This window comes from Staphylococcus sp. SB1-57 (assembly GCF_017086425.1).
In the GTDB taxonomy this organism is placed as follows: Bacteria; Bacillota; Bacilli; order Staphylococcales; family Staphylococcaceae; genus Staphylococcus; species Staphylococcus warneri_A.
In genome coordinates this window covers 2,249,187-2,306,857 of the sequence record NZ_CP070964.1, presented here as the reverse complement: position 1 = coordinate 2,306,857, position 57,671 = coordinate 2,249,187, and the positions used below count along the sequence as shown (strand labels likewise).

Sequence of the window (57,671 nt, the reverse complement as noted above, 5' to 3'; positions counted from 1 at the left end):
TCTAAAATGTTCTTCGATTTCGTTTATTTTATTTCTTGAGATAGGAATTAAAGAATCTTTCGAATAATTTAGTCTTATAGAATATGAATTTTTGGACCAAGAAATAATTTCTTTAACTTTTTGAAGATTGATGATATAAGAACGATGACATCTGTAGAATCCGTATGGAAGTATTAAGGCTTCCATGGATTGTAAAGTAGCATCATGTTCGTAAGTTTCATTATTTACATGAATCTGAACTTTTCCATCTCTACTTTCGATATAATCAATATCGCTAGGATCTAGAAACATTGTTTTGTCATTTAATTTAAGAGTTAACCTAGGGATTTGCTTTACTTCGAGATTTTTTGTACTATCTTCTTTTGATTCTGTTGAAATTTCAACAGGTTTAAGGACATCTTTTGAAATTCTGAAAGAGTTATTAGTCATGAGTAGGGCTTCTTCTGTATGGTTAGTAAGACAGATAATATTTTTTGTGTGCTTTTGATTGTTTAATAACGTAATGATGATATCTTTTGTTTCTAGATCGGTACTTTGAATAGGTTCTTTGAGTAAAATGTTTTTGGAAGGGTGTAGTAGAGCTCCAGTTATTTTAAGGAGTTTGCTTTCTGAAATAGTTAAGTTTTATACAAATTTATTGTCAAATTTAGATAAATAAAAAGTATAAAGAATATCATCAATAGTTGTATCAATACTGTACCACTTGATCCAAAATTTTATTATTTCTTTTACTTTCATTCTTTCTGGAAAAACATTATCTAATAAGAAGCAATAAATTAAGTCATTAGAATGATTTGCCTCAACTATCTCTTTTTGAATTTCTTCTTCTGCGATAATTGAAATTAAAGAAGTTTTTATATCTTGCTTCTTTCGAGCATTTTTATTTAAGTAAATCATCATTAATACCCCTTACCAGTCTTATTTATCTATAGTATAACTAAAAAACGCTATTTTTATAACTTTAAACTTTTACCTTATTAATAAAAAAATATGTTTTGAAGATTAAGATACAATAGTCGCTATAAATCCAATTAATTTAATTTCCAGTCGAAAAGGGTATACAATATTTAAAGATTATAAACGAAAATATTATTTTTTCGAGAGTAGGAGTGGAAATAGTGTCAGATTATGTATATGAATTAATGAAAAAACATCACTCGGTGCGCCGTTTTAAATCAACACCTTTAAGTGAAGATACAGTTGAAAAATTAGTGGAAGCAGGTCAAAGTGCTTCTACATCTAGTTATTTACAAACTTATTCAATCATTGGTATTGATGACCCTGAAATTAAAGAGGATTTAAAGGAAGTATCAGGTCAACCATATGTTGTTGAGAATGGTTACTTATTTGTTTTTGTTCTAGATTATTATCGTCATAATTTAATTAATGAGAATGTGGAATCAAATATGGAAGTTTCTTTTGAATCGGCTGAAGGTCTGTTAGTGGGATCGATTGATGTAGCTCTTGTTGCTGAAAATATGGCTGTTGCAGCTGAGGATATGGGTTACGGAATTGTTTACTTAGGATCATTACGTAATGATGTTGGTCGTGTACGCGAGATTTTAGACTTACCTGAGTATACTTTCCCATTATTTGGTATGGCTATTGGTGAACCAGCAGAAAATGAAAATGGTTCTGCAAAACCTCGTTTGCCATTAGAACATGTTTTCCATAGAAACCAATATAATTCAGATAAAGAAAAACAAATCAATGAATTAAAAACGTATGATCAAACGGTAAGTGATTATTATAAAGCGCGTACCAATGGAGAAAGAACTGAAACTTGGTCAGAACAAATTGAATCATTCCTAGGAAATAAAACAAGATTAGACATGCTAAATCAACTTAATGATGCAGGATTAATCAAACGGTAATAGCATTATATAATCAAAAGTGATGTTATGAGTTTAGGGATAATTGTAGATAACAGATTAGTGTAGCGCTAATTGTAGGTTTAATAAATTAATATGAGAAAGGGAGGGGACAATTTATAAGTTGTCTCCTCCCTTTTATTTTAAAATATTTAATCTGTTGTCAGTTCACCATATTCATTAGATTCGAATGCTTTTTTGTCCCAATTTTTAGTGAGTTTGGCAGTTCCTGTGCCTGCTAACATAGAATCATTAACATTAAGAGCAGTACGACCCATGTCAATAAGAGGTTCAATAGAAATTAAGACGCCGGCTAATGCAACCGGTAAATTTAGTGTTGATAAGACTAATATAGATGCGAATGTAGCACCGCCACCTACACCAGCAACACCAAAGGAACTGATAATAACCACGGCTACTAATGTCACGATAAATTGTAAATCGATATTTACATGTGCAACCGGTGCAACCATGATCGCAAGCATCGCAGGATAGATACCTGCACAACCATTTTGTCCAATAGATAAACCGAATGTTGCGGAAAAGTTAGCGATACCTTCAGGTACACCAAGACGTGTTGTTTGTGTTTGAATATTTAACGGTAAAGAACCAGCACTTGAACGTGATGTAAAGGCAAAGGCCAATACTTCAAATGTTTTCTTCATATATTTGACTGGGTTGATACCAAGGATAGTTAAAATTACGAGGTGAATGATATACATCGTAATTAATGCTGCATAAGACGCTATCATAAATTTACCTAAAGTCCAGATAGCGGCGAAGTCACTGGTAGCAATCGTTGAAGCCATTATAGCTAAGATACCATAAGGTGTTAATCGTAATACGAAGGTTACAATAGCCATGACAAGAGAATAAATCGCTTCAATACCTCGTTTAAGTGTGTCGCCATGTTCAGGTTCTTTACGTGCAACACGTAAGTATGCAAAGCCCACAAATGAAGCGAAGATAACGACCGCAATCGTAGATGTTGTTCTTTCACCTGTAAAGTCTAAGAACGGATTGCTAGGTAATAGTTCTAAGATTTGTTGTGGTAATGTATGTGCGGTTAAGTTTTTAGCCTCTTTAGTGATTTCACTACCGCGTGAATGTTCAGCGCTACCTAAATCAATGGAAGATGCATCTAAACCGAAGAGTAATGCATATCCAATACCAACCAAGGCAGCTATAGCTACAGTCCCAATTAAAAACATGAAGATATAACTACCGATTTTAGCAAATTTGTCCCCAATTTGTATTTTACTGAATGCAGAAACGATAGAAATAAAAATTAACGGCATGACAATCATTTGTAATAGTGCGACATATCCATCGCCTACAATACTAAACCAATCACTTGTCGTTTTGATTACTTTTGAGTCGACTCCATAGATTAAATGCATTGCGATGCCTAAAATGATCCCTATAGCTAAGGCAGTAAATACACGTTTAGGAAATGAAATGTGTTTTTTGGCCATGACATTTAGCATAATAATGAAGGCAATAAGCACGATAACATTAATCACAGTTAAAAATGAGTCCAATGAATAACACTCCTTTTTAATTATTATGTTCTAAATTTATGTATTAAGAATATTACTCATATTTTTATAATTCAAGGTTATAAACTTAAAAGGTATATTTTTTATAATTAAAAATGTGTAAAGTATTAAATTGTTTGATCAAATAATACTTATTTGTGGAATGTCAGAAAGAAAATATAAAAAATAGGTGTTACACTCCAGATAAAAGAATTGGAATGTAACACCTATATAAAATGGATTAATAGGATGGTCAGTAACGATTTAAGTTAATCTAATAAACTATAAAACTCATCCATGACTGCTTTATTATAAGATTCGACATCAAATGTACTATAGCTAGGTTGTGTTCCTTTAATGAATGTTTCAATACCATTGGCTATATATTGAACCTCATTTTTAACTAGCATGCCGTATTTTCCATCTTCTAAAACGTATCGATTTGCAATAATGTCAGACGCTAATACTGGTGTCCCAGCAGATAAAGCTTCCAATATAACCATTGATTGTCCTTCATAATGTGAAGTTAAAGCAAATAAATTAGCACGTTTTAATAAATAAAACGGATTGCGTTGATGGCCTAATAAAAACACATTATGTTCTAGATTTAAATGATTAATCATGTTTACCAATGTTTCTTTTAAAGGTCCATCACCTAGAATATAAAGTCTGATGTGAGGATGTTTTGTCTTTAATTCATGAATTGCTTGAATGAGTAAATCAATACCTTTTTCCGGTGACAATCGACCTATAAAGACAATATTAAAATGACTATGATCAAATGGCGTATTAAATAAGTTACCATCTGAATAAGACACGATAACTTGTTTACCATCTTTATTATAGATTTCACTATCATCATTCATTAGACGTTTGATTTTTGAGTAATTGATTGTATTTCTACAAACATTAAATTTATTTTTGGGGACCGTAGATGAAAATTTTTGTTGATTCACTTTCATTGTTGCTTCAGATACGCTAATTAGTTTGTCAAAACGTTTATAAATACTGGACAATGTTTTTAAATTTTGATAGTGAGGTCGTTTTCCATTAACCGTTCTCTTTTGATCATCTTGCATGTCACTATGCATATAAATATATTTTTTCTTCGCATTGGTAGCTAATACTAAATTTCCCCAGAAAAATGCATATCCACTATAGTCGATAGCGTAATCAAATTGAATATCTCCGAATACTTTTCTCATTTCACGACGATAGAGGTGCTTTGGATGAATAGCTTCTTCAAAGTGATGATATACACCGCGTTGTCTAATAAATTCTACGCGATATAATTCTTTAAAAGAAGTAAGGAAAGGACTACTTCTAAATAGCACTCTAACATTAGCATTTATTTGATTGAGATTATTTTTGAATTCAATACTTTTGTTATTAGTCACCATTAATGTGACGTCGTATTTTTCATAATCAATATTTTCAAGTAAGTTCAACATTGAAGTAGTAATACCGTTGTTCTTTAAACCACCAGGATAAAATAGTAATTTCGTCTTTTGCTTTTCACTATCTGCATGTGGATGGATTGGTTTGAATGAAGTATTAAAGATTGCTTTAATTAATCTTTGACAAGCATTACCGTCATCATATGAACAGAATTGAGATTTAAATTGTTGATAATTTTTATCGTATTGCTTATAGGTTTCGTTTTGAATGCCTTGAACGACATCATTAATGTTTGTATAAACTGGACCAGGAAGTCGCTCATTATCAATATACAATCCACGAGTACGAGTGGATTCATCATGATTAGTTGTGTAAAAAATAATAGGTTTATCAGTGACTAAAAAGTCGAAGAAAATACTTGAGTAATCTGTAATCATTAAATCTACGACTGTTAATAATTGATTAGTATCAAAGGTATTAGGTACAAGATACGGTTTTAAATTGTCTGATTGAGCTATTTTCTTATATACAAAAGGATGTACTTTTAATAACACTTGATAACCTGTTATAGATTCTAATGATTTAACTTCATTATAGATATTGTCTTCTTCTATGATAGGTTTATTTACATCCGTGCCTTGCCAAGTAGGGCAATATAATATTATTTTTTTCTGATTTAAATGTACAAATGTGCTTAATCTTTTTCTAATATCTACTTCTGTTGAATTGATTGTTAAATCAAGACGTGGATAACCTATTTCTAAAAATTTACCTTGATAAATAGGTGATAACTTGAAAGCACGGTTTAAAATAGTTGTTGTGTGCTTGTTTGGCGATATGATGTAATCAGAAATTAAAAAATTACGCATTGTATTTTGCGTTTTGATAAGGGAATGAGGAATATCTAATCCCATATGTTTTAAAGGTGTGCCGTGCCACGTGTTGATATAGACTTGGTTTTCTTTTTTCGTAAAATACGCTGGAAATGTAGCATTATTTATAAGGTATTTACAAGTGGTCAATGCTTTTAGATACGATTTTGATTCTTTAATGACAAATGATACATGGGATAAATGTTGAAATTGTTTACGATAATGTTGAGCCGTACTTTCAGAATCTACAACCCATGTATGATGTAGGTGTTGATATGCCTTATGACGCGTTAAATATAAAAAAATGGCGTAAGGACTATCGGTCATGCTTTTGCCATCGGTTACTTGGTAAAGTATATGTGAAGGATTAACTTTATTTTTTTCATAATAATGTGCATATGTCATCACTTTTTTGAAGTAAGGAGATTTATTAAACGTTTTAATTGGTTTAGTTAAAAAGGAGGTTTTTCTTTTAAACTGATTTTTGATTAATGATTGTGTCGCTTTTCTCATAGTGTGTCAGTCCTTTGTTGTGATATAGCGTAAAACATTTATATATATTTGGTATTATATATTATAACATCATTATAAGAATTGAAGTAAGATATTGATATAAAAAAAGGCGAAGCACCAGTTGAGACTTAAAGTGATACACTTTTGTCTTAACCGATACCTCACCTTATATTTACTATAAGTTAAATAATCTTGCGAAAAAGCCTTTTTTCTCTTCCTTAGGTTCTGGATGGCCTAGAGGAGATGATTGTGACTCAGTATGATTATTTGTATTTGTAACTTGAGACTCTGAAGTAGTGTGTGATTTTGTTTCTGATAGTGATGTTGATTGTTCAGATGTACTTAGTGAGGTGCTCTCACTTTTAGTCGCTTCGTCAACATTACTCAAACTATTTGAATGATGAGATGTTGAAGTAGAAGTAGATGCTACTGAATTACTTTCACTTGATGAAGGTGAAGTAGATTGTTTAGGTTGGTGACTTTGGCTTGACTGATGACTTGCACTTGATTCAGAAGCGATAGCTTGTTGTTCATCTAACTTTTTAGTATGAGACTGCTGTGTTGACTGGATTGCATCTTGAGTTGTTTGAATCGCTTTTAATGATTCAGTATTCGCATCAATCTTAGATGTGATTTGATTTTGTAACTCTTTAAGTTCCTGTTGTTGATGGTGCACTTGACTAATCATTTGGCCTAACATTTGACGTTCTTCACGCATTTTTTGAATTTCACTACGTAAGTCTTCAACAAGTTGTGAAATATTCTGATCAGTAGGTAATTGACTATTATCTTCTTTTACTAATACTTGCAGGAAGTCTTTTTCCTTTTCAAGTTCTTCAAATGCTAAATCATAGCTATTCGTTTGTTTTACTTTATCTGCGATATCTTTAAATAATTCGATATCTTCTTCTTTAAAATCAGTAGCTTCACGTCCACGGTACTCTGTCTTACTAAGTTGATAGCCACGTTCTTCTAAATGTTGGACGATTTTACGGACTTGTTTTTCACTTAGCTCGACGCGTTGTGCGAATTCTTTAGTTAACATTAATAAAGTCCTTTCATATATGGTTTATGTATACTGACGTTTGTCTTCGGTTAGTGAAACGTCAGTCTTACCTCATATGATAGTTTACCGTTAATCATGGTTGATTTCAAGTCATGTTACAGTGGACTTCTTAAATTCATTTGTTCTAGTAGAGGGTATATAATCTCTCTTGAAATGCCATTAGCAAAGACATATTTCAAAATATAATTAGACTTCACACTTGTACCATAAATATCTTTAGATAAGACAATGTTGGCTTTGATAAATAAGTCGATGTCTTTAGGGTTATCGTCGGTTGTATAATTGGGATGGATATAATCAATTTCACTTTGTTTTTCAAATTGATGTTCATAGAGAAACTGTCGACGACGCTCAAGCACTTTGTTTGTTTCTTCATCAGTTGTTAAGGGTTCTTTAGGCACTTCCATCATTATAAAGTTAATGTTTCTATCATGAATTTCATTAGCGTAGACATTGAGTTGTTCCTCGATTTTATCTAGGGTCATAGACATGACTTCGTCATGATTATCTTTATTTTTGGTGATAAGATATATAAGGAAAGCGGAATTAGTAGTCGCTTCATAATGTGCTGTTGCCATGCTAATCACTTCATTGTTCTCAATACCAACGATAAAGGCATAATCCTTTTCGGTTTTATTGTTTTCTAATGATTGTTTGAAAATATGGCTGTCTTCGGTAAGACTAATATCTAACTTTGAGTCATAAATTTGTAATGCTTCTTTGAAAAATGGATCTTTAACAGACGTTATTGCTTTAAATTCCATCACGGCACCCCCAAAAATATATTTTTTAAATTATAGCATAAGTTTATTTCTATAAATGGATAAATTAATATAGTGACGTTTATGATAGTAAAGTAAAACACCACAACTTAAACGGCTTAGCGTACAAGTTATGGTGTTCTTTTTATATCCATTTCATTTTTACGAGATTGTTTTAAGCTTTTGGGCCTTTAGATTCAGCAGCATAATGTGTAATATCAAGTTCTTCATAGGCTGCATTATTTTCTTCTACTTCATTATGAAAACTACGGTCGCGTCTTGCAACAACTAAAATTTTGTTGTCTAGAATATCTTGCTTATGATTTTCAATTTCTTCATCAGTTAAATCGTATCTAGTAAGAACAGCTTGTTCGCCATCTTCACCGATAAGTAATCTAGACATACGGTCACTAAATGATCCGCTAGTAGCGATTAAACTAACTTGAGAGTCATGTAAATCATCTAAATGTAATTTTGAACGACTGATAACCGCAAGTTCACTTTCTAAATAGCCTTCAGATTTCTTTTGGTTAATTACGTTGTATAATTCAGATTTGTCTTTTACTACTGTAATTTCTGCCATGATTATCGCCCCTTATATTTTCTCTACTTTCAAAATCTATACCCTTACCATTTAATTATAAAACTTTTGTTTATATAAATATATAATTTTACTGCTTTATCTACCTAATTTAATTTTAAATTATATGTCAAACGCTTTCAGTATAAAATACTGTTAATTCAACGATGATCGTATTTAATAGTTATTGAAAAAGTAGCTAAAATTTGCTATCATCATAAAATAATTTATATGACTCATATAATCTGAAGAATATGGCTTTAGAAGTTTCTACCATGTCGCCTTGAACGACATGACTATGGGTAACAATTCAATACTTAGGAGCAGTTTAAATCGTTCAAACAACACGAAGGACTAGTGTAATGTGTCATCGATATAAGTTTCTTTAAATGACTTACAAAGGAACCACTGTATCTAAATGTATACATTTTTAATTATCGATTAATTTGGCGTATCTACTTCTTTATTTGCAATTATACGCAATGTATTGCACGTTCCCTCATAGATCCTGAAACTTATTAAAAGTTTGGGGATTTTTTTGTATCAACAAGTCTATGGATTACATAATATTGAGGAGGTTTTCTGGGTGGAGTCGTTAGGACGTAAAGTAAAAGAAGATGGTGTAGTCATCGATGAAAAGATATTAAAGGTAGATGGATTTTTAAATCATCAAATTGATGCAAAGTTAATGAATGAAGTAGGGCAAACATTCTTTGATCAATTCAAGAATGAAGGTATTACAAAGATATTAACTATTGAAGCATCTGGTATTGCTCCAGCAATAATGGCAGCATTCCATTTTGATGTACCTTGCTTATTTGCTAAAAAGGCTAAGCCAAGTACTTTAAAGGATGGATTCTACCAAACAGATATTCATTCCTTTACTAAAAATAAAACAAGCACAGTCATTGTTTCTGAAGAATTTCTTGGGGAAGACGATACTGTCTTAATTATTGATGATTTCTTAGCAAATGGCGATGCTTCTCTTGGTTTGAACGATATTGTTCAACAAGCTAACGCTAAAACAGCAGGTGTTGGTATCGTTGTTGAGAAAAGCTTCCAAAATGGTAGACAAAGACTCGAAGCAGAAGGTCTAAACGTATCATCTTTATGTAAAGTAGCATCATTAAAAGGTAATAAAGTGACGTTATTGGGTGAAAATTAATGAAAAATTTCATTCTTAGTATTCAACATTTATTAGCGATGTATGCCGGAGCGATTTTAGTTCCTATTATCGTAGGAACAAGTTTGAAATTCACACCAGAAGAGATTGCATATTTAGTAACAGTTGATATTTTTATGTGTGGTATAGCGACATTCTTACAAGTGAACAAAGTTACAGGTACCGGATTACCAATTGTATTGGGGTGTACATTTACAGCGGTAGCACCCATGATTTTAATTGGACAGACAAAAGGACTTGGCGTATTATATGGTTCATTATTTTTATCAGGTATTTTAGTAATTATCATCGCACCATTCTTCTCTCATTTAGTTAAGTTCTTTCCACCAGTCGTGACAGGAAGTGTTGTGACGATTATTGGTATCAATTTAATGCCAGTGGCAATGAATTATTTAGCTGGTGGAGAAGGTGCTAAAAACTATGGTGATCCAAAGAATTTAGTATTAGGTGGGGTGACACTCATTGTGATACTGATTTTACAACGGTTTACGACAGGATTTTTAAAATCAATCGCAATTTTAATTGGATTAATTATTGGGACAGTGTTAGCAGCAATATTTGGTCTTGTAGATATTAAGCAAGTAGGTGAAGCGCACTGGGTAGGCATTCCTGTGCCGTTCCGTTTTTCAGGCTTTGGTTTTGATGTAGGCGCAACTTTAGTGTTCTTTATTGTCGCTATAGTGAGTTTGATCGAATCTACTGGTGTCTATCACGCATTAAGTGAGATTACTGGGAAGAGATTAGAGCGAAAAGATTTTCGAAAAGGTTACACTGCGGAAGGTCTTGCGATTGTGATTGGGTCATTATTTAATGCTTTCCCTTATACAGCATATTCACAGAATGTTGGTTTAGTATCTTTATCAGGTGCTAAGAAAAATAAAGTGATTTATGGCATGGTGATTTTATTACTGATATGCGGCTGTATTCCTAAACTAGGTGCCTTAGCTAATATCATTCCATTACCAGTTTTAGGTGGTGCGATGATAGCGATGTTTGGTATGGTAATGGCATACGGTGTTAGTATTTTAGGTAATATTAACTTTGCTAACCAAAATAACTTATTAATTATAGCAGTGTCTGTAGGTTTAGGTACTGGTATTAGTGCCGTACCTCAAGCGTTTAAAGGTTTAGGGGAACAATTTGCATGGTTAACTCAAAATGGTATCGTGTTAGGCGCTATCTCTGCAATTATCTTAAATTTCTTTTTTAATGGTATAAACTATAAACAAAGTGAAGAAAATGTGAAATAATAGAACAAACTATATAATATTGGAGGCTGTTTTTAAATGTGGGAAAATAAGTTTGCTAAAGAGTCATTAACATTCGATGATGTATTATTAATTCCAGCTCAATCAGACGTGTTACCAAGTGATGTTGATTTGAGTGTTCGCTTGTCAGATAAAATTAAATTAAACATCCCGGTTATTTCTGCGGGTATGGATACAGTTACAGAATCTAAAATGGCTATTGCGATGGCAAGACAAGGTGGACTAGGCGTTATCCATAAAAACATGGGTATCGAAGAACAAGCTGACGAAGTACAAAAGGTAAAACGCTCAGAGAATGGTGTTATTAGTAATCCGTTTTATTTAACACCTGATGAAAGCGTATATGAAGCAGAAGCTTTAATGGGTAAATATCGTATTTCAGGTGTGCCAATCGTAAATAATTTAGATGACAGAGAGTTAGTAGGTATTTTAACTAATCGTGACTTACGTTTTATTGAAGATTTTTCAATTAAAATCTCAGATGTTATGACAAAAGAAGATTTAATCACAGCTCCAGTAGGTACGACTTTAGACGAAGCAGAAGCAATTTTACAAGAACATAAAATTGAAAAGCTACCTCTAGTAAAAAATGGTCGTTTAGAAGGATTAATTACTATTAAAGATATTGAAAAAGTGCTTGAATTCCCATATGCGGCTAAAGATGCTAATGGTCGATTACTAGCAGCGGCAGCAATCGGTATTTCTAAAGATACTGACATTAGAGCAGAAAAATTAGTTGAAGCAGGTGTGGATGCACTTGTTATCGATACAGCACATGGTCACTCAAAAGGTGTTATTGAACAAGTTAAACATATTAAAAATAAATTCCCTGAAATTACATTAGTAGCAGGTAATGTTGCGACTGCAGAAGCGACAAAAGATTTATTTGAAGCGGGTGCAGATGTTGTTAAAGTTGGTATCGGTCCAGGTTCAATTTGTACAACACGTGTTGTTGCAGGTGTAGGTGTACCACAAATCACAGCTGTTTACGATTGTGCAACTGAGGCACGTAAACATGGTAAAGCAATTATTGCTGATGGCGGTATTAAGTTCTCAGGTGATATTATTAAAGCGTTAGCAGCTGGTGGACATGCTGTTATGTTAGGTAGTCTATTAGCAGGTACTGAAGAAAGCCCAGGCGCAACTGAAGTATTCCAAGGTAGACAATACAAAGTATACCGTGGCATGGGTTCATTAGGTGCAATGGAAAGAGGTTCAAACGACCGTTACTTCCAAGAAGACAAAACACCTAAGAAATTTGTACCCGAAGGTATTGAAGGACGTACAGCTTACAAAGGGCCTTTACAAGATACAATTTATCAACTTATGGGCGGTGTAAGATCAGGTATGGGTTACACTGGTTCTAAAGATTTAGAAACGTTACGAGAAGAAGCACAATTTACACGTATGGGACCTGCTGGTTTAGCAGAAAGTCACCCACATAATGTTCAAATTACTAAAGAATCACCAAACTATTCATTCTAACTATAGATTTAAAGGAGAACGACAATTATGGAAATGGCGAAAGAGCAAGAGTTGATTCTTGTCCTAGACTTTGGTAGCCAATACAATCAATTAATCACAAGACGTATACGTGAAATGGGTGTATATAGCGAATTGCACGACCATGAAATTTCTATAGAAGAAATTAAACGTATGAATCCTAAAGGTATTATATTATCTGGGGGTCCTAATTCAGTTTATGAAGAAGGTTCATTCACTATTGATCCAGAAATTTATAATTTAGGTATCCCTGTATTAGGTATTTGTTATGGAATGCAACTAACGACTAAATTATTAGGCGGAAAAGTGGAACGTGCTAATGAGCGTGAGTATGGTAAAGCAATTATTAATGCAAAATCTGACGAGTTATTCTTCGGTTTACCATCAGAACAAACTGTATGGATGAGCCACTCAGATAAAGTCATTGAAATTCCAGAAGGCTTTGAAGTGATTGCAGATAGTCCAAGTACAAACTATGCTGCTATTGAAGATAAATCACGTCGTATCTACGGCGTACAATTCCATCCAGAAGTACGTCATACGGAATACGGTAATGATCTTTTAAGAAACTTTGTTCGCCGTGTTTGTAATTGTACAGGCGAATGGACAATGGAAAACTTTATCGAAATTGAAATCGAAAAAATTCGTGAACGTGTAGGAGACCGTAAAGTATTATGTGCGATGAGTGGTGGCGTTGACTCATCTGTAGTAGCGGTACTATTACACAAAGCAATAGGTGATCAATTGACTTGTATCTTTGTTGACCATGGATTACTTCGTAAAGGTGAAGGCGACATGGTTATGGAACAATTCGGTGAAGGGTTCAACATGAATATTATTCGTGTAAATGCACAAGATCGTTTCATGAAAAAATTAGCTGGTGTATCAGATCCAGAACAGAAACGTAAAATTATTGGTAATGAATTCGTTTATGTATTTGATGACGAAGCATCTAAGTTAAAGGGTGTGGACTTCTTAGCCCAAGGTACGCTTTATACAGATGTGATTGAATCAGGTACAAAAACAGCTCAAACAATTAAATCTCACCACAATGTAGGTGGTTTACCAGAAGATATGGAATTTGAACTTATCGAACCGATTAATACGTTATTTAAAGATGAAGTACGTGCATTAGGTATCGAATTAGGTATTCCTGAGCATTTAGTATGGAGACAACCATTCCCAGGCCCTGGTTTAGGTATCCGAGTGCTTGGTGAAATTACGGAAGATAAATTAGAAATCGTAAGAGAATCAGATGCAATTTTAAGAGAAGTAGTGCGAGAAGAAGGTCTTGAAAGAGACATCTGGCAATATTTCACTGTATTACCAGGCATTCAATCTGTAGGTGTTATGGGAGACTACCGTACATATGATCACACTGTCGGTATCCGTGCTGTAACATCAATTGATGGTATGACAAGTGACTTTGCGCGTATCGATTGGGAAGTCTTACAGAAGATTTCAAGCCGAATCGTTAATGAAGTGGATCATGTTAACCGCGTTGTCTATGATATTACCTCTAAGCCACCTAGTACAATAGAATGGGAATAAGATACTATGATATAGTCCTCAACCGTATAGGTTAGAGGACTTTTTTATACTACAATGCTTAAAAATTTACCTACATATAATTACCAGTTACAATTGTAAGCGAATATAAAAGATAAAGAGGTTAATTCATATGAATTCAAAAGTAGCATTAGCATTAAGTGGTGGCGGTCATTATGGTATCGCATTTCACATTGGATATTTAAAAGGTTTATTTGACAAAGGACTCGATTTAAGAACTGTGGATTATATCATTGGTACATCTGCAGGGTCTCAAGTAAGTACAACGATATCGTCGATGATTGATTGGGATACAATTTGGCAGGAACAAATTATTGAAAAGGTTAATGAAACAACACCTATTTCTGATAAAGAAATGGGAGAATTATTCCATGCTTTTGATCAATTAGCGAAAGAAAGTAAATCAACTAAGGCTTGGGTTGATGGTATGGGTGAAATCTCTAAAAATACTCAGCCACATGTATCATTAGAAGCACGTCGTGATATGATTAGACATCGTTTAGGTAGTGTGCCATTAGAATGGAATGACAAACTAAATATTGTCGCAACAGAATTAGAGACATCTGAACGTAAAGTATTTAATGCACAATCTGGTGTAGCATTAATAGATGCACTAGCAGCGAGTTCTGCGTTACAAGGCGTATGGCAACCGATTCCAATTAGTGGATACCACTATTATGATGGTGGGTCTTATTCAATGGAAAATCCGGATGTCGTTGATGATGTAGATAAAGTGATTGTGTTAACTACTAACTTACCAATTGAAACACCATATGCGCTTGATCAACTCGTAGAACAAATGAAAGCTGATGGGAAAGATATTTATGTTGTAAAACCTAGTGACGAAGTGGTGTCAATTTTACAAGCTTATCAATATAATACTGTGAATGCTGATATGAGAGAAGAAATAGCACAAGCAGCCATTAAACAAGGTGCTGCAGATTATGAACAATTAAAGTCTTTTTTAAACACATAGATGAATTGATATAATATATTATTCTTTGTATTGAAAGGCATAGTCTTAAACATCCTAGATGCTTAAGACTATGCCTTTTATATTTGTAAAAATAATATGATGAATAGTCCTATTAAGATAAAAATCGTTATTGATAAATCGTAATTAATCCGATAAAATGTAAAACGTAATAATTACTATTTGCAAATAAGAGAGGGCGTATATTATGGCTAAAATTCCAGTAACTGTATTAAGTGGATATTTAGGTTCTGGTAAGACGACATTATTAAATCATATTTTACAAAACAGAGAAGGACGACGTATCGCAGTTATTGTAAATGATATGAGTGAAGTTAATATTGATAAAGACTTAGTGGCAGAAGGCGGGGGCTTGTCACGTACGGATGAAAAATTAGTAGAGCTATCTAATGGATGCATTTGTTGTACATTAAGAGATGACTTACTCAAAGAAGTTGAACGTATTGTGAAAAAAGATGGCATCGATCAAATTGTTATAGAATCTACAGGTATTTCTGAACCTGTACCAGTGGCTCAGACATTTTCATATATAGATGAAGAATTAGGTATTGATTTAACAGCGATTTGTAGGTTAGATACGATGGTTACAGTTGTCGACGCAAATCGATTTATCAATGATATTAATTCAGAAGATTTATTAATGGATCGTGATCAAAGTGTAAGTGATGAAGATGAAAGAACGATTGCTGATTTACTGATTGACCAAGTAGAATTTTGTGATGTAATGATTATTAATAAAACAGATTTAGTTTCCGAAAAAGAATTGGGACGTTTAGAACAAATCTTAACTACATTACAACCGGATGCTAAGATCATTAAAACAGTTAATTCAGAAGTCGATTTAAAAGAAGTATTGAATACACAGCGTTTTGATTTTGAAAAGGCGAGTGAGTCTGCAGGGTGGATTAAAGAATTAACAGAAGGTGGACATGCTGAACATACACCAGAAACAGAAGAGTATGGGATTTCTTCATTTGTGTATCGCCGTCGACTTCCATTTCATGCTGAAAGATTTAATGCATGGTTAGAACAAATGCCAGATAATATTGTAAGGGCCAAAGGTATTGTTTGGTTAGCGCAATATAATCATGTCGCTTGCCTGTTATCACAAGCAGGATCATCATGTTCGATTCATCCAGTGACGTATTGGGTAGCAAGTATGTCAAAGGCTCAACAGGAGAGTATTCTGGAAGAACGTCCTGATGTTGCTGAAGAATGGGATATAGAATATGGAGATAGACATACACAATTTGTGATTATTGGGACAGATTTAGAGAAAGAAGAGATTATTAAATCACTAGATCAGTGTTTATTAGATAGTCGTGAAATCGATGCGGATTGGTCACAATTTTCAGACCCATATCATTGGACTATCACACAACAATAATTACAATGGATGAATCAAAAAGTTTCACGTGAAAAAAACATATAAAAATAAAGGTACGCAATGATACTACTTTAAATGATAATTGTAGTGATTTGCGTACCTTTTGATATTATTTAATATTATCTTTTACAAATTGACCTGCTTTACCTTTAAAAGATTCACCGCCAGCCATCTCTTGTTTGGCATATTTGTCAGTAGAATTGTTCCATAAATTATAACCATAAGTACGTAGACCATAAATTTTTGAATATTTACTATCTAACATTGGAGAACCTGAGGCACCTGCTCTAAAGATATCTTTAGTCATTATTTCAGTACCATTGGCTGAAAATTGTGTGAATCTTAATTGACTGTAATAGGCTTTCGTATTATCACCATTTTGCCAAGGGTAGCCTAGTGAATAAAGTGGTGTATTAAATTTTAGACTATTGATTTCTTTATCTGATGCGATACGAATAGGCTTAGCATATTTAGACATTTTTTCTTTAGTATGTACAATAGCAATATCATAATGCGGTAGTTTTTTAACATTAGATGCATGGAATTTGTATGGGATATGCTTGCCGTCACGATTCATTGCGAAAGTAATATATTTAGCGGAAGCAGCTTTTCCATTTTTATCATCGATGACATGTGCATTGGTAATTAAAGTATGATCACCAATTACAGTGCCTGTTCCCATCGAATCCTTACCTTTCCCTTTATGACCGTTCATGTTAGATACACGACCAATGGCTTTTAAATTATTTTGATTCGCTTTCGTATAATGTTGAATGCTAATCGAACTTTTACTAATTTTTTTAGCTTTTTGATATGCTTGTTGATCTGAAGGATAATTTAATCCATCACGATAGTAATAATCTGTATCTGCATGTGCCTGGTTTGACAGTGTGGCTGTTGTAGACATTGCAAGTGAAGCGATTAATATACTACAAATCATTGTTTTAATTGGTTTGAAATATGGCAAAATATAAATCCCCTTTGTGATTGGTTAGTATGAAATCATTTAAAATATGTGTTTATCCATTTTTAAACTTTGTTATCCCCAATTATATGCGAAATAAGTTGTATTACAATAGAAAAAGCAAATCTTTTTATAATTATTTAATGATATTAATAAAATGATTATTTGTTAATTTTAGGATAAAGGTTCAAATATTAATCCTTTCAACTATAGTGCCCATCTACATGTTTATATATCAAAAATATGGTGTTACCAAATAATTTCACGAAATATCTATATCTTTTCTTATATAGATATGATAATTTTTATTATAAAGAAAAATCATTTTATCCAATGAGAGGTTAGAATAAAGCTCCTCAAGGTTTCATTAGACCTTAACGATGTGTTAAACGTTACATTTAAACTAGATGCTTCTAAAAATTTGACGTATTGTGAGCTAATCGGGGGAAATCCTGATATCGAGATGTCACATTTTTCTTATAAAGTGGGGCGTTTCTTTTTGTTCTAATCTCTTTTTTTATATCATCTATCATAGATTTTAAAAAAATAAACAGAGATGATGTACAATAGCTATGTATAGATGGAGTGTGATATGGATGCTTTCAATTATATTTACAGCGATAGTTTTATACACGGCAACTGCCATAGATTTGTTAGTCATTTTATTAATTTATTTCGCTAGAGCACATACTAAAAAGGAATATCGAGATATTTATATAGGCCAATTTTTAGGATCGATGACGTTAATTATTATTAGTTTATTTTTTGCTTTTGTATTACACTATGTTCCTGAAAAATGGATGCTTGGATTATTAGGTTTAATACCCGTTTATTTGGGCATTAAAGTTGCTATTTTTGATGATTGTGAAGGAGAAAAAAGAGCAAAAGATGCTTTAAATGATAAGGGTTTGTCAAAATTAGTGGGGATTGTTGCTCTGGTGACGATAGCAAGTTGTGGTGCAGATAATATTGGTTTGTTTGTACCTTACTTTGTGTCTTTAAATTTCAGTCAGCTTATTGTGACGCTCATTGTATTCGTGATTCTTATTTTTGTACTTATTTATACAGCACAACGGTTAGCCGATATTAAGGATATTGGAGAAATCGTTGAAAAATTTAATCGTTGGATTATGGCAGTTGTTTATATAGCTCTCGGAATCTTTATTATAGTTGAAAATGATACGCTAACTACACTATTTCATTTTATATTTTAACTATGCAATAGATGCTCTCGGCCAAAAATAAAAGAGGTGGGAATAAGTCCCACCTCTTTTATGTATCATGATTTATTATTTGAAGAAACCAAGGATTGTTTTGATGATTGAAATGATGCTTGTTACGATTTCCATGATTTAGTCCTCCATTTCTATCAATTGTAGTTTATTTTGGGTTTGTACAAGTTTTGAAGTAATCTTATTATTTGTTGCCTTTAACAAGGTCGATGATTGTTTTAACTAAAGAAATAATACCTGAAATGATTCCCATGATAATTACCTCCCTCGATTGATTTGTTAATTACATTGTAACGAGGATATTCAGTAGATATGGTGAAATTTCCTAACTCGTATGTTAGAGGTCATAAGTGGTTCGTTTAAATGAAAACAGTACAGTCTTTCATGCCTAAGTGTGTACTGTGTTGGAATCGTTTACATTCACTTTACAAAGTTGTTTTAAAGTTGTAATATAATGACTTTTTTAGAGAAAAGTCTCTTGATTTGTATGAAGTTTGACATAATAAATAGAATCAACTATATTTATATTGTTATGCTCAAAAGTAAAATTAAGCCTTAGCTAGCGATGTATGCTAATTATTTTTTAAGTGTATGTCGAAAGACAAGGAGTAATTAACGTTTGAACGGATATATTGATAAGCAGGTAGCTTTTTAAATGGAAATAGAATCAATCAAGTAAATGAAGGATTTTAACATAGATAGTACATTAAGATACATACTTTTTAGATAGAGAATGTATGCTTTAGTATTGAATGTTGAAATCTTAATGATAATATTTCAAGTTAAAATGAAGCCTACAGTAGCAAGTTTCTCATTTGTAAAAATTGGGGAAGTGACTATTGTAGGCTTTTTATTATACATAAATTTAAATGATCGAATCTTTATCAAGGAGGTATCTAGAGTCAGTATGAGTGTACTCTTAATTTTGTTTCTTATTACACTGTTGCTAGCAATGATTAGCGGATTAATATTTTTATCTGCTTCGATTCCTACGCAATATATCAAGATACATATGTATATTATTGTTTTACCAATCATAGTAGGCCTAATTGGATTATTTACAGTAAATAATCCAATAATCATCGGACCTTTTACGTTAGATAAATTAGCGTGGTTAATGGGAAGTTTTATTTTAATATTAGGGTTTATTATACAAAAGTTTTGTGTACGTTATTTGCTTGGTGATAAAAACTATCGACAATACTTTCCGCTGTTTACACTCATTACTGTATTTGCGTCTGTCGCTTGGTTAAGTGGGGATCTAAGACTAATGGTTTTAAGTTGGGGTGCAACGTTGTTGTGTCTGACTTTATTAATCAGGGTCAATCGATTCTGGAAAGTGCCGCATGAAGCGGCGAAAATTTCAGCTAAACTGTTTATCGTTGGATGGTTATCACTAGTGATTGCCGTGCTATTGTTATTTGTTTCAACTGGTCATTGGTATATCGACGCAGTAGCTGTTGATTATAGTCACCTGTCTTTTGGTATGAAATTGATTATTGATTTATTTATTGTGCTTGCTGTGATTATCCCAGCGGCTCAATTTCCCTTCCAAAGTTGGTTGATAGAATCTGTTGCGGCGCCTACACCTGTATCAGCAATTATGCATGCAGGTATTGTAAACGCTGGGGGTATTATATTAACACGCTTCTCTCCAGTATTTGACAACCCAATCGCGATTACAGTGTTGTTATTCATCGCGAGTGTGTCTGTATTGTTAGGTTCAGGGATAAGCCTTGTTCATGTTGACTACAAACGTCAACTTGTTGGGTCGACGATGAGTCAAATGGGCTTTATGTTAGTGCAATGTGCATTAGGTGCATATTCAGCAGCTATTATACATCTAGTATTGCACGGTGTATTTAAAGCTACATTATTTTTACAATCTGGTTCTGTTGTGGGTAGATTTAATATTCCTACACCACTCACAGCTAAGCAATCATATAGTTGGATTGTACTTGGCAGATTGTTAGCGATAATGATTGCATTTGCTTTCTGGTTCAATAGTGATCATAGCGCATATGAATTAATTAGTGCACTTATTTTAGCATGGTCATTAATGGTGTCATGGAATCAACTCGTTGCATTTAGTAAATCTGCAATGGGCAAAGTAATTGGTATCGGCATGATTGTTATTGTTGCCTTAGTGTATATCGTGACACATCATTTCTTTAATTATTTATTAAACACAGTGCATATTAGTGTGACACATCCCCCATTACTAAGCAGTATATTAAGTATTGGCATCATTGTATTTGGAAGTATTCTAAGTATTTGGGTAGCACGTCATCGAAATTCACACACCTTTGCTGTGTTGTATTTATGGCTAGTTAAATTGGGTGAAGCTAAATCTGCATCCATTGAAAGCCATCCGAATTATTTGAAAAAGTATTTATAAAAGGGTGAAAAATATGGTTAATTCACAACAACAGAATGATATAGCAATGATTGTTTCAAATGCGAAACGTGTTATTACACCGTTGTCTCCGATTTCGATTTTTGCGGCAAGAAATCCTTGGGAAGGTTTAGAAAACCAAACTTTTAACGAAGTAGCAACTTGGTTGAAAGATATCAGAGATGTTGATATTTATCCTAATCACAATGCTATAGAAGATGCTAAAGAACATGGAGAAATCGATGTAGATATTTTTGAATCTTTATTAAATGATGCACTTCAAACGGCGGAAATTAATATTGAAACTGACCTTGAAAAACGCTATATCAATAATATTCAACATATTAAGCGTGTGCCAGATCACCTTTTAGGTAATCAAATACGTCGTGATATTTTGAGATCATTGCCGGATCAAATTAAAAAGAATAAGCAAACAGATTTACACAGACCTAAGAGTGCGGACCGTGTTAATCATAAAAATGAAAAGTTAATTGATGAGGTAGATGTACATATCATTAAGTGGTCTAAATTATACTTAGATCAATTTCAATCGAGTTGGACGATGCCTAAACGAGAAGAAGGCTTTTATACAGCGTGGTTACACTTAGCACAACATGACCCTGCTTTAACTAAAGAAGCTAGACAATTGATCCGCCACATGCCATCAAAGTCACATGAATTAATTAATCATGTATTAACCAAGTTAGATATTACTAATGATAATAGGCAATCTTATATAGAAGGTCAGTTACTGGCTTTGCCTGGATGGGCAGGGATGATGTATTACAGAGCGGAAGAAAATGAATCAGAGCGGGAGCTATTAACAGATTATGTAGCAATCAGATTAGCTATCGAATATGTATTATTAACCACTACTAAAGATCAATTTCAATTATCAGAGTTACATCATCATAAAGAAATTGAATTCGTTTGTGCGTTTATATTTTATGCGGAATTATCGTTAGAAGAATGGCTTAACCTATCAGATGAACTAAAGTTAAGATATCTTAATTTTGCGCGTCAATTTCAACGTCAATATTTTCAAAATTTATGGCTTAACGCTTGGGAAGAAACGCATGAACGCGACTTAGTCAATACGATTTATGAATCGCAATCTGGAAATAAGTCTCAAAAGATACAAGCGCAGTTAGCATTTTGTATCGATGTCCGTTCTGAACCATTTCGTCGCCATCTTGAAGGTGAAGGACCGTTTGAAACGATTGGTATTGCTGGGTTCTTTGGTTTACCTATAAAAAAAGAAGTGATTGATGCTCAATTTGAGCATGAATCTTTACCGGTGATGGTGCCACCAGCATATAAAATTCAAGAATATGCAGAACGACATAAACTAGAACGTTATCAACAACAACAACATACGATTACATCAATGTTTTATACATTTAAATTAATGAAACATAACGTGTTACCTAGTTTATTATTACCAGAATTAAGCGGACCATTCTTAAGTATAAATACGATTGCTAATACACTCATACCTACCCAAGCTAGACAGTTTGTTCATCGTTTTACAAAGAAATGGCTTCAAAAACCTGAGACAAAATTATCAATTGATCGTGAACATCACGTGTATTCGGAATTGCCAATCGGATTAACAGAGGAAGAACAAATTCAATTTAGTAAGCAAGCATTACAATTAATGGACTTAACCAAAGACTTTGCACCACTCATCGTTTTAGGCGGTCACGGTAGTGAATCGCATAATAACCCATACCATTCTTCTTTAGAATGTGGTGCATGTGGCGGTGCGTCTAGTGGTTTCAATGCTAAGTTATTAGCTATATTATGTAACCAGTCATCAGTCAGAACAGCACTTAAAGAAGATGGCATTATCATTCCAGATGAAACTGTATTTGTGGCAGCCGAACATAAAACGTCTGTAGATGAATTAGAATGGATTTATGTACCAGAATTAACTGAAAGTGCAAAACAAGCCTTTGATTTATTAGAATCAGTTATGCCTCAAGTGAGTTACAAGTCTAATTTAGAGCGTTTAGCACATTTACCAAACTTAGATAAAGTACATAAAGATCCAGTTGCTGAAGCATATCAATATGCAAGTGACTGGAGTGAAATTAGACCTGAATGGGGCTTGGCTAAAAATGCAGAATTTATTATTGGGAAACGTTCGATTACTGAAAATAGTAATTTAGAAGCACGTGCATTCTTGCATAATTATGATTGGTCACAAGATGAAGATGGTCATATTCTGAATACAATTATTTCAGGCCCAGCGCTTGTTGCACAATGGATTAACTTACAATATTACGCATCTACTGTGGCACCTCATTTTTATGGCAGCGGTAATAAAAGAACGCAATCTGTAACATCTGGACTTGGTGTTATGCAAGGGAACTCCAGTGATTTGATGTATGGTTTACCATGGCAATCAGTGATGGCACAAGATAATGAAATTTATCATTCACCCATACGTTTATTAGTTGTTATTCAAGCACCAGACACACATATTCAAAGATTACTTAATGAAAATCAGAAATTTGCACAAAAAGTGGACCATGGATGGGTGAGACTAGCTAGCATAGATGAAAAAAAAAGTTGGAAAGATTGGTAAAATATAGGCGGTATATTAAAAAGTAATTGTAGATTATAGCGATGATCCTATTATTTCCGAATAGTAGATAAGATGTTAAACTATAGTTAATTAATGTTTAGGAGTCGTCTATATGAAAAAATCTAAAGGTGTATATGAAGCTGAAATCAGTAAAGCCATCACGCAATGGGAAAAAGATTTTTTAGGTAGAGGTTCATTATCGGTTAAGACAGACATATTAAGAGATATGATCATTATCAATTTACAAGGTATATTAACACCTGCAGAATATCGTGTATGTGAGACCAGTGAAGGATTGTTAAATATCAAACGCACAAGATCTGAATTAGTAGAGTCAGGACAAGATGATCTCAATGACCTTATATATGAAATTACTGGTGTCAAAGTAAGTAGTTTTCATAGTGATTTGAGTACAGTTACTGGAGAGAGAGTAATTGTATTTAAATTAGAAGATAATTTTGAGAAAATGATTAACCAAGGTTAAATTTTATAAAGCAGTATGATCTTACGAGAATGAAAAGGTCATACTGTTTTTTATTTCAAATATATTAAATACATAATGTAGACATATAGTCGATAAATAATACCTAATAAATTTGGAATTATAACCATAGTGGCGATTAATTTGTCACCTTTGAAACCAATGACACATAAAATGATAGGTATCATATAAAGGACAAATAACCAAAATAATAATGTTTCGAATGATGGATGGATAGGTAAGAAAAAGCGAAATAATGTAATTAATAATGCGAGATAAATCATAATTATTTTGCTCATAATGAATGCCTTCCCTACTATCAAGCACAATGGATTAGTGTATGTGGTACAAGGTTTAATGTGTGATAGTCATATATTTGAAATTTATAATTATTTCAATTATACAATATTTTATATGCAAAAGGTATTAGAAATAAAGAATGCTATAGTATTTCATTTTATAATCGAATATTATAAGGTACGTAATATAAAAGAATCAGTTATAATACATATTAAGATTTCAAAAATGAAGGGATGGTTGTTTATGAAAAGGAATATACATCATCAACCAATAGGTGAGTCCGTAACAGATTTTGAACCGCTGAATTTCCCGGATATTAAACAATTAGACGGACGGTATAGTTCATTAGTTAAATTAAGTGAAACACACATTAATGATTTGTTTGACGTATTATGTAATGAAGATAATGATGCGAATTGGACTTATTTGTTTAGCGAACCAATCCATGATTACGGTATTTTTTCAGAGTATATTAAAGGTTTAATGTCTAATGTAAACTCGTATTATTTTGCTATTATTGATCATAAGCGTGAAAAAGCGTTAGGTTACTTATCATTAATGAATATTGATTCGATTAATGGCAAGATAGAGGTTGGAAATGTCCATTATTCAAATGGATTAAAAAAGACGAAAGTCGCCACTGAAGTTCAATATTTGCTAGCGAAATATGTGTTTGAACAATTAGGGTATCGTAGATATGAATGGAAGTGTGACAGTTTAAACGAACCTTCTAGAAAGGCAGCATTGAGATTAGGGTTTACTTACGAAGGTATGTTTAGACAGGCAGTAATATATAAGGGACGTAATCGGGATACAACATGGTACTCAATGATTGACAAGGAATGGCCGATATTAAATGAACGTTTCGAACAATGGTTAAGTCCGAATAATTTTGATGAAGCCGGTCAACAACGTATTCGATTACAAGATATAAATAGGGCACGAGACTGAGCGAATTTCCTTTTGTTTTTTATAAAATAGAGATAAGGAATGATTGAATAAGATAAAGAGATAAAGGAGAAAGTATGAAAAATAGACGGGCAACAACAGGTATGTTTACGATTCCTTTATTTATCATAAGTATGATGATATTTATTTTAATGGCTGTCGGCGTTATACAAGATATACCATTTTTAAAATTTGTCGATAGCCATTCACTAGACTGGTTTACTACTACATTCGGTACGCCACAACGTCAATTTGAAGGAGACATGTTGAACTATTATATGACATTTTGTGCCACGATTGGTGATGTTAGTGGTGTCATTGTGATGTCAGTGATCATTACAATAATATTATTATTTAAATATCCGCGTTTAGCTATATGGTTTATTTGCACAATATTAAGTGGAACATTAATTAATATTTTGATTAAAATGACAATCGAACGAATGAGACCGTATAATCATTTAGCCATTGACTCAGGGTTTTCTTTTCCTAGTGGGCACTCTAATGCGAGTACATTGTTTTTTATCACTTTATTGATTGTGGTGATGCCTTTAATTAAAAGAGCGGTCTTTAAATCTATTTTGAGCGGTCTTGCATTAATATTATGGATAAGCGTTTTGATTTGTCGATTATATTTCCATGCGCATTATCTGACAGATGTGGTTGGTGGAGTGACTTTAGGTTTAACCTGGATCGCTTTATGGTTAATGGTTTATCCACTGTTTGAACGAATCAAGTTTAAAAAGAATAAACATGTTATACATTGATAATTGTAAAATGAGAATGGATATATAGGCATGTTTCCGTTGTATATACGATAATTAAAACTAGGGGAGTTATTTTATGATGAATATTAAATCACCAAGTCCACTTTATTTAAAAGGGACAAGTCAACAAGCTATATTGTTATTACATTCATTCACAGGTACTGTTAAAGACGTAAAGCATCTTGCTACAACGTTGAATGAACAAGGATTCACGTGTTATGTACCTAACTATCCTGGTCATGGATTACCGGTTACACAGTTTATTAAGTATGATGTTAACGATTGGTGGGCATGTGTGCAAGAAGCGTACCAGTTTTTAAAGGAAGAAGGGTACGAAGTCATTAATGCAGCCGGTGTATCGTTAGGTGGATTATTTACATTACGATTAGCTGAAAATGTTGAATTAAATCGTATCGTAGTGATGTCTGCACCTAGCGAGAAAACAGAAGCTGGTATTGCTTGGCGCTTAGAAAAATATGGCAAACGCATGAATCAGATAATGAGGCTGTCTGAGGATGAGAGTGTTGAATCATTAGCCCAAATTGACCAATATCAAGATGAAATTAAAGTATTTCAAGGTGTTATTAATGATATTATGTCAAATTTACATGATATTAAATCGACTGCTAGAATTTTATATGGTGGACAAGATGAAGCGGCTTATGAAGAAAGTGCACACTATATTTTTAATCAAATTAGTAGCGATAATAAATCAATTCAAGATTTTCCACTCAATCAACATTTAATGACCCACGGTGAAGGAAGAGATGAATTAGAACAAGATATCGTTGAGTTTTTCACTCAAAAATAAAAACTAGCAATAAGGTGGTGTTCAACTGTGACGAGAACATTTTTATTAACCTATATTACGATTTCAGGCCACAGATATACAGAATTTAAGACTTTTGATAAGGGCATCGATAAGGACAAATGTGTTAGAAGAATTATAGATGAGTTTGATGAATTACCTTATCTTTATCTAGAAAAAGGTGATTCAATACATTATATTAATGTCGATCATATTGAAAGTTTAGAAATTGAAGAAGTAAATGATGGCCAAACGATTACTTATAGTAGCGAAGATTAAAATATAAAGAATAGTCATAACTGATGCTAATCAATGTATTAAATGAAAGGCAACGTTATGGGCTGTTCTTTTTTTATTATTCTGACAATTTGTATGAATATTGCACTTATAACTAACTAATGGTAAAGTGTTACTTAAGTACGTAAACGCTTTAACGCATTAAAGGAAGTGAGTGAATATGAGTAAGCAATCAGAATGGAAAACTTCTACTGGGTTTATATTAGCAAGTGCCGGTTCCGCAATTGGATTAGGAGCAATGTGGAAGTTTCCTTATATGGCTGGTATATATGGTGGTGGCGCCTTTTTATTAATGTTTTTAATTTTTACCATTTTTGTAGGACTGCCATTATTAATTATGGAATTTACAGTAGGGAAAATGGGAAGAACGTATACAACTCAAATCTATAGTAAACTCACAGGTAAAAAGTGGCTCAATGTGATTGGGTGGAACGGGAATTTAGCAGTTTTTATATTGTTTGGTTTCTATAGTGTCATTGGCGGATGGATTATTATTTATATGGGGAATGTTATTTGGCAAATATTAAGTTTAAATACAACTCACCTGACACAACTCAATTTTGAAGCAATGATTAGTAATCCATGGCTTACTGTTTTAGGACAGGGTATTTTTATCTTCTTAACGATGATCATTGTTATGTTAGGTGTAGAAAAAGGGTTGGAAAAAGCATCCAAAATCATGATGCCACTATTATTTATCTTTTTAATTATTGTAGTGGTAAAATCATTATCTTTAGACGGATCGCTAGAGGGTGTGCGTTACTTGTTACAACCTAGAGTGGAAGATATTTCAATTGAAGGTATTTTATTTGCGTTAGGTCAATCATTCTTTACCTTATCATTAGGAACAACTGGAATGATTACATACGCAAGTTATGCACCGAAGACAATGACTATTAAATCATCAGCGGTTTCCATTGTATTGATGAATATTTTAGTTTCGGTCTTAGCGGGCTTAGCTATTTTTCCTGCTTTGAAAACATTTGGTTATCAACCACAAGAAGGTCCAGGATTATTATTCAAAGTACTACCGCTTGTATTTGATAAAATGCACTTTGGTATTGCCTTTTATCTGATGTTTTTAATTTTATTCTTATTTGCAGCGTTAACATCATCCATTTCACTGTTAGAATTAAACGTTTCTAATTTTACGAAAAATGATAATACGAAACGTCAACCTGTCGCATTGATCGCAAGTATACTGGTCTTTTTAATTAGTATTCCAGCGACATTATCATTTGGAAGTTTGAGTGGCGTTAAATTTGGCGCAGGTACAATATTCGATAATATGGATTTTGTCGTTTCGAATATATTAATGCCTTTAGGGGCACTTGGCACAACATTAGTAGTAGGACAATTGTTGGATAAACAGCTGCTACAAGAAAGCTTTGGAAGAGACAAATTTAAATTGTTTTTACCATGGTATTATTTAATTAAATTTGTAATGCCAGTAGTCATTATTTTAGTATTTATTGTTCAATTATTTTAATTTATACGATGAGAACAACATCATTATAAATGCCATAGGGCTTATCGAAATTTAAATTTCGATAAGCCCTATTTGTATTAATTGGCTAAAATATGCCAGATATTTTTGATGATTATACAACTTACGATGAGTACGATAACACTTGAAACTTTATTTAGAATAATAATATATTTTCCTGTTTTATCGACCGAACCTATCATTTTACCGAGTATCGCTAATAGGATAAACCAAATCCAAGATACTAACATAGTAGCGCCAGCAAATAATATCTTTTCGGTGCCATGATACATAGACGCACTTGTTCCAATTACACCAATCGTATCCATTATCGCGTGAGGATTAAGTAATGAAACGGATAATGCGAAGCCGATTTGTTTTTTTGCGCTCATGGGTTCCATATGTTCTAAATGACTAGGCTTTTCATTCCATAATGACCATGCCATATATAATAGAAAGGCGAGACCAATGATATAAATGACTAACTGTAAAATAGGAAGAGACATTAAGATTAAGGATACGCCTAAAATAGCTAACACAATTAAAGTAGTATCACATAAGCCAGCTGTGACGATCACTGGTAATGCTTTAGTTAATTTCTTTTGATTTGCACCTTGATTAAATACAAATACATTTTGAGCACCTAAAGGTAGAATCAGACCTAGTGCTAATAAGAAACCGTGAATGATCGGTTGCATAAAAAATACCTCTCTCACTTTTGACTTGAAATTAAGTAAAATGATAAATTCAGAAACAAATATCAGAATATTTAAAAATATTATACAAAAGCAATATATAATTTTCAACATTGAATTATTTAGCCATTTTAAAAAGCCCTAGATACATCATTACGAATGTATCTAGGGCATGAAAATATATCGATTAAATATGATTTTACTTATGATTGTTGGACGGCTTCTACTAATGCATCCGCTGCAAGAAGTCCAAGTTTATTAGAAGCCAGTGGGCTATCGCCAGTTAATAATTTACGATCTTGATGAGTTTGGCCACTCATTTCTTTATTTACAACTTGAAGTCCTTGTTTAGTCAATAAATCAGCGACTAACCATTTAAGTTTACCAGGTAAATAACCGATATCGATATTTGCGCCTTCATCTAATGCATCTGGGAAGACACATACAGAATATCCTTCAAATGGAGATTTTTCTCTATTTAATCCAGCAGATAATAATGCTGCCGGGCCGTGACATAATGTGATAACAAATTTATCATAATCTAATGCCCAATCTAAAGCTTGTTGAACATCTTCACTTTCAGAAATACCAACAACAGCGGCATGTCCACCAGGGATAAAGAGTGAAATATAATCTGAATCAGGGCCAAGTTCATTTTTGATGACTTCAGATAATACTTTAGGTTGTTTTAATTTTTCTTTTAGCTTATTATATGTTTCTTGTACTGCTTCATCTTCCGTAGGCATTGCCCAGTGCTCTAGTTTGACAGGGTAACCAGTTAATGTAGCGACATCTACATCGAAGCCTGCTTCCATTAAATGGTGTAACGGTAATAGCATTTCAACTGGATGATTTCCTGTTGAAAACATTTTACCGTTTTCTAATAATACATAACGCTCTTCAGCGGCAATCATTAATACTTTCCATTTGCCACCAGTATAAGCATTTTTATGATTAACACCATTAAAATCTGTTTTAGGCGCTGTATATTGACTTAATGAATATGGTGAAGGGAAAAATGCATTATCCTCCGCTTTGTCAGGGGTTGGTGCTTTACTTAATTGACTAGAATCTTGAGTCATTTATATTCCTTCTTTCCTAAGTTTGTATGCTTATATCCATGAAAATAGTCTCTTAAACATTCAATAACGCATTCATCATACTGAATCATCAATAAAAAAGTGTACTTAGACATCATGGTTGAGTCAAAGTACACAGGTTTAATGATCTATTGAATATTTTCGAAAACAACATTTTGTTTTTTTAATTCTTCTTCAATGTTTTTAGGAAGACTACAATTTTTAAATGTGACATGATCAAAGATACAATGTTTTAATTTGATATTTTCAAATGTTGAATTGCTAATTTCTGTCTTTTTAAAAACAACATTTTTAAATACAGTATCTGTGATTTTAACGTCGCTAAAAGTATTTCCGTCGAATACAACATCTTGGAATGTTGTATTATTGATCGTTGTTTCATCAAATGTTGTATTTTCAAAAGAGATTTTTTTGAAGAGGTTTTTATAAAAATTCACTTGTTCAAAAATACAATCATTCATACTACTATTAACCACTTTACTGTTAGAAATAGCATTAATATTTTTGAAAATACCTTCATCAAAATTACAATTTTTAAAGCGACCTTTATTAACTTCTAATTCATCGTACATTGAATTTCTAAAATTAGTCGCTGTATGGCTCAAGTTTTTATAATTTTCTTTAGTGAATACAGATAATGATAGGTCTTTATTTGACATCTTATTGTGAACTCCTTTACTTGTATTATCCATGAAAATGTATGAACGGTATTATCATTATCATAACAGAATAAAGTAGATGACACATTTGATTGAATTTAAAAATAATGATGTAAAAAAATATAAAAAGTTATAAACTATGAAATTGCAAATTTGTGTACAATCCTTTATAATTCATACCTGTTAAATAAGAATTAATTAATCCATTTGAGAAAGAAGGGAATGTTCAATTTTCCACTGAATAAAGGATGATTGAATATATAGAATATGATTGCATATGACTTAATAGGAGAGACACCACTCGTGTTATTAGAGAGTTTTAGTGATGAAGACGTAAAAATCTATGCGAAACTCGAACAATTTAATCCAGGCGGAAGTGTAAAAGACCGACTAGGAAAGTATTTAGTTGAACAAGCGATTGAAGAGGGGCGTCTACATCGTGGTGATACCATTGTAGAAGCTACAGCTGGTAATACAGGGATTGGTTTAGCAATAGCTGCCAATCGTTACCAACTTAATTGTGTGATATTTGCACCAGAAGGCTTTTCCGAAGAGAAAATATCAATTATGCGTGCTTTAGGTGCTGATGTTAAAAGAACTGTAAAAGCTGAAGGCATGATAGGTGCACAACAAGTTGCCCGACAGTATGCTGAAGACACGCAATCGATTTATATGAATCAATTTGAAACAACACATAATCCAGATGCCTATACTCATACATTAGGTAAAGCGTTAACAGATGAACTAAATCATATTGATTACTTTGTTGCTGGTGCTGGCTCGGGCGGTACATTTACAGGCGTCGCGAGACACTTACAACCATTAGGTGTTAAAAATTATATCGTCGAACCTGAGGGGTCGATATTAAATGGCGGTCCAAGTCATACGCATGCCACAGAAGGTATTGGTTCAGAAAAATGGCCTAGCTTTCTAGAGAAATCATTAGTAGAAGGTATTTTTACAATTAGTGATCAACATGCCTTTGATAATGTAAAAGCCATCGCTAAACAAGAAGGGTTACTAGTAGGTAGCTCATCCGGCGCTGCACTTCAAGGTGCACTTGAATTAAAAAAACAAATAGATAAAGGGATTATCGTGACGATATTCCCTGATGGTAGCGACCGATACATGTCAAAACAAATATTTAGTTATAAGGAGAATGAGAATAATGAATAAAAAAACACAAATGATACATGGCGGACATACAACAGATGATTATACAGGTGCTGTAACGACTCCAATTTACCAAACAAGTACATATTTACAAGACGATATCGGAGATTTACGCCAAGGTTATGAATATTCACGTACTGCCAATCCAACACGTGCGTCTTTAGAAAGTGTTATTGCAGACTTAGAACATGGTAAACATGGTTTCGCATTTGGTTCAGGCATGGCAGCTATTAGTGCAGTGATTATGCTATTAGATAAAGGAGACCAGCTTATTTTAAATTCAGATGTATACGGTGGTACGTACCGCGCTTTAACAAAAGTATTTACACGCTTCGGATTAGACGTAGATTTTGTAGATACAACCAATATTGAAAATGTTGAGAAATATATTAAACCAGAAACAAAAATGTTATATATCGAAACGCCTTCTAATCCATTATTACGTGTGACAGATATTAAAGGTGCTGTAGCGATTGCTAAAAAACATAACCTTATTTCTGTAGTAGATAATACATTTATGACACCTTATTATCAAAATCCATTAGATTTTGGTATTGATATAGTTTTACATTCTGCTACTAAATATATTGGTGGACATAGTGATGTAGTTGCAGGATTAGTAGTGACTGCAGACGATGAATTAGGAGAACGTATAGGCTTTATCTCAAATTCAACTGGTGGTGTGCTTGGACCACAGGATAGCTACTTATTAGTAAGAGGAATCAAGACGTTAGGTTTACGTATGGAACAAATTAATCGTAACGTAGAAGCAGTGATTGATATGTTACAGTCTCACGATAGTGTACAAAAAGTATTCCATCCAAGTATTAAAAGTCACTTAAACTATGATATTCATGCTGCACAAGCAGATGGACATACAGGCGTTATTGCATTTGAAGTGAAAGACACAGAAGCTGCGAAACAAGTGATTCATGCTACGCAATATTTCACGTTAGCTGAAAGTTTAGGGGCAGTAGAAAGTTTAATATCAGTTCCTGCATTAATGACACATGCATCTATTCCAGCAGATGTACGCGCTAAAGAGGGTATCACAGATGGATTAATCCGTTTATCAATTGGTATTGAAGACACAGATGATTTAGTCAATGATTTAAAACAAGCACTTGATACATTAAACTAATGCTATCACTATTTTTAAGGTCTAGGGAGTTGTCCCTAGGCCTTTTTTGAGCAATTACATAAATAAAGTTAAGAATCTTTCATTAGAATCTGAATTGTGTTAAAGTAGTTAGACAATCGAATATCTTGATAATCAAGGTAAATAGAGGTGGCTTAAAAATGAATGATGATAACAATCAAAATGATGTTAAACATGATGATATGGTGACTTCATTTAGAGGTTTAGGACGGCGAGTTGTTTTATACCAACATAAAATTGCAGAACAATTAGATGTATATAACCATGATTGGACTACGATTGATATGTTAAGTGAGACGGGGCCTATCACTGCTGGTGAATTAGGTAGAAGAGTTGGACTTACAACGGGAAGTGTTACAGCATTGGTCGATCGATTAGAAAGAGCAGGCTATGTTAAACGTGAGCGTCATCCTAAAGATCGTCGAAGTATTATGATTGTTCCACAGTATGAAGATAAATCAGAAGTACAACACGCTTATGAAACATTGAATCAACATATGACTGAACTGACAAATCAATATACGGCAGAGCAAATGGAAACCATTCAGTCGTTTCTAAAAGCAACAACAGCTATTTTAGATAATGAAATTGAACGTAAGAAATAAAATAAAGAAAAAGAAGGTCTGAATTATGAAAATTAATCATATTAATATAACGGTCAACGATGTAAAAACAACGCGAGCATTTTTTGAAAAGTATTTCGATTTAGTTTGTATTGGTAGTGCTGGCAATATGTTTGCAGCTATGAATGACGAAGATGGATTTCTGTTTAATTTAATAGAAGGAGAAAATATAAAATATCCAGATACATTCCATATTGGTTTCCCGCAAGAAAGTAAAGAAGAGGTGGATCGTATACATCAAATCTTAAAAAATGACGGGTATGAAGTATGGGATCCTGAAATGGCGCATGCAACATATACTTTTTACTTTAAAGCACCAGGCAATTTTACAGTAGAAGTTTATTGTGAAGTACAAGAAAAAACAGAAACATATGTACACTCATATTTTGCAGACTACAATAAATAGCATTTAAAATATTGGCAATTTGAAGATATGAAATATAAATAGTGACTGAGACATGTTGAATTGTCTCAGTTTTTTAATGTAAACATAAAGACGAAAAAATTTTCTTATAATTCATAATTTAGCTAATATTGTGCGTGTTTCAAATCGAGATTATTCCCATATTGTCAGGGTATGCGAATAATGTAGATTAATTTTATGAGAGGAGTATTTGAATGATTTTTGAAACAATGGAACAAGAAGATTATGAACAAATAGTATTTTGCCAAGATCAATCAACGGGTCTAAAGGCAATCATTTGTATTCATGATACAACGCTTGGACCAGCATTAGGTGGTTGCCGCGTGAGAAATGATTATGCATCAGAAGAAGAAGCAATTGAGGATGCTATGAATTTAGCACGTGGAATGACATATAAAAATGCTGCAGCTGGCTTAGACCTTGGTGGAGGTAAGACAGTAGTGATGGGATCACCTAATAAAGAAGATGAAGAAGCATTCTATAGAGCATTAGGGCGTTATGTTCATACATTAAATGGTCGTTATTATACAGCTGAAGATGTAGGTACATCAGAGCATGAAATGAACCTTATTCATAAAGAAACACCTTATGTTTGTGGTACAAGTAAGTCGTTCGGCTCAGCAGGTAATCCAAGTCCTATGACAGCTTATGGTATATATATTGCTATGAAGCGTACGGCTTTAGAACAATTTAATGGTGAATCTCTTGAAGGTAAGACCATAGCAGTTCAAGGTGTGGGACACGTGTCCTATGAACTTTGTCGTCTTTTACATGAAGATGGTGTTAAGTTGATTGTTACTGATATTAATAAAGATAATGCACAGCGTGCAGTAGATGAGTTTAATGCGACATTTGTTGAACCAGATGATATCTTTTCAGTAGAAGCGGATATCTTCGCGCCATGTGCACTCGGTGGTATATTAAATGACGATACAATTCCTCAATTAAAAGTTAAAGCGATTTGTGGTTCAGCAAATAACCAATTAAAAGATGAAAACAAACATAGTCAAATGTTAGAAGAAAAAGGTATATTATATGCACCAGATTATATTGTGAATAGTGGTGGTGTAATCAACACTGCTGATGAGTTGAATGGATATAATGAAACGCGTGCTAAGGAAAGTATTGAAGGTATAGATAAAATTGTGAAACATATCTTTGATATCGCCAAAGAACAACATAAAACACCATTAGAAGCGTCACAACATTTTGCAGAAACACGATTGAAACAAATGTCCCATATTCAAGATATTAGAAAATAAAATAACAGAAAATATCAATAAAGCAACCCAGGATTAATGTCCTGGGTTGCTTTTTAGGATGAAATGATAGTTAAAATGTATAAACAAAATATCATGGAATTTTAAATTAACGAATGAGGAGATTAAAAATTAAATATGAATATTCGGGTTTATTATTAATGAATTCGGTTAATAGAAATATACGAAAGCACAACTTTATTATTTTATGCATATAACATCATAAAATTTAATTTCTGAAATATTAATTGATTATTAAATGTAACGACAAATTGAATTGAGTTCCAAATAATTTGCAAACAAATGTTTTATTTATGTCGATTTGCCAAGAGTTGTGATTTTATTTCTAAAAAAGAATAAATACTTTTTCGTTTTTAGGTAATAATAATTCTATTTACTTTTGAATATAAAGCGTGGATATATATGGTTTTGCAACATTTGTAAATTTTCAATCAATTAAGTATTATATGTACATACAATGTTAAAGTTGTGAAAAATATATGAGGTGATTCATGAATGAAGAATAGACAAGGCTTTTTACCAAACAAATTAAACAAATATGCAATTAGAAAATTTACGGTAGGTACTGCATCGTTATTAATAGGTGCGACATTAGTATTTGGCGTAGGAAATGTAGCGAGAGCAGATGAATTAGATAATGCATCGTCACAAAATAACGACGGCAATAAAGATAAAAGTGAACCTGTCGATATAACCGAACTGACTAATACTAACGAAACAGCTAGTACAGAGGATCAAGCAACTGACAAAGCAACTACAAATGTGTCAGAAGAAGCTAATCATGCTGATCAAACGACAGCAACGACTCAAGATACTAGTCAAACAGAAAAATCTAATACGGAAGAGACACAAAATACCGAACAAGCAAACACAGAAAAAGCTTCTTCAAATCAAACAACAAAAGACTCCTCTAATATAGAACAAGACACAATTAATAAAACAAATGATAAAACATCAACAACGACTGAAGATAATAAAGGTGTTACATCAGTAACTGATGAAAAATCAGATGCTTCTTCAACGACTGACAAGAATAACGATGACAAAACAACAACTGCAGAAGAAAGTAAAACATCAGAAGAACCAACTACAGAAACAACGACTACTAAAGAAACTCAATCAACAGATAATAAGTCGGCCTCTACAACTAAAGAAACTTCCTCACAAGACCAATCAACAAATGAAAATTCAACAACAGACAATTCATCTCAAGAAAAGCAAACAACATCAACTAAGGAAACTGCTAATACATCAAAGAAAGTAAGTTAAACAGAAAAAGTTAATGAGCCACAAACTACAACATATGAAAATAAAGTGGATACAGAACTTGGTAAACAATTAGCAGCATCAGATAATAAAGAACAAGCTGTTCAATCATTCTTAAATGATCAAGTGTCTAAAACAGAAGCTAAAGAAATTTTAAATAATACAGATGTTGATTTCAATAAAGCAACAGACGAAGAAATTAATCAAGCCGTTTTACAAGCTGCATTAACTGAAATGGCAAACAAACAGAAGAGTACAGAAACATTAGCTACGCCACCTAAAACTAGAACGTTTATGCGTGCAATGGCTACACCTAGAATGTTGGCAGCAGCTGTAACATCCCCTGATCAAGATGCTCAAAAATCATTAGCGACATCAGATAACTATACATTTGCGTCATTAGTGTTTGACCCAGAAGCATTAGATTCAGATGCTGTTAAAAATAGTACATCAATTCCATTTAATATTGATGCTTATATGTCGGGTGCTAACTCAGGAACAAGATATAAAATCGACTTAAACTTAGACTCTAAAATTGCTGATCATGTAACGAAAATATCAGTTAACCCAGCTGGAAGTAATACACCGGTTCAATTTACAAGATTAAAAAATGATGACGGTACACCTTCTAATATTTGGGAAGTGAATTATATTCGAGCTAGCGGTGGATTATTTGGTGGTGCAGAAATTTTAGCATCTAAAACTGCATCAGGCGGTAAAATTGAATTAGATGATACTGTGGGTAATATTTTAAATAATGCAGGAGATTTATCTGATAATAAATTAAATTATCAAATTTATGTTAGAGATTCTTCTAATAATACAATTATTCGTACGTCTGAAAGCAGTGGTTACTTCCTTACAGATGCAGATAAAGATTTAGTTGATTTAAACAATAATACTTCAACAGCAAACTCAAATGATTTTAAAGCAAGTAGTGGTACGGCTAGTTTAGACACTAAAGTAGGCGACAATGGCGCAATTATCGTTGACCAACAAGTTATCAAAAATGGTATCTTCGGATATGGTGGCGCTCAAAATAAACAATGGAGCTACAATTATCAAATTGATAAAGATTTAATTCCATTTATTCAAAGTGTTGAATTAGATAAATATGATTATGATGGATTAAAAGGTTTTGATAAAACATATAATGCTGCTAACAAAGTAGCTGATTTATCTATCGATGCCAATGGTAATGGTACGATTACAGCAAGTGATTTAAATAAATTAATCGAATTTAATAATGGTTTACATGAAACAGTAGGTATGAGAATCGTTATTAAATTAAACCAAAGTCCTAATAATATTTTAACTAAAGATGCACAATATGATGCCAAAGGTAATTTAATTAGTTCTACAACTGACCAAGTTGAAGATTTTACATTTGCTGGATACCTTACAGATAATGCTGGCAAATTAATTAATAACACATTAGGTACATCTTCGTTAGAATTACAAGACTATGATAAAGATGGCTTATTAGATCGTTATGAAAGAGAAGTATCATTAACTGATGCCAATAATGCAGACACAGATGGCGATACTAAAAATGATGGAGACGAAGTGAAAACATATCATACATCACCATTAGTAGGTCAACCTAATGCTGCAGATATTACGATTAATGACACTAAAGTTAGTGGTTCAGTAACGTTAAAACCAAATGCAGGTACACAAACTGCTAAAGTCATAAATTCAGCGGGTCAAGTTATTGGTACGTCTACTGTTAATAGTGATGGTACATTTGCTGTAACGATTCCAAAATCAGCTGCTGGTCAATACACAATTGCTATTGATGCGCCGAATTATGATAATGATGAAACAAATACATTTAATATTGTAGATAATACTATTGTTCCAGCACCATTAGTGGATCCTGTCGATGATAACGACACGACTATTGGCGTTCATGGTACTGCTGGTTCAACAGTGAAAGTAAAAGATAGTAATAACAATGTTATTGGTACAGTTACATTAGGTGCAAACAGTACAACTGGTACGTTAACTTTATCAAAACCTTTAGCTGCAGGAACTCAATTAACATCAACTGCAACTAAAAATGGTAAAACAAGTGCGGTTTCACCAACAGTAACAGTGACAGATGCAACAGCACCAGATGCGCCAGTGATTAACCCGGTAACTAGTGATGATACAACGGTTACAGGTAAAGCAGAACCGAATTCAACAGTAACAGTTACATTCCCAGACGGCACTACGCAAGTTACAACTGCGGATGCATCAGGTAATTATACTGTTAATATCCCTGCTAATGAAGACTTTACTGGTGGCGAAACAATTAAAGCTTCAGCTAAAGATGCTGCAGGCAATAAATCAGTTGATTCAAACGTGACTGTGACAGATACAACAGCACCAAATCAACCAACGGTCAATCAAGTAACAAGTGAAGATAAAACAATCACAGGTAAAGCAGAACCAAACTCAACAGTAACAGTAACATTCCCAGATGGGACTAAAGTTCAAGCCATTACAGCAACAGATGGTAGTTATCGAGTGGCTGTACCTACCAATATTGATTTAGTAGGTGGCGAAACACTAGGCGTTACTTCAACTGATAAAGCTGGAAACACATCGACGGCTGCAAATACAACAGTTGTAGATGTTACAGCACCAAAAGAACCTGTAATTAATGATGTAACAAGTGAAGATAAAACAATTACTGGTACATCAGAACCAAACTCAACAGTAACAGTAACATTCCCAGATGGTACAAAGGCTTCAGCGACAGCAGATGCTTCGGGTAATTACACAATTGGTATTCCAGATTCTGAAGACTTAAAAGGTGATGAAGAATTAAGTGTAGTTGCAACAGATGCAGCAGGTAATGTGTCAGTCGATGCTGGTACAACAGTATTAGATAAAACACCGCCTGAAGTACCAACCATCAACCCAGTAACAAGTGAAGACAAAACAATCACAGGTAAAGCAGAACCGAATTCAACAGTAACAGTAACATTCCCAGATGGTACAACAGCGAATGCGACAACAGATGGCGACGGTAATTATACAATTGATATCCCTGCCAATGAAGATTTAAAAGGTGGAGAAGCATTACCAGTGACATCAACAGATGGCGCAGGTAACCAATCTGGTGCAGCGACTACGACAGTAACAGATACAACGGCACCGACAGTACCAACAATTAATCCAGTAACAAGTGAAGATACAACAATTACAGGTCATGCGGAACCAGGTTCAACAGTAACAGTAACGTTCCCAGATGGAAATACAGCTACTGGTACAACGGATGCAGATGGCAATTATGTTATCAATATTCCTACTGATGAAGACTTAAAAGGTGGAGAAGAGTTACCAGTGACTTCTACAGATAAAGCTGGTAATAAATCTGATGTTGCGACAACTGAAGTAACAGATACAACAGCACCAGAAGCACCAACAGTTAATCCAGTAACAAGTGATGATACAACAATCACAGGTAAAGCAGAGCCAAACTCAACAGTAACAGTGACATTCCCGGATGGCACAACAGCAACAGGCAATACAGATGCAGATGGCAATTATGTGATTGATATTCCAGCTAACGAAGATCTAAAAGGTGGCGAAACATTACCAGTTACATCTACAGATAAAGCTGGCAATAAATCTCAACCTGCGTCAACAGTGGTAACAGATACAACAGCACCAACAGTACCGACTGTAAACCCAGTATCTAGTGAAGATAAAACAGTTACAGGTAAAGCAGAGCCAAACTCAACAGTAACAGTAACGTTCCCAGATGGTACGACAGCTAGTGGTACGACAGACGCAGATGGAAACTATACAATAGATATTCCAGCGAATGAAGACTTAAAAGGCGGCGAAACATTACCAGTTACAGCGACAGACAAAGACGGCAATAAATCAGAACCAGCAACAACGACAGTAACAGACACAACAGCACCAGAAGCACCAACAGTCAATCCAGTAACAAGTGATGATACACAAATCACAGGTAAAGCGGAGCCGAACTCAACAGTAACGGTAACGTTCCCGGATGGAAATACAGCTAGTGGCACAACAGATGCAGATGGAAACTATGTTATTAATATCCCTTCAAGCGAAGACTTAAAAGGCGGCGAAACATTACCAGTTACATCTACAGATAAAGCTGGAAACACATCAGAACCAGCAACAACAGTGGTAACAGATACAACAGCACCAACAGTACCATCAGTGAATCCAGTGACAAGTGATGATACGCAAATTACAGGTAAAGCAGAGCCAAACTCAACAGTAACAGTGACATTCCCGGATGGTACGACAGCTACTGGAACGACGGACGCAGATGGAAACTACACAATAGATGTTCCAGCGAATGAAGATCTAAAAGGTGGCGAAACATTACCAGTTACTGCAACAGATAAAGATGGTAATAAATCAGAGCCAGCAACAACAGTAGTAACAGATACAACAGCACCAACAGTACCATCAGTGAATCCAGTGACAAGCGATGATACACAAATTACAGGTAAAGCAGAGCCAGGATCAACAGTGACAGTAACATTCCCAGATGGAAATACAGCTACTGGTACAACAGATGCAGATGGCAATTACGTGATTAATATTCCAAGTGGTGAAGACTTAAAAGGTGGAGAGACGCTACCGGTTACTGCGACAGACAAAGATGGCAATAAATCAGAACCAGCAACAACGACAGTAACAGACACAACAGCACCAGAAGCACCAACAGTCAATCCAGTAACAAGTGATGATACACAAATCACAGGTAAAGCGGAACCAGGCTCAACGGTGACAGTAACGTTCCCAGATGGTACAACAGCTACTGGTACAGCTGACCAAGATGGTAATTATGTGATTGACATTCCAGCTAACGAAGATCTAAAAGGTGGCGAAACATTACCAGTTACTGCAACAGATAAAGATGGTAATAAATCAGAGCCGACATCAACAGTAGTAACAGATACAACAGCGCCAACAGTACCTTCTGTAAACCCAGTAACAAGTAATGACACGCAAATCACAGGTAAAGCAGAACCAGGATCAACAGTAACAGTAACGTTCCCAGATGGTACAACAGCTACTGGTACAACAGATGAGAATGGTAATTATGTGATTGACATCCCATCTAACGAAGACTTAAAAGGTGGCGAAACACTACCAGTAACAGCAACAGATAAAGATGGTAATAAATCAGAACCAGCAACAACAGTAGTGACAGATACAACAGCGCCAACAGTACCGACTGTAAACCCAGTAACAAGTGACGATACACAGATCACAGGTAAAGCAGAGCCAAACTCAACAGTGACAGTAACGTTCCCAGATGGTAAAACAGCAAGTAGTACAACAGACGCAGATGGAAACTATGTCATCAATATTCCTTCAAGCGAAGACTTAAAAGGTGGAGAAGAGTTACCAGTAACAGCAACAGATAAAGCTGGTAATACGTCTGATAAAGCAACAACAGTGGTAACAGATACAACAGCGCCAACGGTACCATCTGTAAACCCAGTAACAAGTGACGATACACAAATCACAGGTAAAGCAGAGCCAAACTCAACAGTGACAGTAACATTCCCAGATGGCACGAAAGCTAGTGGAACAACAGACGCAGATGGTAATTATGTGATTGACATCCCAGCAAACGAAGATCTAAAAGGTGGCGAAACATTACCAGTAACAGCTACAGATAAAGACGGTAATGAATCAGAACCAGCAACAACAGTAGTAACAGATACAACAGCACCAACAGTACCATCTGTAAACCCAGTAACAAGTGATGATACACAAATCACAGGTAAAGCGGAACCAGGTTCAACGGTAACAGTGACATTCCCAGATGGCACGAAAGCTAGTGGTACAACAGATGCGGACGGTAACTATGTGATTAATATTCCTGCCAACGAAGATCTAAAAGGTGGCGAAACATTACCAGTAACGTCTACTGATAAAGATGGTAATAAATCAGAACCAGCAACAACAGTAGTAACAGATACAACAGCACCATCTGTACCGACTGTTAATCCGGTAACAAGTGACGATACACAAATCACAGGTAAAGCAGAGCCAAACTCAACAGTGACAGTAACATTCCCAGATGGCACAAAAGCAACTGGTAAAACAGATGCAGATGGCAATTATGTGATTAATATTCCTGCCAACGAAGATTTAAAAGGTGGCGAAACATTACCAGTAACTGCAACAGATAAAGATGGTAACGAATCACAACCGTCAACAACAGTAGTGACAGATACAACAGCACCAACTGTACCATCAGTGAACCCAGTGACAAGTGATGATACACAAATTACAGGTAAAGCGGAACCAGGTTCAACGGTAACAGTAACGTTCCCAGATGGCACAAAAGCAACTGGTACAGCTGACCAAGATGGCAATTACGTGATTGATATCCCAGCTAATGAAGATTTAAAAGGTGGCGAAACATTACCAGTAACGTCTACAGATAAAGATGGTAACGAATCAGAACCAGCAACAACAGTAGTGACAGATACAACAGCACCAACTGTACCGACTGTTAATCCAATAACAAGCAATGATAAGACGATTACAGGTAAAGCAGAACCAGGCTCAACAGTAACAGTGACGTTCCCAGATGGAAGCACTTCAACTGGCAAAGCTGATCAAGATGGCAGCTATGTAATTGATATTCCAGCTAACGAAGATTTAAAAGGCGGAGAAACATTACCAGTAACGTCTACTGATAAAGATGGTAACGAATCAGAACCAGCAACAACAGTAGTAACAGATACAACAGCACCAGAAGCGCCAACAGTTAACCCAGTAACAAGTGATGATACACAAATCACAGGTAAAGCAGAGCCAAACTCAACAGTGACAGTAACATTCCCAGATGGCACAACAGCTAGTGGTACAACTGATGCAGATGGCAATTACGTGATTGATATTCCAGCTAATGAAGACCTAAAAGGTGGCGAAACATTACCAGTAACTGCAACAGATAAAGATGGTAATACATCAGATAAGACAACAACAGTAGTAACAGACACAACAGCGCCAACTGTACCGACAATCAATCCGGTAACAAGTGAAGATAAAACAATCACAGGTAAAGCGGAACCAGGTTCAACAGTAACAGTGACGTTCCCAGATGGCACAACGGCAACAGGTAAAACAGATGAAAACGGCAATTATGTCATCGATATTCCTGCCAACGAAGATCTAAAAGGCGGAGAAACATTACCAGTTACTGCAACAGATAAAGACGGTAATGAATCACAACCAACAACAACAGTAGTAACGGACACAACAGCACCGTCTGTACCGACAATCAACCCAGTAACAAGTGACGATACACAAATTACAGGTAAAGCAGAGCCAAACTCAACAGTGACGGTAACATTCCCAGATGGCACAACAGCGACTGGTAAAACAGATGAAAACGGTAACTATGTGATCGATATTCCAGCTAACGAAGATCTAAAAGGCGGAGAAACATTACCAGTTACTGCAACAGACAAAGACGGTAATACGTCAGAACCAGCAACAACAGTAGTGACAGATACAACAGCACCGACAGTGCCGACAATCAATCCGGTAACAAGTGAAGATAAAACAATCACAGGTAAAGCGGAACCAGGTTCAACAGTAACAGTGACGTTCCCAGATGGCACAACAGCAACAGGTAAAACAGATGAAAACGGTAACTATGTGATTGATATTCCAGCTAATGAAGATCTAAAAGGCGGAGAAACATTACCAGTAACATCTACTGATAAAGATGGTAATGAATCAGAACCAGCAACAACAGTAGTAACAGATACAACAGCACCAGAAGCGCCAACTGTAAATCCAGTTCATAAGGGAGATAAAACAATCACAGGTAAAGCGGAATCAGGCTCAACAGTGACAATAACATTCCCAGATGGTACAACAGCAACAGGTAAAACAAATGAGGACGGTAACTATGTGATTGACATCCCAGCTGGAGAAAATCTAAAAGGTGGAGATCATATTGGCGTTACAGCAACAGATGCTAATGGAAATACGTCTCCATCTACTGATGGAACAGTGATTGATGATGGTAAACCTGTAGATCCAAGTCAACCGACAGACCCAACAGACCCAGGTAAACCTGTAGATCCAAGTCAACCGACAGACCCAACAGACCCAGGTAAACCAACGGATCCAAGTCATCCAACAGACCCAACAAATCCAGGTGAACCAACGGATCCAAGTCAACCGATAGACCCAACAAATCCAGGTGAACCAACGGAACCAAGTCAACCGACAGATCCAACAAATCCAGGTGAACCAACGGAACCAGGTCAACCGGCAGAGCCAACAAATCCAGGTGAAGTAACAGAACCAGGTCAACCGGCAAACCCAACAAATCCAGGTGAACCAACAGAACAAACAACACAAGGTCATGTATCTGGAAATAATGTAACTTCAAATGGTGCTGTACAACAAAGAAACCATGATACATCATCAACAAACAAAGGTAATAATCATGAAAAAGATCAAAGTGAATTACCTGAAACTGGACAAGATGGTGTGAACAAAGGAACATTATTCGGTACATTATTAGCTGGATTAGGAGCGTTATTCTTATTCTTCAAACGTCGTAGAGAAGATGAAGAGGAAGAGGAAAAATAAAGAGTAAGTCAAAAGAACAAATATAGTTAAAATAAAGACCCATTCCAATATACTGGAATGGGTCATTTTTTATAAAAAAAACCGCTAAATCGAATATCGACTTAACGGAATGGATTAAAATAATAATGATAAAAGTGCAAGTATTGGTAAAAGCCCTTGTTTAATGATGATGGCTTTTTGACTTGTTAGCGCACCATATATAGCAACAATAATCATATATATAAGAAGACATGTAGTCATTTCTTTAGGATGAGTACTCAAAAAATAGGCATAGAGAATGAAGATACCAAGTAAACCATTGTAAAGCCCTTGATTCTTCATTAAAGTATTTAGGTTTTTATCTTTTAATGCAGATATGCTCATTTTAAAAGTTTGACTAGTTTTGTTAGATGTGGTTAGTAATGTTTGTAACACCATGATTAATAAGAATTCTATTGCCACAAGTATTACTAAAATAGCAGTGAGTATACTCAATTTAAATCATTCCTTTTTCTCTTTATATTTATAATCAAATAGTAATGTAAATACATATTCATTACAATACAATATAATTAGATAAATAAAAGTAATTTTAGGCATAAAAAAAACAACCATGACGGTTGCTTTGAAAATGTTATTACATTTTTACGACATTAGCTGCTTGTTCTCCACGATCGCCTTCAACGATGTCGAATTCAACTTTTTGTCCTTCTTCTAATGATTTGTATCCTTCTTCAGCGATTGCTGAGAAATGTACGAATACGTCGCTTCCATCTTCTCTTTCGATGAAACCAAAACCTTTTTCTGAATTAAACCATTTAACTGTACCGTTATTCATATAGAATACCTCCGCGTGCTTTTGCACTAAATATTTGTAACAAGTTTCATTAAATCAAAAGAGTATATTCTAAACAAATAAACTTCAATCAAATTCACGACCTTTTATTACGTTAGATTAACTATACACCCTAAAACACAATAAGTAAAGGAAGAATAATTATGAATATGAAAATGTTAGTATAATACAATGTTTAAAAATAGCTGGAGAGACTGTTATGACAGAGTGTTATGAAGTTTTGGCCATCCAATATTATCTCAAAATAAATTTTGGTTTTAGTAGTATTAACTTGTTAAAACATAACTTTTAAAAATTTTGGAATAGCCTATATGATTGTTTATCTTTCATTTAATCAATTAGTTTTCATTTATCAATTGCTTAATGAAGTGTCTAGATTTACTTAAAAAATAATGAGTTGATGAATTAAGTAATAAAGTTTAGAAGTATCAAGATTAGCATTTAAAATTAATATAGAAATTTAAAAAAATTTGTAAATTGATGCTATTTGTAAATATTAAAGGTAATAAGAAAATGTCGCATATATATAGTAGAAATGAGTTTTATATATGAATCAATTCGATAAAAATATTATATTTGTAATCATAATGTCATGAAATACAAACACCATATTCATATTAAGAGAGTATAATACTTATTGTATAAAAAATCCGAGAAACAAATAGAGTATTTGAGGAGGAATAAGTAATTGAATAAAAAAATTATTGCTGCAATTGTTGGGACAAGTGCAGTGAGTGCTATTGCAGCAACACAAGCAGACGCAGCAACGACACACAAGGTTAAAAGTGGCGAATCTCTTTGGTCTATATCTAGTAAATATGGAATATCTATTTCAAAATTAAAATCGTTGAATCATTTATCTTCTAATATAATATTTCCAAACCAAGTATTAAAGGTATCAGGTTCAACTAGTACTAGTAAACCAAGTAGTTCATCATCTACAGGAACAAGTTCGTCTACATATACAGTAAAAGCAGGGGACTCAGTATCATCAATAGCCGCTAAATATGGCATGAGTTATCAAAAATTAATGAAATTAAATGGTTTAAAAAGCTTTTTAATTCATCCAGGACAAAAATTAAAAGTATCAGGTACAGTTAGTACTAGTAAACCAAGTAGTTCGGCATCAACAACTGGAAGTTCATCAACATATACTGTTCAAGCGGGAGATTCATTATCATCAATAGCTGCTAAATATGGTACAACTTATCAAAAAATAATGAGCCTTAATGGATTATCTAATTTCTTTATTTATCCAGGACAAAAATTAAAGGTATCAGGTACTGCTTCTACATCAAATAGTAGCTCAAATACAACTAACTCAAGTAATAATGGTTACAATACACCAGTATTTAATCACCAAAACTTATATACATGGGGACAATGTACATATCATGTATTCAATCGTCGTGCTCAAATTGGAAAAGGCATTAGCACATATTGGTGGAATGCAAACAATTGGGATAACGCAGCAGTAGCTGATGGTTACACAATTGATGGTAAACCAACAGTAGGTTCAATCGCTCAAAGTGATTCAGGATACTATGGCCATGTCGCTTTTGTAGAGCGAGTTAATAGTGATGGTAGTATTTTAGTTTCAGAAATGAACTGGGCAGCGTCACCAGGTATTGTGACATATAGAACAATTCCTTCATATCAAGTGAATACATATAGATATATTCATTAATATCATCTTATATGAACATAGAACTACTGATTAAGTTTAATTACTTTTTCGGTAGTTTTTTTAATTGATCAAGCAATCATTATTATATTTTAGAAGAAAATCACACAGTAATTACATGGTTTATACCGTGCAGGCATCTAGGAGGACAACAACATGAAAGCACTAATTACGGGTGGGGCTGGTTTTATCGGTTCACACATAGCGCACAAATGTATTCAAAATAATATTGAAGTACATGTAATTGATAATTTATCAACTGGTCGTATTGAAAATATACCGTATGTAAAAAAAGAGTATTTCTATCAAGAAGATATCAATAATTTGAAATTTGTCTCGGACTTAATTAAAAAAGAACAATTTGATTATGTCATTCATTTAGCAGTTATGGTGAGCGTCGTGGAAACAGTTCAACAACCGGGACGATCTAACCAAGTGAATATCGATGCTACGTTGAATATTTTAGAAACACTCAGGTTACAGCATTCTAATGTAAAAAGATTCTTGTTTGCATCATCTGCAGCCGTTTATGGACAATTAGAAGGGTTGCCTAAAGCGATTCATTCACGTATTGATCCAAGGTATCCATATGCAGTACAAAAATATGCTGGAGAAAGCTACGCTAAAATTTATCATCAATTATATCAATTACCTACCGTTTCATTACGCTTCTTCAATGTGTATGGTCCTAAACAAAATCCATATTCTGATTATTCAGGGGTCATTTCAATTCTTAATCACAAATTTAATCATAAAGAAACATTCACGTTTTATGGAGATGGTTTGCAAACTCGAGATTTTATTTATATTGATGATTTAGTTGAAGCATGTTGGTTAGTATTGCACAATGACAACGTTAATGGCAATGTTTATAATTTAGGAACTGGGAAACAAACGACCTTAAAGCAGATGGTCAACATATTTGAACAGCATTTTAATTATAGTATTCCATACGCTTATGATGAGGAAAGAGTTGGAGATATTAAACATTCATATGCAGATATTTCGCCAATTCAAAGTTTAGGATTTAACCCTCAATATTCTGTTGAAAAGGGAATCCAGTCTTATCTAGAATATCAACCATAAAATATCCTCCTTACTTTGTCTTAATAACAAAGTGAGGAGGATATTTTTAAATTGCCTTTAACGCTTCGAGTAATTGCTTATAATGATTAACGGCTGATGAATAATATAGTTTTTCATTATTTTCAACTTTAGTGAGGGGTTGTTCGATGATTTGAGTCATATATTTGGCTAATTGATTAATATTATTCGCTTCAACTAAGTAACCATTTTTAGCATGATCGATAATTTCATTAGGGCCATACCTAACGTCATATGCAATAACAGGACACCCCATAGAAATACTTTCCATAATAGTGAGTCCGAATCCTTCATAGCTACTTGTTAATAATGATGCTTTGGATTTTTTAAATTCGGCTAATGGACTAGAAGTATATTTATGAATGGTAACTTGACTATTTAATTGATTGGCATCGATGATGTCCTGCATCATAGCTTTTTGGTTATCTTCATCTCTGCCATATAATGCCAATTTTGTCTGATGCCCGCTTTTAAGAAATTCTATATACGCTTTTAAAAGATGATCTAATTGTTTTTCTTTACTAAAGCGACCTATAAATACAAAGCGATCTTCAACATTTTCATTATTAATAGATTTGTTTGTTTCAATAAAGTGTGGAATAACCGCAAATTGTTTATCTGGAATAGGATACATGTCTTGAATATCCACTTTTTGTTGTTGCGTTAAGACTATAAACTTTTCAACATTTTCTTTATGTTCAAATGCGTATTGGAAAGATTTTTTTATTTGAGTCCCGGATAAATGAGAGCTGTGTAACACTAGTATATTTCGAGTATGATGTGATTGTGCCAGTAATGGATCGTCTAAAAGTCTTGCATCACTGAAAACAATGTCTCCATCTTTGAATTTATGTTCGAAATAATATTGTGCGAATGCCTTGTCATCGGAGAAAGTTTGATATACTTTTCCATCTTTGAACAGTTTAACTAAATTGACGCTATTTTTTTTATTGTCTTTAAAATGACGTTCGCAGTACATTTCACCGTTTGGATAATACATCATTTCTTGGCTTTTCTTTGTAGAATTTTCATAATAATTAATAATTCTATGCAAATAACCATATGAATTATATTCACTTCGTTTTGTTTTCAAGCCAGTTTCAGGAGCAATGACATCTTCGTAACGTAAGATTGAATTATTATTGAAATATTTTCTGTAACGCACTAATTGATTATTCAGATAATAATGTATGTCATGATTTTGATTGTTCTTTTTAGCTTTAAGTCCAGAAATACGTTTTGGTATTTTATTGTATTTTGGTTTATTGAAGAATTTTGTTTTGGGTACGTCGTAAATTTTATAATTTGTTAACCATTCATAAATGTTTTCGAATTCTATGTTTTCAGTGACTTTATGTTCTTCTAAAAATGTTTTATAAATATTTGGATAGTTTCTATTATAATTTGTCGTCAAAATTTTAGTGGGTACATTAAATTCTTCATCTATCAATTTAATCCTTCTTAATAAAGCTTGGGTTCTACCGCCATGTGAGGGAGGTAATGTAGATGTAATCGTGTAAATCATTTGTAGGCTCCTTTCAACAATAAAGCATCGTTTCGTTCTTTTATACTTTGTGAAAAATAAAACATAATAATTTGAATTATTGTCATGTTAATGTCTATGAATAATAATTACAAATATTTTGATATTTATAAATCTACAGAATTGAAGTATTTATAAATTTTATGAACATACCACATATAACAACGTGTGATTTTGAGTGTGATGAGGTTAAGGGTTTAATTAAAAAAAGTCTGAATCCTCACATGAGAACTCAGACTATTACTATCTTAATTTATATAAAAAGAATATGTTTAGTATTCATTTTTAACTTTTCTAAAGCTTGTAAATAAACGTGCACCATTAATAGCGAATGATACTAATGCACCTAATTTACGGAATTTATAAGGAGATTTAATAGATACATAAAAATCTAATAATGTACCTAATGTACTTAGGCCTAATGATAAGTATACGAGTTGTTTATTTTTAGCATCGTATTTAATACCGTTATAGCCATCAACGATGAATCCTGCGATTCCGAATAAATTTGATAAGCGTGTTGCGCTTGATTTTTTTGCCATGATTTTACCTCCAATGCATTTGGGTGTTACTTTATCCCAATTCAAACATAGTTATTAATATTGATTACCCATATTCTATTGATTATACACTAAAATTTATAAAATGATGAGGAGAAAGATTTTGCGAAATTATGATAACATAAAACTAAATATATTTTGATTATAGAAGTATTTGCAGAAAGGAGTTAAGTTATGATTAAATGTGTTTGCTTAGTAGAGGAAACAGAAGATCAAATATTACTTGTACAAGTACGTCATCGTGAAAAATATTATTTCCCGGGTGGTAAAATTGATGAAGGAGAAACACAATTACAAGCTTTAAAAAGAGAATTGAAAGAAGAATTAAAGCTAGAACTGTCAGATAAAGAATTGTCTTATATAGGTACAGTCGTTGGAAAAGCATATCCTCAAGAAAATATGTTAACAGAGTTAAATGGTTATCGAACAACAGTATCAATTAATTGGGATAAGATACATACGGATAATGAAATTACTGATATTAAGTGGTTTGATAAAAATGATTCAGAGTATATTGCACCAGCAGTTTTAACTTGGATAAAAGAAATGTCAGGTCAATAAAAGGAGACAATATGGAAATAAAAGCATATCAACCACAATTTTTTGAAGCTGTTCAATCAATACAACTCTCTGAAGAAGATTCACGCTATACAAAAACACCGTTGGAAAACTTGGAGTCTGCTAAAACGAATGAAAATAGATATCCAACATTGGTTATGGAAGGACAACAGTGTGTTGCATTTTTCACTTTACATGAAGGGGATGGACCAGCACCATATTCTACTAATCCAAAAGCGATTTTCTTTAGATCATTTACTGTTGATGCACGATACAGGGGTAAAGGTGTAGGGAAACATGTCATCCATCAACTGAGTACTTATATAAAGCATTTCTATCCACATATCAATGAAATTGTATTGACTGTAAACATCGATAATCCAAGAGCCATCCATTTATATGAACAAGCTGGATATTATCATATAGGTGAGTCAACGATGATAGGGAAGCCTGTGTATGTAATGTCATATCCATTATAAAAAGCAGCATATAGGACGTTTGTAACAACCTCCTTATATGCTGCTTCATTTTATTTGATAGCAGTTGATTGTCTTTTAATTAAAAAAGCAGTTACCCAAGCTGTGATAGGGATACTAATAGCAACAGCAATACCTCCGAATAGAATTGAAATAAATTCTTGGGCAAAGATTTTCGAGTTGATAATATGACCAAATGAATAATTTAATTTGAAGAACCAAAAGAATAATGTCAATTGGCCTCCGAAATAAGCTAAATATATAGTGTTTGCAGATGTTGCTAGAATTTCTCTACCTACACGCATGCCTGATTGAAATAATTGATGTTGACTTAAATTTGGGTTAGTATCATTTAATTCATACATGGGTGAACTGATGGTGATAGCTAAATCAATGACAGCAGCGATCACAGCAAGCACAATAGTAAATATCATGAATTGAACCATATCGATGCCGATATTCATAGAGTATACATATGTTTCGTCTTGTTGTTCTGTCGCGAAGCCTTGTAAATGGCCTACGTTCACTGAAATATATATAGCTAGAATTAATATAAGCGTTGTGATGATTGTACCGATAAATGCGGCTTGTGTTTTAACATCGTACCCATTTAACACGAATAGATTACATGCTGCGACAACGATACAGAATATCATAGTTGTGATATATATCGGTACACCAAAAATAATCATTAAGATACTAATGACTAAAACGATGAAGTTTAAAAATAATGTCGCAAATGACACGAGTCCTTTTTTACCTCCGAAAATAATCATCAGCACTAGTAATATCAAGCCTAATATTGTTATTGCACTCATCGATTTTCACCTCGCATTTTAAGCCATAATTCCATTAAACCGATAGTGATTGGGATGGTTAAAACAATCCCAATACCCCCTATCAATGCACGAGCAACTTCTAATGACCAATTCATAGAAATGGTATATGTAATGGTATTGGCATTTTTTAAATATATGAGAAACATAGGTAAACTACCAGATAAATAAGAGAATAATAAAATGTTTGTCATCGTCCCCATAATATCTTGGCCAATATGTCTACCTGCTAGGGCCCATCTCCTCATACTAATTTGAGGTGTTCGTTGCAATATCTCATTCATCCCACTAGCAATAGTGATTGCAACGTCCATAACAGCTCCAAGTGAACCAATTAATACTGAAGCTAAAAAGACCTCTTTCGGTGGTAAGGTTAAAAAACTCATTGTTTCATATTTAATACCATTGCCATGAGTGAATCGTATAACTAACTCAGCGATACCTATACAAAGAAACGTACCTACAAGTGTAGAAACAATGGTAATCAGTGTTCGCATTCGCCAGCCTGTAACTAGTAATAGAGTCAATGTTGTTGAAACAATCATTGCTATAACCATCAATGTGAATAAACTCGTATTTGGCATTTGATAATGAATATAAATCGCACCTAAAACTGCGATTGAGTTCAAGATGAGTGAAAGTATCGATTGTAAACCTACTTGTCTGCCTACAATTAATATCGTGATGAAGAAAATGCCTGTGATAAGAACGACTAATCCATCGCGCTTTTTCTCAATGATATCGGCGTCGCTCGGATTTTTAGAAATATGTAATAAAACTTTATCGTTTTTAGTAAAACGTTCTGAATCAACTTGTGATTTAACAAACTCGTTAGTGATTGTTGTTGATTTACCTTCAAATTTACCGTTTAATATTCTAACGGTAAGTCGGTCTTTGTATTTGATGTCTTTGTTATGTTGATCGTCAGATACATGTTGTGTGCTCAATCTTTGAACATCTATTATTTTACCGATAGGCATTTGATAACATTTTTCATTAAAGAAAGTGAATATAAATATACCTAAAAATATGATGATGAATGCCATAACGACCCAATAAAATTTATTTTTGAAAAAAGTATTGAATTGCATTCAATAAACCCCAATTCTTCTATGAAATAATAGAATGATTATACGCTTAATTAATTTAGATTTCAAAAATAAACCGAAGCGACCTTTTGAATACTGTTAATCCTAACTTGACCTTATATTTAATGGTACGTAGATGTTTTATTAAACAATACTTGTATCGTTTGTAAAGCAACAGGTAAATCGGGTTTATGATTTCCTTTTTTAGTAATCACACAAATCGTACGTTTTATTTCAGTGTGACTGAGAGGTATTTTAATCCATTCATTTGAAGGACTATCTAAAGAAATATTTTGAGGTGTAATCAAAACACCTCTTTCTTTTTTTAAAAGGTATTGAGCTAATTGTTTATCTGATATTGTACGTATGTCTGAAGGCAATTTTTCTTTAATTGATTTTGGTAACACGGTTAGACAAAAGACATTTTGTAAATGCAATTGAGATAAATGAGGTTGCAGTGTTAAGGCGATAGGGTCTCTCTTGTTAGTATATAAATTATAATGTTCTTCGAATAAAGCAGTCATATTTAAATCAGAATGTTGCTTAATTTCATCAGTCAGTTCAAGGATCCCTATATCTATTTCTCCTTTTAATACGTTATCCAAAATGTCATTGTCTTGGCTCAAATTAGGGATAACTTGACTTTCTGATTGTTCTTCAAAGATTTGAATGAGGCGACCTAATTTATGAGAAGCTTCACTTTCACTATAGGATAAAAATATCTTCTGATTACTTAATGTCTGTTGATGTTGAAATAATTGTATTGTTTGATCTAATTGATCCAATATTTTAGTGGCTTCCGTTAATAGTTGTTTGCCTTCAGATGTTAATAAGATATTTCGTCCTTGCCTTTTAAATAAGTTAACGTTTAATTCTTTTTCTAACTGAGTCATTTGACGACTTATGGCTGATTGGGCAATATTTAATTCTAATGCAGCTTCAGAAATATGTTCTCGTTTAGCTACTTCTACAAAATATTTAAGTTGTTTGATTTCCATCATTTCAATCCTCACTTTTAGCTACTTCTGCAACTTATCCAACATTACATTTGACACTTATTATAACAGTTTGGTTGTTAATTGTTCTAATTTTTAGATAAATATTATCTAATTTATATATTGAACAGATGAAACAATTACATTATATTAATGATTACTAAATATTAATTGTCAGAAAATTCTAAAAGGGAGTGTGCATCATGTATAATGAGAAGCTAAAAAAGGGATTATACGATTATCGTGAGGAACATGATGCTTGTGGTATTGGTTTTTACGCTAATATGGATAACATTAGATCACACGATGTCATTGAAAAATCATTAGAAATGTTATGTAGATTAGATCATAGAGGTGGTATCAGTGCTGATGGAATGACTGGTGATGGTGCAGGTATCATGACTGAAATTCCCTTTAAATTCTTTGAACAGTTGCATGATTTACCACTACCCAATGAAGGTGAATATGCAGTAGGGCTATTTTTTTCAACAGAACGTGTGATTGGAAGTAAGCATGAGACGGTGTTGAGTCACTATTTTGAAGGTGAAGGTCTCGATGTCATAGGTTATCGTGATGTACCAGTTAATAAAGAGGCAGTTGCACAGCATGTAGCGGATACGATGCCTTTTATTCAACAAGTGTTTATCGATATTCGTCACGCTGAAGATATAAATAAACAACTTTATTTAGCTCGAAAGCAAATAGAATATTACGCTGAACAAGAAGGGATAGAATTATATTTTACAAGCTTATCTCACAAAACCATTGTCTATAAAGGATGGCTACGTTCTGATCAAATTAAAGGGCTATATTTAGATTTAACACATGAAGCCTATCAATCGAAACTTGGTCTAGTACATTCAAGATTTAGTACAAATACATTTCCGAGTTGGAAACGTGCACATCCTAATCGACTACTTATGCATAATGGTGAGATTAATACAATTAAAGGTAATGTTAATTGGATGCGTGCACGTCAAAATAAATTAGTACATACACTTTTTGGTGAGGATCAACATAAAATACATCGTATTGTTGATGAAGATGGTAGTGATTCATCAATCGTTGATAATGCATTAGAGTTTTTATCTTTGGCAATGGAACCGGAAAAAGCTGCCATGCTATTAATACCAGAGCCATGGCTCTATAACAAATCGAATAACAAAGATGTACGTTCGTTTTATGAATTTTATAGTTACTTAATGGAGCCATGGGATGGACCTACAATGATTTCATTTTGTAATGGGGATAAGATAGGCGCATTAACAGACCGTAATGGTTTGCGTCCTGGTAGATATACCATCACGAAAGATAATTTCATCGTCTTTTCTTCTGAAGTTGGCGTAATAGATGTTGATGAATCAGAGGTTGCGTTTAAAGGGCAATTAAATCCTGGAAAATTATTATTAGTCGATTTTAAGAAGAATAAAGTTGTTGAAAACAATGAATTGAAATATGAAATTGCTAGTGAACATCCGTATGCAGAGTGGCTAAAAACAGAAAAATATGAAGCGCATATAGATCATGTGAAATACAGTTCAACTGAATATGATGATGAAACATTATTTAAACTACAACGTCAATTTGCGTATACAAAAGAAGAAATGAATAAGTATATCTTTGATTTAGTTTTGCAGAAGAAAGATCCTATTGGTGCTATGGGATATGATGCACCTATTGCAGTATTAAATGATAGACCTGAAAGCTTATTTAATTATTTTAAACAGTTATTTGCTCAAGTTACTAATCCACCTATTGATGCTTATAGAGAAAAAATTGTCACAAGTGAAATGTCTTATTTAGGTGGCGAAGGCAATCTATTGAAACCTGATAAAACAGTATTTCATCGTGTTCAACTTAAAAAACCAGTATTAACAGAGGCCCAATTAGAAGCTATTGATACTGAGAAGTTTAAAACGACTTATGTTTCAACTATATATCATGATGATTTAGAGGCTAGTTTGAAACGATTATCTGATGAAGTGATTCAATATGTGAAAAATGGTTCTGAAATTATCGTATTAGACGATAGTTTGCTAGCGTCAGAATCAGGATTTGCCATGCCAATGTTACTAGCAATGAGCCATGTTCATCAATGTTTGATACGCGAAGGTTTACGTATGGAAACAAGTTTAGTTGCAAAATCTGGTGAGACACGTGAAGTACATCACGTAGCATGCTTACTAGGTTATGGGGCAAACGCAATCGTGCCATATTTAGCTC

Annotated in this window: 47 protein-coding genes, 1 pseudogene and 1 riboswitch (2 of these 49 cut by a window edge); of the genes and pseudogenes, 28 read left to right on the top strand and 20 right to left on the bottom strand. The window is 33.6% G+C overall.

The features are described 5' to 3' along the window. Positions 1–429: the 5' portion of a LytTR family DNA-binding domain-containing protein gene (locus JX000_RS12200; RefSeq protein ID WP_241004984.1), read on the bottom strand. The gene continues 9 nt to the left of window position 1, outside the view; only the first 429 of its 438 coding nucleotides appear in the window; it begins with the start codon at positions 427–429; its stop codon lies beyond the left edge, outside the window. Between the two features lie 195 nt (positions 430–624). Further along, positions 625–897, bottom strand: coding sequence for a hypothetical protein (locus tag JX000_RS12195; protein ID WP_241004983.1), 273 nt, complete (start codon positions 895–897; stop codon positions 625–627). Between the two features lie 221 nt (positions 898–1,118). On the opposite strand from JX000_RS12195, the gene JX000_RS11365 reads away from it, so the two are divergent. Beyond that, positions 1,119–1,874: an NADPH-dependent oxidoreductase gene (locus JX000_RS11365; protein ID WP_049425227.1), complete on the top strand. Its 756-nt coding sequence runs from the start codon at positions 1,119–1,121 to the stop codon at positions 1,872–1,874. A gap of 149 nt (positions 1,875–2,023) precedes the next feature. On the opposite strand, the gene JX000_RS11360 is transcribed toward JX000_RS11365, so the two are convergent. The 5 genes from JX000_RS11360 to JX000_RS11340 form a co-directional block, all read right to left on the bottom strand. Beyond that, the gene (locus JX000_RS11360; RefSeq protein ID WP_002451484.1) at positions 2,024–3,412 is read right to left on the bottom strand and encodes an L-cystine transporter; all 1,389 of its coding nucleotides are present in this window, start codon (positions 3,410–3,412) and stop codon (positions 2,024–2,026) included. Positions 3,413–3,678: 266 nt separating this feature from the next. Further along, a complete protein-coding gene (locus JX000_RS11355; protein ID WP_206140713.1) occupies positions 3,679–6,192 on the bottom strand; it encodes a glycosyltransferase in 2,514 nt (837 codons plus the stop codon). 175 nt (positions 6,193–6,367) lie between these two features. Continuing rightward, positions 6,368–7,237 carry a hypothetical protein gene (locus JX000_RS11350; protein ID WP_002451482.1) on the bottom strand — a complete coding sequence of 290 codons (870 nt, stop codon included), beginning with the start codon at positions 7,235–7,237 and terminating at the stop codon, positions 6,368–6,370. Between the two features lie 116 nt (positions 7,238–7,353). Beyond that, positions 7,354–8,022: a hypothetical protein gene (locus JX000_RS11345; RefSeq protein ID WP_002451481.1), complete on the bottom strand. Its 669-nt coding sequence runs from the start codon at positions 8,020–8,022 to the stop codon at positions 7,354–7,356. 172 nt (positions 8,023–8,194) lie between these two features. Then, a complete protein-coding gene (locus JX000_RS11340; RefSeq protein ID WP_124228240.1) occupies positions 8,195–8,602 on the bottom strand; it encodes a general stress protein in 408 nt (135 codons plus the stop codon). A gap of 213 nt (positions 8,603–8,815) precedes the next feature. Then, positions 8,816–8,918, top strand: a riboswitch (purine riboswitch). Positions 8,919–9,185: 267 nt separating this feature from the next. Between JX000_RS11340 and xpt the strand changes: the two genes are divergently transcribed. The 6 genes from xpt to JX000_RS11310 all read left to right on the top strand — a co-directional run bounded on the left by xpt (position 9,186) and on the right by JX000_RS11310 (position 16,503). Next, positions 9,186–9,764, top strand: a complete 579-nt coding sequence (gene xpt / locus JX000_RS11335; RefSeq protein WP_002451479.1) for a xanthine phosphoribosyltransferase — start codon at positions 9,186–9,188, stop codon at positions 9,762–9,764. Continuing rightward, the gene (pbuX, locus tag JX000_RS11330; protein ID WP_107533229.1) at positions 9,764–11,032 is read left to right on the top strand and encodes a xanthine permease PbuX; all 1,269 of its coding nucleotides are present in this window, start codon (positions 9,764–9,766) and stop codon (positions 11,030–11,032) included. The genes xpt and pbuX overlap by 1 nt, the downstream gene beginning before the upstream one ends. A 36-nt stretch (positions 11,033–11,068) precedes the next feature. After that, positions 11,069–12,535, top strand: coding sequence for an IMP dehydrogenase (guaB, locus tag JX000_RS11325; RefSeq protein WP_002451477.1), 1,467 nt, complete (start codon positions 11,069–11,071; stop codon positions 12,533–12,535). Positions 12,536–12,562: 27 nt separating this feature from the next. After that, positions 12,563–14,104: a glutamine-hydrolyzing GMP synthase gene (guaA, locus tag JX000_RS11320; RefSeq protein WP_002466433.1), complete on the top strand. Its 1,542-nt coding sequence runs from the start codon at positions 12,563–12,565 to the stop codon at positions 14,102–14,104. Between the two features lie 130 nt (positions 14,105–14,234). Next, a complete protein-coding gene (locus JX000_RS11315; RefSeq protein WP_124228241.1) occupies positions 14,235–15,098 on the top strand; it encodes a patatin-like phospholipase family protein in 864 nt (287 codons plus the stop codon). A gap of 205 nt (positions 15,099–15,303) precedes the next feature. Beyond that, positions 15,304–16,503: a GTP-binding protein gene (locus tag JX000_RS11310; RefSeq protein ID WP_206140712.1), complete on the top strand. Its 1,200-nt coding sequence runs from the start codon at positions 15,304–15,306 to the stop codon at positions 16,501–16,503. Between the two features lie 109 nt (positions 16,504–16,612). Here the strand turns inward: JX000_RS11310 and JX000_RS11305 are convergent, their stop codons facing one another. Further along, a complete protein-coding gene (locus JX000_RS11305; protein WP_206140711.1) occupies positions 16,613–17,470 on the bottom strand; it encodes a trypsin-like serine peptidase in 858 nt (285 codons plus the stop codon). Positions 17,471–18,063: 593 nt separating this feature from the next. Here JX000_RS11305 and JX000_RS11300 point away from each other — a divergent pair. Continuing rightward, positions 18,064–18,681 carry a CadD family cadmium resistance transporter gene (locus JX000_RS11300; RefSeq protein WP_124228242.1) on the top strand — a complete coding sequence of 206 codons (618 nt, stop codon included), beginning with the start codon at positions 18,064–18,066 and terminating at the stop codon, positions 18,679–18,681. Positions 18,682–18,883: 202 nt separating this feature from the next. Here JX000_RS11300 and JX000_RS12330 read toward each other — a convergent pair whose 3' ends face one another. Then, positions 18,884–18,952 (bottom strand): hypothetical protein, encoded by a 69-nt coding sequence (locus JX000_RS12330; protein ID WP_219350386.1) that lies wholly within the window; start codon positions 18,950–18,952, stop codon positions 18,884–18,886. A gap of 654 nt (positions 18,953–19,606) precedes the next feature. Here JX000_RS12330 and JX000_RS11295 point away from each other — a divergent pair. The 3 genes from JX000_RS11295 to JX000_RS11285 all read left to right on the top strand — a co-directional run bounded on the left by JX000_RS11295 (position 19,607) and on the right by JX000_RS11285 (position 24,168). Then, positions 19,607–21,097 (top strand): NADH dehydrogenase subunit 5, encoded by a 1,491-nt coding sequence (locus JX000_RS11295; RefSeq protein ID WP_206141011.1) that lies wholly within the window; start codon positions 19,607–19,609, stop codon positions 21,095–21,097. A 13-nt stretch (positions 21,098–21,110) separates the two neighbouring features. After that, complete coding sequence (locus tag JX000_RS11290) at positions 21,111–23,684, top strand: DUF2309 domain-containing protein (RefSeq protein WP_145506142.1); 2,574 nt, start codon at positions 21,111–21,113, stop codon at positions 23,682–23,684. 112 nt (positions 23,685–23,796) lie between these two features. Next, on the top strand, positions 23,797–24,168 hold the full coding sequence (locus JX000_RS11285; protein ID WP_002451469.1) for a Na-translocating system protein MpsC family protein: 372 nt from the start codon (positions 23,797–23,799) through the stop codon (positions 24,166–24,168). Between the two features lie 50 nt (positions 24,169–24,218). Here the strand turns inward: JX000_RS11285 and JX000_RS11280 are convergent, their stop codons facing one another. After that, complete coding sequence (locus JX000_RS11280) at positions 24,219–24,467, bottom strand: hypothetical protein (RefSeq protein ID WP_171970117.1); 249 nt, start codon at positions 24,465–24,467, stop codon at positions 24,219–24,221. A gap of 241 nt (positions 24,468–24,708) precedes the next feature. On the opposite strand from JX000_RS11280, the gene JX000_RS11275 reads away from it, so the two are divergent. The 5 genes from JX000_RS11275 to JX000_RS11255 all read left to right on the top strand — a co-directional run bounded on the left by JX000_RS11275 (position 24,709) and on the right by JX000_RS11255 (position 28,774). Continuing rightward, the gene (locus JX000_RS11275; RefSeq protein ID WP_002451467.1) at positions 24,709–25,416 is read left to right on the top strand and encodes a GNAT family N-acetyltransferase; all 708 of its coding nucleotides are present in this window, start codon (positions 24,709–24,711) and stop codon (positions 25,414–25,416) included. Positions 25,417–25,490: 74 nt separating this feature from the next. Then, on the top strand, positions 25,491–26,180 hold the full coding sequence (locus JX000_RS11270; protein ID WP_002451466.1) for a phosphatase PAP2 family protein: 690 nt from the start codon (positions 25,491–25,493) through the stop codon (positions 26,178–26,180). A 79-nt stretch (positions 26,181–26,259) separates the two neighbouring features. After that, positions 26,260–26,991 (top strand): alpha/beta hydrolase, encoded by a 732-nt coding sequence (locus JX000_RS11265; protein ID WP_241005004.1) that lies wholly within the window; start codon positions 26,260–26,262, stop codon positions 26,989–26,991. Between the two features lie 27 nt (positions 26,992–27,018). Continuing rightward, complete coding sequence (locus tag JX000_RS11260; protein WP_002451464.1) at positions 27,019–27,267, top strand: hypothetical protein; 249 nt, start codon at positions 27,019–27,021, stop codon at positions 27,265–27,267. 178 nt (positions 27,268–27,445) lie between these two features. Then, complete coding sequence (locus JX000_RS11255; RefSeq protein ID WP_124228247.1) at positions 27,446–28,774, top strand: sodium-dependent transporter; 1,329 nt, start codon at positions 27,446–27,448, stop codon at positions 28,772–28,774. A gap of 77 nt (positions 28,775–28,851) precedes the next feature. Here JX000_RS11255 and JX000_RS11250 read toward each other — a convergent pair whose 3' ends face one another. The 3 genes from JX000_RS11250 to JX000_RS11240 all read right to left on the bottom strand — a co-directional run bounded on the left by JX000_RS11250 (position 28,852) and on the right by JX000_RS11240 (position 31,225). Further along, on the bottom strand, positions 28,852–29,469 hold the full coding sequence (locus JX000_RS11250; protein ID WP_124228248.1) for a LysE/ArgO family amino acid transporter: 618 nt from the start codon (positions 29,467–29,469) through the stop codon (positions 28,852–28,854). 200 nt (positions 29,470–29,669) lie between these two features. After that, positions 29,670–30,548 (bottom strand): glyoxalase III HchA, encoded by an 879-nt coding sequence (hchA, locus tag JX000_RS11245; RefSeq protein ID WP_075778224.1) that lies wholly within the window; start codon positions 30,546–30,548, stop codon positions 29,670–29,672. 146 nt (positions 30,549–30,694) lie between these two features. After that, positions 30,695–31,225, bottom strand: coding sequence for a pentapeptide repeat-containing protein (locus JX000_RS11240; protein WP_124228249.1), 531 nt, complete (start codon positions 31,223–31,225; stop codon positions 30,695–30,697). A 267-nt stretch (positions 31,226–31,492) separates the two neighbouring features. On the opposite strand from JX000_RS11240, the gene JX000_RS11235 reads away from it, so the two are divergent. From JX000_RS11235 to JX000_RS11205, 7 genes and pseudogenes are all read left to right on the top strand, one after another. Continuing rightward, the gene (locus JX000_RS11235; RefSeq protein WP_002451459.1) at positions 31,493–32,401 is read left to right on the top strand and encodes a PLP-dependent cysteine synthase family protein; all 909 of its coding nucleotides are present in this window, start codon (positions 31,493–31,495) and stop codon (positions 32,399–32,401) included. Then, positions 32,394–33,539, top strand: a complete 1,146-nt coding sequence (locus tag JX000_RS11230; protein WP_124228250.1) for a bifunctional cystathionine gamma-lyase/homocysteine desulfhydrase — start codon at positions 32,394–32,396, stop codon at positions 33,537–33,539. Before JX000_RS11235 ends, JX000_RS11230 begins: the two co-directional genes overlap by 8 nt. Positions 33,540–33,697: 158 nt before the next feature. Continuing rightward, positions 33,698–34,162 carry a MarR family winged helix-turn-helix transcriptional regulator gene (locus JX000_RS11225; RefSeq protein WP_145506137.1) on the top strand — a complete coding sequence of 155 codons (465 nt, stop codon included), beginning with the start codon at positions 33,698–33,700 and terminating at the stop codon, positions 34,160–34,162. A 25-nt stretch (positions 34,163–34,187) separates the two neighbouring features. Then, positions 34,188–34,526: pseudogene (locus tag JX000_RS11220) on the top strand (VOC family protein); the annotation flags it as partial. Between the two features lie 272 nt (positions 34,527–34,798). Beyond that, positions 34,799–35,866, top strand: coding sequence for a Leu/Phe/Val dehydrogenase (locus JX000_RS11215; RefSeq protein ID WP_124228252.1), 1,068 nt, complete (start codon positions 34,799–34,801; stop codon positions 35,864–35,866). A 513-nt stretch (positions 35,867–36,379) separates the two neighbouring features. Continuing rightward, complete coding sequence (locus JX000_RS11210) at positions 36,380–37,153, top strand: YSIRK-type signal peptide-containing protein (RefSeq protein WP_206140710.1); 774 nt, start codon at positions 36,380–36,382, stop codon at positions 37,151–37,153. 45 nt (positions 37,154–37,198) lie between these two features. Then, entirely contained in the window at positions 37,199–45,769 is an 8,571-nt protein-coding gene (locus JX000_RS11205; protein ID WP_206140709.1) for an Ig-like domain-containing protein, read from the top strand. A 114-nt stretch (positions 45,770–45,883) separates the two neighbouring features. On the opposite strand, the gene JX000_RS11200 is transcribed toward JX000_RS11205, so the two are convergent. Both JX000_RS11200 and JX000_RS11195 read right to left on the bottom strand, forming a co-directional pair. After that, positions 45,884–46,243 (bottom strand): DUF1304 domain-containing protein, encoded by a 360-nt coding sequence (locus JX000_RS11200; protein ID WP_124228254.1) that lies wholly within the window; start codon positions 46,241–46,243, stop codon positions 45,884–45,886. 142 nt (positions 46,244–46,385) lie between these two features. Next, the gene (locus JX000_RS11195) at positions 46,386–46,586 is read right to left on the bottom strand and encodes a cold-shock protein (RefSeq protein WP_002450876.1); all 201 of its coding nucleotides are present in this window, start codon (positions 46,584–46,586) and stop codon (positions 46,386–46,388) included. A gap of 706 nt (positions 46,587–47,292) precedes the next feature. Between JX000_RS11195 and JX000_RS11190 the strand changes: the two genes are divergently transcribed. Further along, the gene (locus JX000_RS11190; protein WP_145506827.1) at positions 47,293–48,291 is read left to right on the top strand and encodes a LysM peptidoglycan-binding domain-containing protein; all 999 of its coding nucleotides are present in this window, start codon (positions 47,293–47,295) and stop codon (positions 48,289–48,291) included. A 153-nt stretch (positions 48,292–48,444) separates the two neighbouring features. Further along, positions 48,445–49,374 (top strand): NAD-dependent epimerase/dehydratase family protein, encoded by a 930-nt coding sequence (locus tag JX000_RS11185; RefSeq protein WP_206140708.1) that lies wholly within the window; start codon positions 48,445–48,447, stop codon positions 49,372–49,374. Between the two features lie 46 nt (positions 49,375–49,420). On the opposite strand, the gene JX000_RS11180 is transcribed toward JX000_RS11185, so the two are convergent. Together JX000_RS11180 and JX000_RS11175 are read right to left on the bottom strand one after the other, a co-directional pair. Then, a complete protein-coding gene (locus JX000_RS11180) occupies positions 49,421–50,917 on the bottom strand; it encodes a glycosyltransferase (RefSeq protein ID WP_145506833.1) in 1,497 nt (498 codons plus the stop codon). A 290-nt stretch (positions 50,918–51,207) separates the two neighbouring features. Beyond that, entirely contained in the window at positions 51,208–51,477 is a 270-nt protein-coding gene (locus tag JX000_RS11175; RefSeq protein WP_002451933.1) for a hypothetical protein, read from the bottom strand. Positions 51,478–51,669: 192 nt separating this feature from the next. On the opposite strand from JX000_RS11175, the gene JX000_RS11170 reads away from it, so the two are divergent. Together JX000_RS11170 and JX000_RS11165 are read left to right on the top strand one after the other, a co-directional pair. Continuing rightward, the gene (locus JX000_RS11170) at positions 51,670–52,056 is read left to right on the top strand and encodes an NUDIX domain-containing protein (protein ID WP_002451934.1); all 387 of its coding nucleotides are present in this window, start codon (positions 51,670–51,672) and stop codon (positions 52,054–52,056) included. Positions 52,057–52,067: 11 nt separating this feature from the next. Then, entirely contained in the window at positions 52,068–52,532 is a 465-nt protein-coding gene (locus tag JX000_RS11165) for a GNAT family N-acetyltransferase (protein ID WP_002451935.1), read from the top strand. A gap of 50 nt (positions 52,533–52,582) precedes the next feature. On the opposite strand, the gene JX000_RS11160 is transcribed toward JX000_RS11165, so the two are convergent. The 3 genes from JX000_RS11160 to gltC all read right to left on the bottom strand — a co-directional run bounded on the left by JX000_RS11160 (position 52,583) and on the right by gltC (position 55,451). Beyond that, positions 52,583–53,347, bottom strand: a complete 765-nt coding sequence (locus tag JX000_RS11160) for a YibE/F family protein (RefSeq protein WP_002451936.1) — start codon at positions 53,345–53,347, stop codon at positions 52,583–52,585. Continuing rightward, complete coding sequence (locus JX000_RS11155; RefSeq protein ID WP_002451937.1) at positions 53,344–54,456, bottom strand: YibE/F family protein; 1,113 nt, start codon at positions 54,454–54,456, stop codon at positions 53,344–53,346. Before JX000_RS11155 ends, JX000_RS11160 begins: the two co-directional genes overlap by 4 nt. A gap of 119 nt (positions 54,457–54,575) precedes the next feature. Next, entirely contained in the window at positions 54,576–55,451 is an 876-nt protein-coding gene (gene gltC, locus JX000_RS11150) for a glutamate biosynthesis transcriptional regulator GltC (RefSeq protein ID WP_037552498.1), read from the bottom strand. Between the two features lie 200 nt (positions 55,452–55,651). Between gltC and gltB the strand changes: the two genes are divergently transcribed. Beyond that, a protein-coding gene (gltB, locus tag JX000_RS11145) for a glutamate synthase large subunit (protein ID WP_206140707.1) crosses the window boundary here: on the top strand, positions 55,652–57,671 show its 5' portion. 2,477 nt of this gene lie beyond the right edge of the window; the window shows 2,020 of its 4,497 coding nt (coding positions 1–2,020); the start codon lies at positions 55,652–55,654; its stop codon lies beyond the right edge, outside the window.

Bases quoted from the DNA above. Each gene is read 5' to 3' on its own strand.
- JX000_RS12195 (WP_241004983.1), bottom strand. From the start codon at position 897: ATGATTTACTTAAATAAAAATGCTCGAAAGAAGCAAGATATAAAAACT.
- JX000_RS11355 (WP_206140713.1), bottom strand. From the start codon at position 6,192: ATGAGAAAAGCGACACAATCATTAATCAAAAATCAGTTTAAAAGAAAA.
- JX000_RS11350 (WP_002451482.1), bottom strand. From the start codon at position 7,237: ATGTTAACTAAAGAATTCGCACAACGCGTCGAGCTAAGTGAAAAACAA.
- JX000_RS11345 (WP_002451481.1), bottom strand. From the start codon at position 8,022: ATGGAATTTAAAGCAATAACGTCTGTTAAAGATCCATTTTTCAAAGAA.
- JX000_RS11340 (WP_124228240.1), bottom strand. From the start codon at position 8,602: ATGGCAGAAATTACAGTAGTAAAAGACAAATCTGAATTATACAACGTA.
- pbuX (WP_107533229.1), top strand. From the start codon at position 9,764: ATGAAAAATTTCATTCTTAGTATTCAACATTTATTAGCGATGTATGCC.
- guaB (WP_002451477.1), top strand. From the start codon at position 11,069: ATGTGGGAAAATAAGTTTGCTAAAGAGTCATTAACATTCGATGATGTA.
- guaA (WP_002466433.1), top strand. From the start codon at position 12,563: ATGGAAATGGCGAAAGAGCAAGAGTTGATTCTTGTCCTAGACTTTGGT.
- JX000_RS11315 (WP_124228241.1), top strand. From the start codon at position 14,235: ATGAATTCAAAAGTAGCATTAGCATTAAGTGGTGGCGGTCATTATGGT.
- JX000_RS11310 (WP_206140712.1), top strand. From the start codon at position 15,304: ATGGCTAAAATTCCAGTAACTGTATTAAGTGGATATTTAGGTTCTGGT.
- JX000_RS11300 (WP_124228242.1), top strand. From the start codon at position 18,064: ATGCTTTCAATTATATTTACAGCGATAGTTTTATACACGGCAACTGCC.
- JX000_RS11295 (WP_206141011.1), top strand. From the start codon at position 19,607: ATGAGTGTACTCTTAATTTTGTTTCTTATTACACTGTTGCTAGCAATG.
- JX000_RS11290 (WP_145506142.1), top strand. From the start codon at position 21,111: ATGGTTAATTCACAACAACAGAATGATATAGCAATGATTGTTTCAAAT.
- JX000_RS11285 (WP_002451469.1), top strand. From the start codon at position 23,797: ATGAAAAAATCTAAAGGTGTATATGAAGCTGAAATCAGTAAAGCCATC.
- JX000_RS11275 (WP_002451467.1), top strand. From the start codon at position 24,709: ATGAAAAGGAATATACATCATCAACCAATAGGTGAGTCCGTAACAGAT.
- JX000_RS11270 (WP_002451466.1), top strand. From the start codon at position 25,491: ATGAAAAATAGACGGGCAACAACAGGTATGTTTACGATTCCTTTATTT.
- JX000_RS11265 (WP_241005004.1), top strand. From the start codon at position 26,260: ATGAATATTAAATCACCAAGTCCACTTTATTTAAAAGGGACAAGTCAA.
- JX000_RS11255 (WP_124228247.1), top strand. From the start codon at position 27,446: ATGAGTAAGCAATCAGAATGGAAAACTTCTACTGGGTTTATATTAGCA.
- JX000_RS11250 (WP_124228248.1), bottom strand. From the start codon at position 29,469: ATGCAACCGATCATTCACGGTTTCTTATTAGCACTAGGTCTGATTCTA.
- hchA (WP_075778224.1), bottom strand. From the start codon at position 30,548: ATGACTCAAGATTCTAGTCAATTAAGTAAAGCACCAACCCCTGACAAA.
- JX000_RS11240 (WP_124228249.1), bottom strand. From the start codon at position 31,225: ATGTCAAATAAAGACCTATCATTATCTGTATTCACTAAAGAAAATTAT.
- JX000_RS11235 (WP_002451459.1), top strand. From the start codon at position 31,493: ATGATTGCATATGACTTAATAGGAGAGACACCACTCGTGTTATTAGAG.
- JX000_RS11230 (WP_124228250.1), top strand. From the start codon at position 32,394: ATGAATAAAAAAACACAAATGATACATGGCGGACATACAACAGATGAT.
- JX000_RS11225 (WP_145506137.1), top strand. From the start codon at position 33,698: ATGAATGATGATAACAATCAAAATGATGTTAAACATGATGATATGGTG.
- JX000_RS11215 (WP_124228252.1), top strand. From the start codon at position 34,799: ATGATTTTTGAAACAATGGAACAAGAAGATTATGAACAAATAGTATTT.
- JX000_RS11210 (WP_206140710.1), top strand. From the start codon at position 36,380: ATGAAGAATAGACAAGGCTTTTTACCAAACAAATTAAACAAATATGCA.
- JX000_RS11195 (WP_002450876.1), bottom strand. From the start codon at position 46,586: ATGAATAACGGTACAGTTAAATGGTTTAATTCAGAAAAAGGTTTTGGT.
- JX000_RS11185 (WP_206140708.1), top strand. From the start codon at position 48,445: ATGAAAGCACTAATTACGGGTGGGGCTGGTTTTATCGGTTCACACATA.
- JX000_RS11180 (WP_145506833.1), bottom strand. From the start codon at position 50,917: ATGATTTACACGATTACATCTACATTACCTCCCTCACATGGCGGTAGA.
- JX000_RS11175 (WP_002451933.1), bottom strand. From the start codon at position 51,477: ATGGCAAAAAAATCAAGCGCAACACGCTTATCAAATTTATTCGGAATC.
- JX000_RS11170 (WP_002451934.1), top strand. From the start codon at position 51,670: ATGATTAAATGTGTTTGCTTAGTAGAGGAAACAGAAGATCAAATATTA.
- JX000_RS11165 (WP_002451935.1), top strand. From the start codon at position 52,068: ATGGAAATAAAAGCATATCAACCACAATTTTTTGAAGCTGTTCAATCA.
- JX000_RS11160 (WP_002451936.1), bottom strand. From the start codon at position 53,347: ATGAGTGCAATAACAATATTAGGCTTGATATTACTAGTGCTGATGATT.
- JX000_RS11155 (WP_002451937.1), bottom strand. From the start codon at position 54,456: ATGCAATTCAATACTTTTTTCAAAAATAAATTTTATTGGGTCGTTATG.
- gltC (WP_037552498.1), bottom strand. From the start codon at position 55,451: ATGGAAATCAAACAACTTAAATATTTTGTAGAAGTAGCTAAACGAGAA.